General features: G+C 47.0%; 54 protein-coding genes, 3 tRNA genes and 1 other annotated feature (2 of these 58 running past the window's edge). Of the genes, 49 read left to right on the plus strand and 8 right to left on the minus strand.

Annotation, left to right across the window (positions count from 1 at the left end):
- From ACFVQB_RS22005 to ACFVQB_RS22020, 4 genes are all read left to right on the plus strand, one after another.
- Positions 1 to 519 carry the 3' portion of a YlmH family RNA-binding protein gene (locus ACFVQB_RS22005; RefSeq protein WP_379443906.1) on the plus strand. The gene continues 264 nt to the left of window position 1, outside the view, so the window shows 519 of its 783 coding nt (coding positions 265-783); its start codon lies off the left edge, out of view; it ends in the stop codon at positions 517 to 519.
- A 242-nt stretch (positions 520 to 761) separates the two neighbouring features.
- Entirely contained in the window at positions 762 to 1271 is a 510-nt protein-coding gene (locus ACFVQB_RS22010; RefSeq protein WP_063566974.1) for a DivIVA domain-containing protein, read from the plus strand.
- Positions 1272 to 1329: 58 nt separating this feature from the next.
- Positions 1330 to 1620: a binding site (T-box leader), on the plus strand.
- 509 nt (positions 1621 to 2129) lie between these two features.
- Positions 2130 to 5228 (plus strand): isoleucine--tRNA ligase, encoded by a 3099-nt coding sequence (gene ileS / locus ACFVQB_RS22015; RefSeq protein WP_379443909.1) that lies wholly within the window; start codon positions 2130 to 2132, stop codon positions 5226 to 5228.
- 228 nt (positions 5229 to 5456) lie between these two features.
- The gene (locus ACFVQB_RS22020; protein ID WP_379443911.1) at positions 5457 to 5810 is read left to right on the plus strand and encodes a DUF5665 domain-containing protein; all 354 of its coding nucleotides are present in this window, start codon (positions 5457 to 5459) and stop codon (positions 5808 to 5810) included.
- Between the two features lie 11 nt (positions 5811 to 5821).
- Here ACFVQB_RS22020 and ACFVQB_RS22025 read toward each other — a convergent pair whose 3' ends face one another.
- The gene (locus ACFVQB_RS22025; RefSeq protein ID WP_379444468.1) at positions 5822 to 6559 is read right to left on the minus strand and encodes a TraR/DksA C4-type zinc finger protein; all 738 of its coding nucleotides are present in this window, start codon (positions 6557 to 6559) and stop codon (positions 5822 to 5824) included.
- 219 nt (positions 6560 to 6778) lie between these two features.
- On the opposite strand from ACFVQB_RS22025, the gene lspA reads away from it, so the two are divergent.
- The 8 genes from lspA to ACFVQB_RS22065 all read left to right on the plus strand — a co-directional run bounded on the left by lspA (position 6779) and on the right by ACFVQB_RS22065 (position 13323).
- Positions 6779 to 7273, plus strand: coding sequence for a signal peptidase II (gene lspA / locus ACFVQB_RS22030; RefSeq protein ID WP_379443913.1), 495 nt, complete (start codon positions 6779 to 6781; stop codon positions 7271 to 7273).
- Between the two features lie 55 nt (positions 7274 to 7328).
- Positions 7329 to 8249, plus strand: a complete 921-nt coding sequence (locus tag ACFVQB_RS22035; protein WP_379444470.1) for an RluA family pseudouridine synthase — start codon at positions 7329 to 7331, stop codon at positions 8247 to 8249.
- Positions 8250 to 8358: 109 nt separating this feature from the next.
- A complete protein-coding gene (locus ACFVQB_RS22040) occupies positions 8359 to 9612 on the plus strand; it encodes an LL-diaminopimelate aminotransferase (RefSeq protein ID WP_090901458.1) in 1254 nt (417 codons plus the stop codon).
- A gap of 179 nt (positions 9613 to 9791) precedes the next feature.
- Complete coding sequence (locus tag ACFVQB_RS22045) at positions 9792 to 10706, plus strand: decaprenyl-phosphate phosphoribosyltransferase (RefSeq protein ID WP_379443917.1); 915 nt, start codon at positions 9792 to 9794, stop codon at positions 10704 to 10706.
- A 33-nt stretch (positions 10707 to 10739) separates the two neighbouring features.
- On the plus strand, positions 10740 to 11372 hold the full coding sequence (locus tag ACFVQB_RS22050) for an HAD family hydrolase (RefSeq protein WP_379443919.1): 633 nt from the start codon (positions 10740 to 10742) through the stop codon (positions 11370 to 11372).
- Between the two features lie 26 nt (positions 11373 to 11398).
- Positions 11399 to 11689 carry an EamA family transporter gene (locus tag ACFVQB_RS22055; protein WP_379444472.1) on the plus strand — a complete coding sequence of 97 codons (291 nt, stop codon included), beginning with the start codon at positions 11399 to 11401 and terminating at the stop codon, positions 11687 to 11689.
- The gene (locus ACFVQB_RS22060; RefSeq protein ID WP_256716754.1) at positions 11676 to 11996 is read left to right on the plus strand and encodes an EamA family transporter; all 321 of its coding nucleotides are present in this window, start codon (positions 11676 to 11678) and stop codon (positions 11994 to 11996) included. The genes ACFVQB_RS22055 and ACFVQB_RS22060 overlap by 14 nt, the downstream gene beginning before the upstream one ends.
- A gap of 25 nt (positions 11997 to 12021) precedes the next feature.
- Positions 12022 to 13323 (plus strand): DUF6080 domain-containing protein, encoded by a 1302-nt coding sequence (locus ACFVQB_RS22065; protein WP_379443922.1) that lies wholly within the window; start codon positions 12022 to 12024, stop codon positions 13321 to 13323.
- 129 nt (positions 13324 to 13452) lie between these two features.
- On the opposite strand, the gene ACFVQB_RS22070 is transcribed toward ACFVQB_RS22065, so the two are convergent.
- The gene (locus ACFVQB_RS22070; protein ID WP_379443924.1) at positions 13453 to 16128 is read right to left on the minus strand and encodes a YhgE/Pip family protein; all 2676 of its coding nucleotides are present in this window, start codon (positions 16126 to 16128) and stop codon (positions 13453 to 13455) included.
- 782 nt (positions 16129 to 16910) lie between these two features.
- Here ACFVQB_RS22070 and pyrR point away from each other — a divergent pair.
- The 22 genes from pyrR (at position 16911) to ACFVQB_RS22180 (ending at position 38674) form a co-directional block, all read left to right on the plus strand.
- The gene (pyrR, locus tag ACFVQB_RS22075) at positions 16911 to 17474 is read left to right on the plus strand and encodes a bifunctional pyr operon transcriptional regulator/uracil phosphoribosyltransferase PyrR (RefSeq protein ID WP_090901445.1); all 564 of its coding nucleotides are present in this window, start codon (positions 16911 to 16913) and stop codon (positions 17472 to 17474) included.
- Complete coding sequence (locus ACFVQB_RS22080; RefSeq protein ID WP_094939311.1) at positions 17474 to 18385, plus strand: aspartate carbamoyltransferase catalytic subunit; 912 nt, start codon at positions 17474 to 17476, stop codon at positions 18383 to 18385. The genes pyrR and ACFVQB_RS22080 overlap by 1 nt, the downstream gene beginning before the upstream one ends.
- A gap of 126 nt (positions 18386 to 18511) precedes the next feature.
- Complete coding sequence (locus ACFVQB_RS22085) at positions 18512 to 19816, plus strand: dihydroorotase (RefSeq protein ID WP_379443926.1); 1305 nt, start codon at positions 18512 to 18514, stop codon at positions 19814 to 19816.
- Positions 19817 to 20156: 340 nt separating this feature from the next.
- A complete protein-coding gene (carA, locus tag ACFVQB_RS22090) occupies positions 20157 to 21299 on the plus strand; it encodes a glutamine-hydrolyzing carbamoyl-phosphate synthase small subunit (RefSeq protein WP_379443929.1) in 1143 nt (380 codons plus the stop codon).
- Position 21300: 1 nt separating this feature from the next.
- Positions 21301 to 24519 (plus strand): carbamoyl-phosphate synthase large subunit, encoded by a 3219-nt coding sequence (gene carB, locus ACFVQB_RS22095; protein WP_379443933.1) that lies wholly within the window; start codon positions 21301 to 21303, stop codon positions 24517 to 24519.
- A 111-nt stretch (positions 24520 to 24630) separates the two neighbouring features.
- The gene (gene pyrF, locus ACFVQB_RS22100; protein WP_379443937.1) at positions 24631 to 25371 is read left to right on the plus strand and encodes an orotidine-5'-phosphate decarboxylase; all 741 of its coding nucleotides are present in this window, start codon (positions 24631 to 24633) and stop codon (positions 25369 to 25371) included.
- On the plus strand, positions 25368 to 26009 hold the full coding sequence (gene pyrE, locus ACFVQB_RS22105) for an orotate phosphoribosyltransferase (RefSeq protein WP_379443941.1): 642 nt from the start codon (positions 25368 to 25370) through the stop codon (positions 26007 to 26009). Before pyrF ends, pyrE begins: the two co-directional genes overlap by 4 nt.
- A 492-nt stretch (positions 26010 to 26501) precedes the next feature.
- Positions 26502 to 27218 (plus strand): ABC transporter ATP-binding protein, encoded by a 717-nt coding sequence (locus tag ACFVQB_RS22110; protein ID WP_379444475.1) that lies wholly within the window; start codon positions 26502 to 26504, stop codon positions 27216 to 27218.
- Positions 27181 to 28296, plus strand: a complete 1116-nt coding sequence (locus ACFVQB_RS22115) for an efflux RND transporter periplasmic adaptor subunit (RefSeq protein ID WP_379443944.1) — start codon at positions 27181 to 27183, stop codon at positions 28294 to 28296. The genes ACFVQB_RS22110 and ACFVQB_RS22115 overlap by 38 nt, the downstream gene beginning before the upstream one ends.
- On the plus strand, positions 28296 to 31205 hold the full coding sequence (locus tag ACFVQB_RS22120) for an ABC transporter permease (protein WP_379443948.1): 2910 nt from the start codon (positions 28296 to 28298) through the stop codon (positions 31203 to 31205). The genes ACFVQB_RS22115 and ACFVQB_RS22120 overlap by 1 nt, the downstream gene beginning before the upstream one ends.
- Before the next feature lie 2 nt (positions 31206 to 31207).
- Positions 31208 to 32071, plus strand: a complete 864-nt coding sequence (locus ACFVQB_RS22125; RefSeq protein ID WP_379443952.1) for an ABC transporter ATP-binding protein — start codon at positions 31208 to 31210, stop codon at positions 32069 to 32071.
- 21 nt (positions 32072 to 32092) lie between these two features.
- Complete coding sequence (locus ACFVQB_RS22130; protein WP_379443956.1) at positions 32093 to 33544, plus strand: ABC transporter substrate-binding protein; 1452 nt, start codon at positions 32093 to 32095, stop codon at positions 33542 to 33544.
- Between the two features lie 135 nt (positions 33545 to 33679).
- A complete protein-coding gene (locus ACFVQB_RS22135) occupies positions 33680 to 33844 on the plus strand; it encodes a hypothetical protein (RefSeq protein WP_167666091.1) in 165 nt (54 codons plus the stop codon).
- A 72-nt stretch (positions 33845 to 33916) separates the two neighbouring features.
- Positions 33917 to 33990 (plus strand) — tRNA-Met (locus ACFVQB_RS22140).
- Between the two features lie 56 nt (positions 33991 to 34046).
- Positions 34047 to 34120, plus strand: a tRNA-Ile gene (locus ACFVQB_RS22145).
- Between the two features lie 157 nt (positions 34121 to 34277).
- Entirely contained in the window at positions 34278 to 34466 is a 189-nt protein-coding gene (locus ACFVQB_RS22150) for a hypothetical protein (RefSeq protein ID WP_379443961.1), read from the plus strand.
- A gap of 137 nt (positions 34467 to 34603) precedes the next feature.
- Positions 34604 to 35029: a hypothetical protein gene (locus ACFVQB_RS22155; RefSeq protein ID WP_379443965.1), complete on the plus strand. Its 426-nt coding sequence runs from the start codon at positions 34604 to 34606 to the stop codon at positions 35027 to 35029.
- A 250-nt stretch (positions 35030 to 35279) separates the two neighbouring features.
- Entirely contained in the window at positions 35280 to 36836 is a 1557-nt protein-coding gene (locus tag ACFVQB_RS22160) for a tetratricopeptide repeat protein (RefSeq protein ID WP_379443969.1), read from the plus strand.
- An 83-nt stretch (positions 36837 to 36919) separates the two neighbouring features.
- Positions 36920 to 37090, plus strand: coding sequence for a hypothetical protein (locus tag ACFVQB_RS22165; RefSeq protein ID WP_379443972.1), 171 nt, complete (start codon positions 36920 to 36922; stop codon positions 37088 to 37090).
- Between the two features lie 172 nt (positions 37091 to 37262).
- Complete coding sequence (locus ACFVQB_RS22170) at positions 37263 to 37937, plus strand: hypothetical protein (protein ID WP_379443976.1); 675 nt, start codon at positions 37263 to 37265, stop codon at positions 37935 to 37937.
- 115 nt (positions 37938 to 38052) lie between these two features.
- Positions 38053 to 38175: a sporulation protein YjcZ gene (locus ACFVQB_RS22175; RefSeq protein ID WP_079696179.1), complete on the plus strand. Its 123-nt coding sequence runs from the start codon at positions 38053 to 38055 to the stop codon at positions 38173 to 38175.
- A gap of 169 nt (positions 38176 to 38344) precedes the next feature.
- Complete coding sequence (locus tag ACFVQB_RS22180) at positions 38345 to 38674, plus strand: DUF1904 family protein (protein WP_379443981.1); 330 nt, start codon at positions 38345 to 38347, stop codon at positions 38672 to 38674.
- 81 nt (positions 38675 to 38755) lie between these two features.
- Here the strand turns inward: ACFVQB_RS22180 and ACFVQB_RS22185 are convergent, their stop codons facing one another.
- Both ACFVQB_RS22185 and ACFVQB_RS22190 read right to left on the minus strand, forming a co-directional pair.
- Positions 38756 to 39949, minus strand: coding sequence for an MFS transporter (locus ACFVQB_RS22185; protein ID WP_379443985.1), 1194 nt, complete (start codon positions 39947 to 39949; stop codon positions 38756 to 38758).
- A 144-nt stretch (positions 39950 to 40093) separates the two neighbouring features.
- A complete protein-coding gene (locus ACFVQB_RS22190) occupies positions 40094 to 40282 on the minus strand; it encodes a DUF6199 family natural product biosynthesis protein (protein ID WP_379443988.1) in 189 nt (62 codons plus the stop codon).
- A gap of 298 nt (positions 40283 to 40580) precedes the next feature.
- Here ACFVQB_RS22190 and ACFVQB_RS22195 point away from each other — a divergent pair, with 298 nt between their 5' ends.
- Together ACFVQB_RS22195 and ACFVQB_RS22200 are read left to right on the plus strand one after the other, a co-directional pair.
- The gene (locus ACFVQB_RS22195; RefSeq protein WP_379443992.1) at positions 40581 to 41729 is read left to right on the plus strand and encodes a sensor histidine kinase; all 1149 of its coding nucleotides are present in this window, start codon (positions 40581 to 40583) and stop codon (positions 41727 to 41729) included.
- Between the two features lie 109 nt (positions 41730 to 41838).
- Positions 41839 to 42321, plus strand: coding sequence for a DNA-entry nuclease (locus tag ACFVQB_RS22200; protein WP_379443995.1), 483 nt, complete (start codon positions 41839 to 41841; stop codon positions 42319 to 42321).
- Between the two features lie 170 nt (positions 42322 to 42491).
- On the opposite strand, the gene ACFVQB_RS22205 is transcribed toward ACFVQB_RS22200, so the two are convergent.
- Positions 42492 to 42728: a hypothetical protein gene (locus ACFVQB_RS22205; RefSeq protein WP_379443999.1), complete on the minus strand. Its 237-nt coding sequence runs from the start codon at positions 42726 to 42728 to the stop codon at positions 42492 to 42494.
- Between the two features lie 209 nt (positions 42729 to 42937).
- Here ACFVQB_RS22205 and ACFVQB_RS22210 point away from each other — a divergent pair, with 209 nt between their 5' ends.
- The 4 genes from ACFVQB_RS22210 (at position 42938) to ACFVQB_RS22225 (ending at position 46910) form a co-directional block, all read left to right on the plus strand.
- Positions 42938 to 43078, plus strand: a complete 141-nt coding sequence (locus ACFVQB_RS22210; protein WP_379444003.1) for a hypothetical protein — start codon at positions 42938 to 42940, stop codon at positions 43076 to 43078.
- 16 nt (positions 43079 to 43094) lie between these two features.
- Positions 43095 to 43388, plus strand: a complete 294-nt coding sequence (locus tag ACFVQB_RS22215) for a hypothetical protein (protein ID WP_379444006.1) — start codon at positions 43095 to 43097, stop codon at positions 43386 to 43388.
- A gap of 236 nt (positions 43389 to 43624) precedes the next feature.
- Positions 43625 to 43710 (plus strand) — tRNA-Leu (locus ACFVQB_RS22220).
- A gap of 278 nt (positions 43711 to 43988) precedes the next feature.
- Positions 43989 to 46910 carry an insulinase family protein gene (locus tag ACFVQB_RS22225; protein WP_379444009.1) on the plus strand — a complete coding sequence of 974 codons (2922 nt, stop codon included), beginning with the start codon at positions 43989 to 43991 and terminating at the stop codon, positions 46908 to 46910.
- 176 nt (positions 46911 to 47086) lie between these two features.
- Here ACFVQB_RS22225 and ACFVQB_RS22230 read toward each other — a convergent pair whose 3' ends face one another.
- A complete protein-coding gene (locus ACFVQB_RS22230; RefSeq protein WP_379444011.1) occupies positions 47087 to 47794 on the minus strand; it encodes a helix-turn-helix domain-containing protein in 708 nt (235 codons plus the stop codon).
- Between the two features lie 247 nt (positions 47795 to 48041).
- Here ACFVQB_RS22230 and ACFVQB_RS22235 point away from each other — a divergent pair, with 247 nt between their 5' ends.
- The 5 genes from ACFVQB_RS22235 (at position 48042) to ACFVQB_RS22255 (ending at position 51695) form a co-directional block, all read left to right on the plus strand.
- Complete coding sequence (locus ACFVQB_RS22235) at positions 48042 to 49262, plus strand: MalY/PatB family protein (protein WP_379444013.1); 1221 nt, start codon at positions 48042 to 48044, stop codon at positions 49260 to 49262.
- Positions 49263 to 49535: 273 nt separating this feature from the next.
- Positions 49536 to 50204, plus strand: a complete 669-nt coding sequence (gene ung, locus ACFVQB_RS22240; protein WP_379444016.1) for a uracil-DNA glycosylase — start codon at positions 49536 to 49538, stop codon at positions 50202 to 50204.
- 20 nt (positions 50205 to 50224) lie between these two features.
- Positions 50225 to 50644 (plus strand): hypothetical protein, encoded by a 420-nt coding sequence (locus ACFVQB_RS22245; protein ID WP_064636507.1) that lies wholly within the window; start codon positions 50225 to 50227, stop codon positions 50642 to 50644.
- A 236-nt stretch (positions 50645 to 50880) separates the two neighbouring features.
- Positions 50881 to 51465 carry an LOG family protein gene (locus ACFVQB_RS22250; protein WP_072735382.1) on the plus strand — a complete coding sequence of 195 codons (585 nt, stop codon included), beginning with the start codon at positions 50881 to 50883 and terminating at the stop codon, positions 51463 to 51465.
- A gap of 98 nt (positions 51466 to 51563) precedes the next feature.
- The gene (locus ACFVQB_RS22255) at positions 51564 to 51695 is read left to right on the plus strand and encodes a YjcZ family sporulation protein (RefSeq protein ID WP_211754062.1); all 132 of its coding nucleotides are present in this window, start codon (positions 51564 to 51566) and stop codon (positions 51693 to 51695) included.
- A gap of 170 nt (positions 51696 to 51865) precedes the next feature.
- On the opposite strand, the gene ACFVQB_RS22260 is transcribed toward ACFVQB_RS22255, so the two are convergent.
- Positions 51866 to 52063, minus strand: a complete 198-nt coding sequence (locus ACFVQB_RS22260; protein ID WP_379444027.1) for a hypothetical protein — start codon at positions 52061 to 52063, stop codon at positions 51866 to 51868.
- Positions 52064 to 52422: 359 nt separating this feature from the next.
- Between ACFVQB_RS22260 and ACFVQB_RS22265 the strand changes: the two genes are divergently transcribed.
- The 4 genes from ACFVQB_RS22265 to ACFVQB_RS22280 all read left to right on the plus strand — a co-directional run bounded on the left by ACFVQB_RS22265 (position 52423) and on the right by ACFVQB_RS22280 (position 57249).
- A complete protein-coding gene (locus tag ACFVQB_RS22265) occupies positions 52423 to 53160 on the plus strand; it encodes a glycerophosphodiester phosphodiesterase (protein WP_379444030.1) in 738 nt (245 codons plus the stop codon).
- Between the two features lie 239 nt (positions 53161 to 53399).
- Entirely contained in the window at positions 53400 to 54455 is a 1056-nt protein-coding gene (locus ACFVQB_RS22270; RefSeq protein WP_113053889.1) for a FecCD family ABC transporter permease, read from the plus strand.
- Positions 54456 to 54457: 2 nt separating this feature from the next.
- On the plus strand, positions 54458 to 55489 hold the full coding sequence (locus tag ACFVQB_RS22275) for a FecCD family ABC transporter permease (RefSeq protein ID WP_379444038.1): 1032 nt from the start codon (positions 54458 to 54460) through the stop codon (positions 55487 to 55489).
- 44 nt (positions 55490 to 55533) lie between these two features.
- Positions 55534 to 57249 carry an ABC transporter ATP-binding protein gene (locus tag ACFVQB_RS22280; protein WP_379444054.1) on the plus strand — a complete coding sequence of 572 codons (1716 nt, stop codon included), beginning with the start codon at positions 55534 to 55536 and terminating at the stop codon, positions 57247 to 57249.
- Positions 57250 to 57412: 163 nt separating this feature from the next.
- Here the strand turns inward: ACFVQB_RS22280 and ACFVQB_RS22285 are convergent, their stop codons facing one another.
- Positions 57413 to 57671, minus strand: the final stretch of a protein-coding gene (locus ACFVQB_RS22285) for a helix-turn-helix domain-containing protein (protein ID WP_379444058.1). The gene runs 1535 nt beyond the window's last position; the window shows 259 of its 1794 coding nt (coding positions 1536-1794); its start codon lies beyond the right edge, outside the window — the gene reads right to left on this strand; it ends in the stop codon at positions 57413 to 57415.

Raw genomic sequence — 57671 nt, forward strand, 5'->3', positions numbered from 1 at the left:
ATGCAGGTGATGAGCATTACGTCTGACGATCAGAAAATCAAAGAGCTGGAGCATGGGGACTATATGGGTGCCCTGCTCGGGCTTGGCATGAAACGTGGCAAGATCGGTGATATTCAAGTGCTGGAGGACGGGTGCCATACGGTGGTGGCGTCGGAAACCGGCGCTTTTTTATCGCTTCAACTGAATCAGGTGCACCGGGTTCATGTGTTTACGGAGCTGTTGGCACTGGATCAGCTGAAATGGTCCGAGAGCAAACTGGAGACGATGGACATTACCGTGGCTTCCCTGCGTTTGGATGGCATCTGTGCAGATGTGTATCGGCTTAGCCGCAGTAAAGTTCTGGTTCCGATCAAGGCCGGCCGCTGTCGCGTGAATTGGAAAGTGGAGGAAGATCCGTCCAAGTCGCTGAAGGCGGGGGATGTGGTCTCCATTCAAGGGTTTGGTCGATTCAAGGTGATGGAACAGGATGGTATGACCAAAAAGGGACGCTGCCGCGTAAAAATCGGCAAATTTGCCTAAGTGTGTTGCAGGAAAACCCGCTTTCTTGTCGAAATGTTTAAGGTAAAGGTGCAAAAAACATTCGGTGTTTCCGATATACACTAAAGTGCAAAGGTTAATATGACCGCCGAAGGATCAGAGTCTGATCCTGCATTCCGTATTAGTTGCCAGGATTGGGCATAACATATACGGCTCCTTGGGTGGAACCCATATGCTGCAAACCTTCTCAGTCCGGGAAGGAACTTTTACAGGAGGTGGACAGCATGCCATTAACGCCGCTGGACATACACAACAAGGAATTTTCCCGACGCTTGCGCGGGTATGACGAGGATGAGGTCAATGAATTCCTGGATCAAGTCATCAAAGATTACGAAGGCGTCATTCGCGAAAACAAAGAGCTGAGCAATCAGTTGCTGTCCGTTCAGGAGAAGCTTGATCATTTTGCAACGATTGAAGAGACGCTGAGCAAAACGATCATCATTGCGCAGGAAGCTGCGGATGATGTGAAGAACAATGCGAAAAAAGAAGCACAGTTGATCGTGAAGGAAGCCGAGAAAAATGCGGACCGGATCGTAAACGAATCTTTGTCTAAATCACGCAAAATTGCTTTGGAAGTCGAAGAGCTGAAAAAGCAGGCATCCATCTATCGTGCCCGTTTCCGTACACTTGTGGAAGCACAGCTTGAATTGTTGACTCAAGATGGTTGGGAAGCGCTGGAGAGCCGGGAGCAGGAAGTTCGTGACCGTGAGCGGGAAATGAAGGAAATTTATTAGTCTATCCGCCTGGTTGACTTTTACCTGTAAAGAGGCTATAACTATATTCATAATGAATAGTGATTCCATGACGGGTTCAGTACGTTATGATCTCATCCCTCAGAGAGTTGGCGTCTGGTGCAAGCCAATGGATGAGTTATAGCCGAATATCTCCCCGGAGAAGTGACGCTGAAGCGGTGAAGGATTGGCCGTGTGTAAGCGAAACCGTGAGCCGAACGTTATATCGGCACCCTGCTGTAGTTAAGCGGGGCATAAGCGCTGTTGATGACAGAGCATACCCAATGATATTGGATGTGGTTTGTGATGAACAGAATTAGGGTGGTAACGCGAGCATAACCTCGTCCCTTTCCAGGGATGAGGTTTTTTTGTGTTCAAAAAAGAAGCGAACGTGCATGAGGCCCGAAGGGACCTCAAGGAGAGAGCCCCCCGCCGGAGGAGTGAAGCGTCCGGCACCGGGGTTTCGCCCAGGCGAACGTACATGAGGCCCGAAGGTGCCTCAAGGAGAGAGCCAACCGCCGGAAGAGCGAAGCGTCCGGCACCGGGGTTTCGCCAAGGCGAACGTGCATGAGGCCCGAAGGGACCTCAAGGAGAGAGCCCCCGCCGGAGGAGCGAAGCGTCCGGCAACTCCCTTCTCGCGGTAAGGCCCTGCGGCGTTCCCGGAGGGGACAGCCGCAAGAGGGCCGACTCCAACATACACACCTTCGCCAATGCCGCCGTAGTTCCAGCCAAAGACAACCCATTCCGGGTGTCCAGAGGGCGGAGCGCCAATGGGGTCCCCCTTGGTAAGGGGGATTTAGGGGGATTGAAACGCTTTTTGTGGACGGTCCACAATCTAACACAGTTGAAAGGAAGATCATCATGCAACGAGTCGACGTCAAAGAGAAAGCACGTGCCAGAGAACTACGCGTGTTAAACAAATGGAAAACCGAGAATACATTCAAAAGATCGATCGAAAACCGGGAAGGTAAGCCAAACTTCGTATTTTACGAGGGACCGCCTACAGCCAACGGTAAACCGCATATCGGTCACGTACTGGGACGGGTCATCAAGGATTTCGTGGGACGTTATAACACAATGAAGGGTTACCGCGTCGTTCGTAAAGCAGGCTGGGATACACACGGTTTGCCTGTAGAACTGGGTGTTCAGAAAAAGCTGGGCATCTCCCACAAGTGGGAAATTGAGGATTACGGCGTGGAGAAATTCATTAACGAATGTAAAGCGAGCGTGTTTGAATACGAACAACAATGGCGCGATCTGACCGAAGGTATCGGCTACTGGACAGACATGAATAATCCATATATCACACTCGACAACAATTACATCGAAAGTGTGTGGAACATTCTGGCGACGATTCATGAAAAAGGCCTGCTGTATCGCGGTCACCGCGTGAGTCCTTACTGTCCGTCTTGTCAGACTACACTTAGCTCCCATGAGGTAGCGCAAGGGTACAAGGACGTGAAAGACCTCAGTGCTACAGCCAAATTCAAGCTGGATGACAGCGGCGAATTCGTGCTTGCCTGGACAACGACGCCTTGGACATTGCCTTCACACGTTGCGCTTGCCGTGAACCCCGATATGGACTACTCCCGTGTTCGTCAAGACAACGAAGTGTACATCATGGCGACTAATCTTGTTGAGAAAGTCATGAAGGATGCCAAAGGTGAGTATGAAGTTATCGGTGCACTGAAAGGTTCTGACCTGGTTGGAAAAACGTATGATCCTCCGTTCAACTACGTGCAGGCTGAGAAAGCAAACATCATCCTGGGTGCAGGTTTTGTAACCGATGCAAGTGGTACAGGGATTGTACACATGGCACCTGCACATGGTGAAGATGACTATCGTGTATGTCGCGAGAATGGCATCAGTTTTGTGAACATGGTGGACCTGGAAGGCAAGTTTGTGCCACAGGTAACTGATTTTGCCGGACGTTTTGTCAAGGACTGCGATATTGATATCGTAAGATACCTGTCGGAAAAAGGGCGCCTGTTCAGCAAAGAAAAATATGAGCACAGCTATCCGTTCTGCTGGCGTTGTGATACACCACTTCTGTACTATGCAATGGACAGCTGGTTTATCCAAACAACAGCAATCAAGGATCAGCTGATCGCCAACAACAGTGAAGTGGACTGGTACCCGGGCCACGTTCGTGACGGGCGATTCGGGAAGTTCCTTGAAGATCTCGTAGACTGGAATATCAGCCGTGACCGTTATTGGGGAACGCCACTGAACATCTGGGTATGTGAAGAGACGGGTGAACAATTCGCTCCTCATAGCATCGCTGAACTGCGTGCTCGTGCCATTGGCGACGTGCCTGAGAATCTGGAGCTGCATAAACCATATGTAGATGACGTCAAAGTCATGAGCTCTTGTGGCAAATATGAAATGAAACGTACACCGGAAGTGATCGATGTCTGGTTCGACAGCGGCTCCATGCCGTTTGCCCAGCAGCACTATCCATTTGAAAATAAAGAAATATTCGAACAGCAATATCCGGCAGATATGATCTGTGAAGGAATTGACCAAACACGCGGCTGGTTCTACAGCTTGCTGGCCGTATCTACACTTTTGACAGGCAAAGCACCTTACAAAGCGGTTATGGCAACAGGCCACGTGCTCGATGAGAACGGACAGAAGATGTCCAAATCCAAAGGCAACGTTATCGATCCTTGGGAAGTCATCGAAGAATATGGTACAGATGCATTCCGCTGGGCTTTGTTGTCTGACAGCGCACCGTGGAACAGCAAGCGTTTCTCCAAAGGTATCGTGGGCGAAGCGAAATCCAAAATGGTGGATACGCTGGTCAACACCCATGCATTCCTGACGCTGTATGCTACGATTGATGGATTTGATCCACAGGAGCATCCGTTCAAGTTGTCTTCACACAACCTGGATCGCTGGATTTTGTCAAGACTGAACAGCCTGATTCTCGTTGTAGAAAAAGCGCTGGCTGTTAACGACTATCTGAACTCTTCCAAAGCCATTGAAGCGTTTGTAGATGAACTCAGTAACTGGTACATCCGTCGTTCCCGTGACCGTTTCTGGGGCAGCGGATTGACAGAAGACAAACTGGACGCTTACCGTACACTTACCGAAGTGCTGGTGACTACAGCCAAGCTCGTGGCTCCATTCACACCGATGCTTGCAGAAGATATCTATCTGAACCTGACTACTGGTGAGAGTGTGCACATGGATGATTATCCGGTTGCCAATGAAACGCTGATTGACTTGAATCTGGAGCAGGATATGGAGACAGCTCGCCGAATCGTTGAACTTGCTCGTAACGTACGTAACGAAACAGGCATCAAGACACGTCAACCGTTGTCTGAACTGATCGTTTCCCTGGATAAAGGCTTCGATCTGGCAAGTTATGAAGAGATCATCAAGGATGAGATCAATGTCAAAACTATTCGTACCGAGCATGATGATGCGGATTTCGTTGATTTCACTTTGAAGCTGAATCTGAAAGTAGCGGGTAAAAAATACGGTAAAAACGTAGGCTTCCTGCAGAATTTCTTCAAGGGAATGTCAGCGGATGAGACGCGTAAAGTGGTGACGGAAGATGTTCTGAATGTCCTTTCTCCTGAAGGCGAAGAGCTGCAAGTGACGGGTGAAGAACTGCTGGTGGAGAAACAAGCCAAATCCGGTTTTGCCTCGGCATCGGGCTATGGTCTGACGGTAGCTCTCAATACGGAGATCACAGCAGAACTTGAACAGGAAGGTTGGGTCCGTGAAGTCATTCGTGCAGTTCAAGACACACGGAAGAAGCTGGATCTGCCGATTGAGAAAAGAGTACGTTTGACGCTGGATGTGGACTCTGCTTTACAAGAAGCGATTCAGGCCTTTGATCATGTGCTGCGTGAGAATGTCCTCGTTACCGAAGTGACCTTCGGAACGAACGATTCGATGCAACGCATTGAAGCCGGAGGCAAAGCCATCGGTGTATATATCGAGGGGTAATACAGTAATTCTCACGTACGGCGTTCTGGAGAAAGGAATGCTTTGTCAGACTTTAACTGGGACAGAGTAACCCTATTTCAAATAGGACAGTATATAGAAACAGACATGCCAACGAGCCTCAGATGCAGGAGAAGAATCCTGTGTCCTGGCTCGTTTGGTTTTTCAGCAAATGGGCAATGATTTCTATTGTGCAGACATTCTATATACATCAAAGGAACTGAGTAAATTATGAACGAACAGGAAACCCAATCGCCATCTAATTCAGAATCCACGCATTCCAAGAATGCGGAGGACAAGATTGAAGAACTTCACAAGCTCACTAACCGGATCGCCAATGAACTCGAACGTTCACGAATCGCACAGTATACGGAATTGCTGAATCGGCCGTGGAAGCTGATCGGACTTAATCTGTTGTCTGGCGCCGCAAGGGGCGTGGGAATCGCCATCGGTTTTACTTTTTTTGCAGCAACGATCATTTATGTGTTACAAGTGCTAGGTGCCCTTAATCTGCCCATCGTGGGTGATTACATCGCAGATATTGTACGGATTGTGCAACGACAGCTGGAATTGAATACCTATTAGGTCTTGTGGGTTTAATACGAGTCGTCTGAATCGACATCCGGTTCTAACAGACCATCACCTTCACGGTTCTCCAGATACTGTCGATATTGCCGATTGCGCACGATGGACACGTCATGACCGTAGATATCGGTTGCGACAAAGCTCTCATACGCTTCAACGCAGCCCTCCACTTCGTCAGTGGCTTCGATCGCCATAACGTCATAACTGTCGATGTCGCGTCCCTCAGCCATAGCCGGAGTATTGGAGGTGCCCCAACTTTCAACAATCTGCCATGCGTCTTCGCCGTCAAAGCCGTTCTTGTCATCACGTTCATCCAGGCTTGTGCGGCCAAAGGCAGGAGCGAGAAATTCTTCCTCGACAGGACGATTTTCGGAGACAACGGTTTCCGGTTGATGCTTTTTGCAGTATTTGGTGTAAGGAACAGCTTGCATGCGTTCATAGGGGATAGGTTGCTGACACACGGCGCAAGTTCCGTAATGACCTTCTTCGATGGAATGCAGGGCAGAATCGATGCGCTCCAGTTGAAATTCATCATGCTCCAGCAGGGAAATATCCTTTTCGCGCTCATACATCTCGGTAGCTACATCACCCGGATGGTTGTCAATCGGTGATAATTCACCTGTCTGAAGCTTCATGGAGTCACCTAGACCATAATGTTCGTTCTGCTCCAGTCTATGTTCAATATCACGCTTTTCGGTTATCAGTTGGGAACGTAACGATTGCAGTTGTTTGGCAGTGAAATGTGACATCATTTTCCCCTTTCTGTTCCGTATGGACTCCGGATTTTGACTCTGTTGTAGGATGTGCCATTTCGTGCAGAATTACAGAAGGGAAATGTTATGGTTTTTGCCATCTGGACTGCCATTAACCGCGTCGTGGACGATTTCCAAACAGCTGTGCTACAATGAACAAGTCTGGCGTAAAGCCTGTATCGTTTGGAAAAGACAAGAACGGAGTGACAAACAAACGTGGTGTATTATATCCTCGCTTTTATCGTATTTTTAGTCGATCAGGGAACGAAGTTCCTAATTGCAACCCGGATGGAACTTAGAGATGAAATTCCGGTGATTGGCAATTTCTTTGTCATCACATCACATCGTAACTCAGGTGCAGCCTTTGGTATTTTGCAGGATCAACGCTGGTTCTTTATTGTGGTTACACTGGTTGTCGTGGTGGCTTTGGTTTGGTATTTGCAAAAGGTAAAAGATACTCCGCACAAATTGCTGCCCGTGGCGCTTAGTTTGGTGCTTGGGGGAGCCATTGGTAACTTTCTGGATCGGGCTTTGACCGGAGAAGTTGTCGATTTTATCCAGCTTAATTTTGGTAGCTATACGTTTCCCATTTTCAACATAGCCGACTCGGCGATCTGTATCGGTGTGGTATTGATTATTGTGGAAACGTTGCTTGAAGGACGGCGCGAGAAAGTAGCCGCAAAGGTCGAAGGGAATGAACATCATGAGTAAAGCGCAAAATGAAGAACAGAATAACGGAGACACGTCAACGCATGACGATGAACTCATGAATGGCAATGATCGTATGGAATGGACGGTTGCCGCTGAACATAATAAGGAACGAATTGACAAATATATCACAGAATCCATGGATAACGTATCGCGCTCCCAAGTTCAATTGTGGATCGGAGACGGATTCGTAACAGTGAACGGGGCTAAAGTCAAAGCCAACGCCAAATTATCAGAAGGCGATCTGGTAGAGCTTCTGATCCCTGAGCCGACGACTGTAGAGATTATTGCTGAAGATATTCCACTCGAAGTGGTGTACGAAGATAGTGATTTGATCGTTATTAACAAACAGCGTGGTCTTGTTGTACATCCAGCACCAGGACATACGTCGGGAACACTTGTTAATGCACTGATGTATCACTGTAAAGATCTCTCAGGCATTAACGGCGAGCTGCGTCCCGGTATTGTGCATCGGATTGATAAGGACACATCGGGTCTAATTATGGCTGCCAAAAATGATCGTGCTCACGCCTCGCTGGCCGCTCAGCTCAAAGAGCATAGTGTGAATAGACGATATATTGCACTCGTTCATGGGCATCTTAGCCATGATCAGGGTACGATTGATGCACCGATTGGTCGAGATACCAATGATCGCAAAATGTACACCGTCACGGAGCGTAACAGTAAACATGCGGTCACGCATTTTACTGTCACCGAGCGTATCAATGACTACACGTTGTTGGAACTGAAACTGGAGACAGGGCGTACCCACCAGATTCGTGTTCACATGAAGTTCATTGGTCATCCGCTTGTTGGAGATCCGACGTATGGTCGTAACAAAGGGATCAAAATGCAGGGACAGGCCCTGCATGCCGCGATTCTCGGTTTTGTACATCCAACGACCGGAGAGTACCTTGAATTTACAGCTCCGCTTCCGCAGGATATGGAAGATGTTCTGGCCTCACTGCGTAGCCGCTGACAGCTCGAGAAAGTACAAATGTTCGGATAATTTGTCCATGGTTTTGAACGCGCAAATGCTTCATATTAAAGTGTAGAAATTTGCGTCAAATGAGGAGATGAACAAAATCATGAGTATCGATAAATATCAGGAAACGTACATTCAGACTAATTTTGCCGACCGTATTGGCGGCTCCAACTATGGTAAAGACACCAACATCTATAAATTCGAGAAAATCAAACGTGCCAAAGCTTCGGCTAAAAAAGATTTTCCCAATGTAGAATTGATTGACCTCGGCGTAGGTGAACCGGACGAGATGGCAGATGCAGGCATTGTTGCTGCATTGGCGGAGCAAGCCTCCAAACCCGAAAACCGTGGTTATGCGGATAACGGTATTCCCGAATTCAAGGAAGCGGCAGCTGCTTACCTGAAAAATGTATTTAATGTTGAAGGTATCGATCCATCAACTGAAATCGTGCATTCCATCGGCTCCAAGCCAGCATTGGCGATGATGCCTTCTTGCTTCATCAATCCAGGTGATGTAACGATTATGACGGTGCCAGGGTATCCGGTTATGGGTACACACACCAAATACCTGGGTGGCGAAGTGTTCAACATCCAATTGACTAAGGAGAATAACTTCCTGCCAGATCTGTCGGCCATTCCGGAAGATATTGCGAAACGTGCGAAGTTGCTCTATCTGAACTACCCGAATAACCCGACGGGCGCGAGTGCTACGGTGGAGTTCTTTACCGAAGTGGTTGAATGGGCGAAGAAATACAGCGTAGTCGTTGTACATGATGCTCCATACGCAGCACTGACATATGACGGCAAAAAACCGTTCAGCTTCTTGTCTGTACCTGGTGCCAAGGATGTGGGCGTGGAATTGCACTCCCTCTCCAAGTCCTATAACATGACAGGCTGGAGAATTGGTTTTGTTGCAGGTAACCCGCTTGTTGTTAAAGCATTCAGCGATGTGAAAGACAACAATGACTCCGGTCAGTTCATCGCGATCCAAAAGGCTGCTGCCTATGGATTGAACCACCCGGAAATCACGGAAAAAATCGCTGAGAAATATTCCCGTCGTCACGACCTGCTGGTAGCTGCACTGAACGAGCTGGGCTTCCAGGCTGAGAAACCTAAAGGTTCCTTCTTCCTTTATGTTGAAGCTCCAAAAGGTATTGCCGGAGGCCGCCGCTTTGAATCCGGCGAAGACTTCTCCCAGTTCCTGATCCGTGAGAAACTGATCTCTTCAGTTCCTTGGGATGATGCCGGTAACTTTGTTCGTTTCTCCGTTACCTTTGAAGCTAAAGGGGAAGAAGAAGAGAAACGCGTTATCGCTGAAATTAAACGCCGCCTGAGCGACGTGCAATTCGAATTTTAATTTAAATTCACATAATCATAATGATGTAGAGAAAGAAGAGACCGGAAACGGTCTCTTTTTTATGCAAAAAAATATAAATTCTCCCTGTAATCCCTTTACAAAATTATACAAGCAACATATGATTAGATCTTTACGTTATTTATATAGTCAGAAGTTGCTTTTGAAGGGAGTTATGGAAATTGTTATCATCACGTACCAATACCGTGTCCACACCTGCTGCAGGGACAGGCAATACCGTTTCAGGATTGCTCAAACTATTGAGGCCCAAACAATGGACTAAAAATTTGCTATTGTTTGCCGCACTGCTTTTTTCTTTTGAGGAAATTCGGACGGAGACCATTCTATCGACTTTGCTAGGTTTTATTTTATTTAGCCTCGTTGCAGGCTGCGTTTATATTTTAAACGATTATGTAGATCGCGACAGAGATCGTCAGCATCCGGTGAAGATGTTCCGTCCCCTTGCTTCTGGACAGGTCAATCCGGCTCACGCCTTGCTGTTCGGAATTCTGCTGTTAATTCTTTCCGTCGGGACAGCCTTTGTGATGAACCCGTTATTCGGAGTGTTATGTATTGTTTATTTCCTTTTGAATGTGTCGTACTCATTTGTACTGAAACATCTCGTTATTTTGGATATGATGACCATTGCGGCTGGATTTGTGCTTCGTGCGATTGCAGGAGGTGTGCTGATCCATGTACCCTTTACGCCGTGGTTCCTCATTTGTACGATGCTGTTGTCCCTGTTCCTGGCTATCGGCAAACGGAGGAATGAACTTACCCTGCTTGAGGGAAATACCGGTTCACACCGTAAAGTATTGAATAACTATTCGATTACGTTATTGGATCAGTTCAATACCATTGTCACAACGGCGACCATTATCAGCTATTCGTTATTTACGTTCACATCCGATCGCACCATTCATTTAATGTGGACGATTCCGTTGGTCATATACGGCATGTTCCGTTATCTGTATCTGATTCATATGAAGAACCAAGGTGGTTCGCCTGATCGAGTTCTGTTTGAGGACAAGCCTATCTTGATCACGGTCATTTTGTATGTCATCAGTGTTATTTCGATTTTTGCTATTTTTGAATAAAAGTTAGAGTCTGGAAGGTAGAGGGGGATCAGGGTGAAAAGCACGAAAGTTGCCATCTTTGATATTGATAAAACGATTATACGCAGAGATTCCATGTTTCAGTTTGTACATTACGGTGTTCGGCGTTATCCATGGCACGTATGGAGATTGCCTGTAATTGCATATCATACCGTGCTGTTCAAGGCAGGTCTGATGACCGTTGAACGTGTCAAACGTTCCTATTTCAAGAGCATTGAGCGCATGTCCGAAAAAGATCTGGAGCATTTTTTTGATACACGATTGCGTACTGCCATTTTTGCGGAGGCAAGTGTAGAGATGCAGCACCGTAAGGAAGCAGGCTATCATGTATTGCTGGTAACCGCATCTCCGCATGCCTATATGAAATATTTTAAAAACTTTCCCTGGGTGGATCATGTCATCGGTACAGATCTGGTTCGTCACTCGAATGGCTATACCTGTAGGATCGAAGGCAGCAATTGCAAAGGGGATGAGAAGGTTCGCCGAATTCAGGCCTATCTGGATGAGAAAAAAATGGTGATTGATTATGATCAATCCTGCTCCTACTCCGACTCCTTATCCGATCTTCCAGTGATGCAGTTGGTGAGTCAGCGATACTTTATTAACAAGCGCGTACCAGAGATGGAGGCACTGTCGTGGGGGAGATAAAAGGGCGCCATACAGGCAAGCTATTGATGCTGGTCTCCGCTTTTCTTACAGCGACGGGCCAACTGTTCTGGAAGTGGGGCTTAACCGAGTGGATCTATCTGGTCATCGGCTTTCTCTGTTATGGACTGGGTGCGATTTTGATGATTAAGGCTTTTGCTTTGGAAAAGCTGTCTGTAGCCTATCCTTTGATGTGTGCCAGCTATGTGTTTGCGCTGATCTATGGATACTTTTTGCTAGGAGAAGAAATTACGGTGCAGAAGCTGGCCGCTGTTGTGCTGCTTGGAATCGGGGTGACGTTGACCAGTGTTGATCGATAGCTGGATGATTGCTGTACTCATCGCAATGACCCTGTGTGGAGCAATGGGGGGAGCGGGTTTGAAAGCCTACGCCACCAGCCGCAAAAAGCTTCATGTTCTAATGGGGCTTGGATTCTACGGTACAGGTGCGCTGCTGAACATTGTATTGTTGAAATTTCTTCCCTTAACGGTTGTACTGCCTGCCAATGCGTTAACGTATGTGTGGACGCTCATTATAGCGCGGTTTGCCTTTAAGGAAACAGTGGGTCCTTTGCGCTGGATCGGTGTCGCTTGTATTATGGGCGGGTTGTGTTTATTGGTTTTCTAGATTAATTAAAACTGGATGTGAACGCATGAAATTTTTGGACTACATATTTTATAATCGCAGAACCAATTGGACGGCATTTGGTCTGTTTGCGGGTTTTGCTCTTTTTTACGCTCTCATGAATGGACCTTACGTGACGTACATAGCGAATCACGCAGAGCTTCTAGGGTCATACACGCCATTTAGTACGACGCATTTTCCACTTAATTTATTTAACTTCGATCCTTCCATGTATTATGGAGATAACAGTTCTTCGGTTATTCATCCGTTAATTTCATTCCTGGCGGTTACGCTTGAAGCAGGGGCTCAACTGTTGGGCGGGAATTGGTTCTTTCTTGTCCTGCAGTCACTTGTGAATGCGGGTTCGGTTGTGCTGGTATTTCTGTTTTTGAATCAAAAAGATAAACAAATCACCACGCCGTTACTTTTCGCTTTATTGTTCGGTTTTAGCTCCTATCTGATGTTCACTGCGTTGGTTCCGGACTCGTATCCGTATGTGCAGTTTGTTATCCTGTTCTCTGTGCTGTATATGCAATATACCCGTGAACGAGAAGATGTCCGTTACATCCCAAATGCGTTGCTGGCATCCATCAACTTCGGACTGACGTCGACCAACATTGTACCGCTTGCAGCCGCCATGTTTTTTAATTTGCGTACGTGGCGTAACAAGTCTGGTTGGAAAAAGTATATCGGGATTATGGCACTGGCCGTTGCCTTCATCGTAGTATTGACAGTGATACAGTACATCGCGTTTGGCGGTCGCAGTTGGGTCAGCAATTGGTTGCTTGGTATTCAAAATGGGGGCACAAGCTATGCCACTCCATTCCAGTTCGCAGTTCATTGGAAGGCTTTAAGCTTGCTAACGATTAATCCGATGCTGTCACCGAAAGTGCATTTGCTGGACCCGGGCATGGTCGCGTTTGTAACGGATCTGTCCCGATCCAATCCAATCTATATTCAGCTCACGGGTATTTTTATCCTGCTGCTGGCGCTCACTGGATTTATCAAGGGCATCCGTGAACGGGAAATTTGGACTCTTGTGCCATACATTCTGTTTGCATTTTTACTTCATATCGTTGTTGGTTTCGGGCTGGCGGTATTTCAATACGATATGTACCTTTACGCAGGACACTATCTGTTTGCGTTCTTCCTCCTCAGTGGGGGCTTCGTCATCGGTCTTCGTCCGGGGCTGGGTAAAAAAGTGCTAATAGGCTTGATCATGCTATGTATTCTCGTTACCGCAGGGAACAACATCTATCGTCATGTAGAAACATTAACAACCATTAAGCAGTCCTATGATCAGTTGGAACAGGAACGTACAGTGAAATAATCAGATATCCTATATAATGAGACAAGGCCATTGGATTTACAGTCCATTGGCCTTGTCTTGTTTAGCTATGCAGATTGGTTTAAACAAAAGACCCTCTGCGTTCATGACACAGAGGGTCGCTCATTCGATTTAAGCAATAATTTTGGTCTTCTTGGCATTCTCGGCTGAACGTTTGGTGAGGCTGCTGAGTGGACGTTTTAAAGCAAGAGCCACGATGAGACTCAGCGCGATGAACATGCACAACCACAGAATATCCTTGATGGCAGTCGACCACAAGATGCCGCCGACCGACTCACGCAGCAGGCTGATCGCATACGTGAAGGGCATGAACGGATTCAATGCCTGGAAAAAGGGCGATGTCATGCTGATCGGGAACGTACCGCCGGAGCTGGAGAACTGGAACACCATGAAGATGATCGCGATCCCTTTTCCGATATTCCCAAAAACGGACAGCAGGGTGTACGTTATAGTTACAAATACGGCACTCACCAGCATGGCAAACAGGATAAACCACAGTTTATCTGCGACATAGGTTCCGAGAATCAGGATGTCTCCCAGGCTGACACAGACTGCTTGAAGCAACCCAATGGTTAGAAAAGTAGCGAGACGCCCAAGATACAACTCGTATCCCCGGAACTTGCCCTCTGGATTCTCAGCTTCGGCACGAAGCAGGGAAATCAGCAGCGTTGAGCCTACCCACAAGGACAGCACGCCATAAAATGGTGACATGGCCGATCCATAATTGGGAATCGGGTAAAGCTGTTGTTCTTTGATTTGCACCGGACTTGCAAGGAAAGCACTTTCTTCTTCGATATCGCCGCGCAAAAGCTTGGCGAGCTCGGCAAACTGGTTATTGCCTTCGACTTCCCTAAGTTTGTCTGCTGCCTTGCTGATGGCACTTTCCAAAGCTGGCAGATCATCACGCACAAGCGTGGCAACACGATGAACTCCTTTTTCGACCTCCGGTAACTGGTTCTGCACAAAATCGGATGCCTTGCCTATCTGTTTCTCGGCATTAGGCAGATCGTTTCGAACAAAATCAGCCGCTTCGTTCAGCTTGGTCCCCAGCTTGGGCAGATCGTTACGAATTAATGAAGACACTGTGTTCAACGCTTGGATAAAGCCTTCACTTTTGTTCGCGAGTGTCTCCGATATCTCATGGATCTTAGATTGTATTTGAGGCAATTCGCTCTGAATTTTCTTCAACTCGGTCTGCCCAAATGTAATCCCTTCTTTGGCTGATGCAAGAATGTCTGCAATATCCGGAATTCGATCCCTTGCTCCCTGTAGAGTATCTGCTGAAGCGGAGAGGATAGACCTGAGCTTATCCGCCCCAGCCGCAAGTGCAGGCGATATTTCGCTCTCGTAGGTGTTCATGATATTGCCAATGCCGCTGCTAACGTCCTTGGAGAGAGCATTTAACTGGGCGATGACGTCTGCGGGCGGAGTTGTATTGCGACGCAGAGCATCACTGATAATCCCAGCCAGACGGATTTGCAACTGAAGTTTATCTGAAATGGTGTTCAGTTGCGTAATTTTATCGGCAAGTGGATGGCTTGGAAGCAAGTTGTCGATTTTGCCCAGTAGTTCTGCCATACTGTCGACGAGTTTTACCGCAATCCCTAAGCGGGCAGCGATCCGGTCCAGATCTTCTGCTGTCGGCAGATGATTAAGGTCCGTATTTTGCAATTGCCCAAATACGTCTGACGCTGCGTTTGCGATTTGTTGCACCAGCAGCAGGTTTTGCCAGATCGCCGGTCCTATAGCATGAAACGCTTCTTCACTGGAATCCACAAACTGATTCAAGCCTTCGGCCAGCTCAATCCCGTTACCAGCGATTTGTGATACTTTGTCCAGATCTTGCTCTGCGGCCGTTACGATAGACAGAGCTTTGTCGGTTTTATCCAGGGCCGTTTGGATGACACCTGATACCTGACCAAAGTTTGCATCCACTTCTTGAATACGTTCTACGGCTTTTTGAATATCGGGAATCCGCCCCTGAATAGCCAACACTTCGGAAGCCGCATCATTAATTTGTGGCCAATACTCCTGCACTTTGAGCACATACTGTGCGGCTTCATTGATTTCGGGCAGTTTTTTTTCGATTTCAACGATCTTTTGAGCATCTTTTACAATACCAGGCATGGCTTTTTCCACTTCCAGTACCTTTTGACCTGCGGCTTGTATGGCCGGAAGATTTTTCTCCAGCGTGAAAATGCCATTCTCCATCTTGCGCAAGGTTGGAAGCTGGGCATTGATTTCAACTCCGGCTTCCTTCAACTTGGTTAGAACAGCTTCGCTGACGGCTTCAGTGAAATTTTCATTGATTTGTGTTGTTATCGCAGATACACCAGAGCCTGTGATTTTTGGAGCAATGGCATTAACCTTCTCATTAACGGTATAGATTACCTCTGGGCGCTCCAGCTTTCCGTCAACGATACCTGTAATTTTGGATGAAAAGTCCCCAGGAATGAGCAGACTTGCGTAATACTCTCCTGTTTGCACACCCCGATCAGCCTCAGCTTGGTCTACAAAAGTCCAGCCCAGCTTTTCGTTCTGTTTCAGGCTGGATACCAGTTCGTCTCCGATATTAACGTTAGTTCCTGCAACAGTTGCACCCTTATCCTCGGTTGTCACCGCAATTTTGATCCCCTGGGTGTTACTGTACGGGTCCCATACGGATTTCACGTTGACCCAGTCATACACCCCGGGCAGTAAAATAATAGCCACAATTAGAAATATACCTGTGGGAACCTTCAAAATATGCAACCAGTCTGTTTTGTAAACATGCCAAATGTGACGCATAACTTCCTCCTAAATGTAAATAAATGTAGGTCTTTTCTTATTTCTATGTCGCATATTTGTAAATCCTTATGTATATCGGCTTTATTGCAGCATCCATGAATTGTTTCATGTTTATAAACTTTACCCATTTCACTGTGTACTAATGCAGTGCCTTCGTTATTCCGTGTTTCTGGACGTTGAACTCTAAAATTAGAAGATATCTTTCATATTAAAAATGCCATCAAAACTGAAGGCAGTTAAGGTGAAACTCACTGTATGTACCAAAGGGAAGGGTTCTGTCTCAACATTGAATATAGTCAGAGGATTATTTTGGCGTAAGGTTCTCCGCAATTACCTATGGATAAATATGCAGAATTATTGTATAATTATGAGTAACGAATGAAATGTGATGTGTTTGGATGTTTTTCAGCCGAACTGCTGATTCTAAAGAGAATACAGTAGAGGAATTTCGCCTGTGATGTTGAGGTGTTGACAGGGGGTTGTCTTTCTGTCATAATTCATGAAGACAAACGGACATATTGAGTACAGAACCCTGTGAGGTCCTGCAATATGAACGACATGAATAGCACCTTTAAATCAGTCCCGTGAGACTGGCAAGGTAACGTGAACGATACATCGTTTTTTTGCTGCGGCAAATGAAGCGATGCATCCCGAGAGTAAACTTTCTTCAGAGCGGTCTGAAGTTCGGAGACTCCTTGCCAATAAACACGGCAAGGAGTCTTTTTTGTTCTCCTCGTCACGGGGCCATGATCTGAAAGGTAAATCCTGAGGAGGCTGAACGCATGAGCACAGAGACACATGTCATTATGGATGAAACCGCGATCCGCCGCGCATTAACACGGATTGCCCATGAGATTTTGGAAAAAAACAAAGGCATTGAGGGTTGTGTACTGATCGGTATTCGAACACGGGGTGTATACCTCGCAGAACGGATCGCCGCTAAGATTGAAGAAATCGAAGGTACACCGATCCCTTGGGGAGAGCTCGATGTGACCCCTTATCGCGATGATCGCTTGGACGAGAATAAAGCGAATCGCAAGGAACTGTTGACGATGACACCTGAATCACTTTCGATTCATAACAAAAAAGTGATTTTGTTCGATGATGTGCTCTATACGGGACGGACGATTCGCGCTGCGATGGATGCCCTAATGGACTGTGGAAGACCACAGAACATTCAGTTGGCGGTTCTCGCAGATCGCGGACACCGAGAACTTCCGATTCGACCTGATTTTATCGGCAAGAATGTGCCGACTTCCAAATCAGAGGAGATCGAGGTTGCACTCATGGAAACGGACGGACAGGACGAGGTCAAGATCATTCAGAACCGGGGGGAGCAGGCATGATGATTACACAACCAGCATTGAAGGACCGGAGCTTGCTTGGCCTTAAGGAACTTAGTCGTGATGAGATTGAATCCATTCTGAACAGAGCAGCACACTGGGAAGCGCAGAAGGAGAAACTGGTTCCTGTACTGGAATCGCACTTCGTAGCCAACATGTTTTTCGAGAACAGTACGCGCACTCGCTTCTCATTTGAGATGGCAGAGAAACGTCTGGGTGCACAAGTGCTGAACTTCACGGCGGCTGCATCAAGCGTGGAGAAAGGTGAATCCATCTATGATACGGTACGAACACTGGAGTCCATGGGCATTGACGCAGGGGTAATTCGGTTGAAACCTTCGGGTGTTTTGCAACAATTGGCTCAGAAAGTGAATGTTCCACTGGTGAACGCAGGAGACGGGAATAACGAGCACCCAACACAGGCGCTGCTGGATCTCTACACGATGCGGAAGGCATTCGGTGAGCTGAAAGGTTTGCGTGTGTCAATCATCGGAGACATCCTGCACAGCAGGGTAGCTCGCTCCAATCTGTGGGCACTTCAAAAGTTTGGTGCGGATGTGCGCTTCTGCGCACCACAAACGATGCAAGCACCGGAGCTCGCAGAACACGCGCCTTATGTGGGTCTGGAAGAAGCACTCGATGCGGATGTAGTCATGATGCTCCGTGTTCAACTGGAACGTCATAAACATGGCCTGATTACTTCGGCTGAAGATTATCGCGAACACTACGGATTGACGGAAGAACGGGCGTCACGCCTGAAACCAAGCACAATTATCATGCACCCTGCTCCTGTAAACCGCAATGTCGAGGTAGATGACGCGGTAGTAGAGAGCGCAGCATCGCGGATCTTCCCGCAGATGGCAAACGGTGTTCCGATCCGCATGGCGGTCATGGAACGCGCGATGAAACTGTAACAGGGTCTGGCTGTAGGTCATTGGCTGACGGGATGGAAGTTCTTATAGAGCAATGTGAGGATACACGATAAAGAAAATCATCCGGCTTGTCTGGCAAGTCGGACAGAACCGAAGCGGAGGGCAATTATGCTACAGATTATAAAGAACGCGAACATCTTGAATCAACAAGGGGAACTTGAACGGAAAACGATCATTATAGATGAAGGAAAAATTCAAAAGATCGCTGGAGTGGAAGACGAAGCGGTACTGAAAGCAGAGCAATCAGCGCATAGCGTAACCGACGCTTCAGGCAAACTGGTCATTCCCGGCCTGATTGATATGCACGTGCATCTGCGTGAACCTGGATTCGAGCATAAAGAGACGATCGAGACAGGTGCCCGTTCGGCAGCGCAAGGCGGTTTTACAACGATTGCTTGCATGCCGAACACAAGACCGGTAACCGACAATGCGGATGTCGTTAAGTTGGTTTTGGATAAAGCCAAAGAAGCAGACCTGGTTAAAGTGCTGCCTTATGCAGCCATTACGAAGAACGAGCTTGGACGTGAGCTTACGGATTTCGCTGCATTGAAAGAAGCGGGTGCGATTGGATTCACGGATGATGGTGTGGGTGTACAAAACGCTCAAATGATGAAAGACGCCATGAGCCTGGCAGCAAGCATGGATATGCCAGTTATCGCTCACTGCGAAGACGACTCATTGGTAGTCGGCGGATATGTGACGGAAGGCGAGTTTTCGAAGCGTCACGGTATCAAAGGTATCCCGAATGAATCCGAGGCCATCCACGTAGGCCGTGATATCCTGCTTGCAGAAGCAACGGGAGTTCACTACCACGTCTGCCACGTAAGTACGGAGCAATCGGTTCGCCTGATTCGCCTGGCGAAGTCCATCGGCATTAAAGTAACTGCTGAGGTATGTCCTCACCATCTGGTACTGTCGGATGAAGATATCCCGGGCATGGATGCCAACTGGAAGATGAACCCACCTCTTCGCTCACCACGCGATGTGCAAGCTTGTATCGAAGGTTTGCTGGACGGAACACTGGACATGATCGTTACCGATCACGCGCCGCATAGCGAAGAAGAGAAAGCAAAAGGTATGGAGCTGGCACCATTCGGCATCGTCGGATTCGAAACAGCCTTTCCGCTGCTGTACACGAAGTTTGTGGAAACAGGGCTTTGGAGCCTGGATTTCCTTGTCAAACGCATGACAGCTGATCCGGCACGGGTATTCCGACTGGACACTGGCAAGCTGGAAGAGGGAGCACCTGCAGACATCACCATGATTGACCTGAATCAGGAACAAGCGGTTGATCCAGCAGCTTTTGCTACCAAAGGAAGAAACACTCCTTTCACAGGCTGGAAGCTAAAAGGATGGCCGGTACAGACATGGGTGGACGGCAAAAGCGTGTGGAACAACACGGTACAACAGTAAATCGCTACACAAATGAATCATTAACTCTTTAATTCAATAACATCTTTACAACTAACTCGAGGCAGACCAATGCCGAGAGTCCAATATACGAAACAAAGAAAAGTTGAATAATGCTTTTGAACATGGACACCAACGTAACTGCGGAGTGGGCAGAAAGAACCCGAAGAAGCAAAGCGTTCGCCTTTATCACCGGATTACTCCATTTGAAGAATGGGATCAAAGTAATCCGGGGATAACAGCGATCAAAGGGTTTTCTGCTCACGGAGCCGCACCAAACGTAACGTCCCCCATGTTCAACTCAAAGTATTCAACTTTGATAAACACAGAGGAGTGAAATGGGATGCAGGCACAGGCAAGATTATTGTTGGAAGACGGCACACTGTTCACCGGGAAAGCATTCGGTGCTGAAGGTGAAACAACAGGTGAGGTCGTTTTTAATACGGGAATTACAGGCTATCAAGAGGTGCTTTCGGATCCTTCTTATTGCGGTCAAATTGTAACCATGACGTATCCACTGATTGGTAACTACGGCATTACGCGTGACGACTTTGAGTCGATTCGTCCGTTCGTACACGGTTTTGTGGTACGTCGTCATGAGCCGACACCAAGTAACTGGCGTGCGGAATACAGCGTAGATGATTTGCTTAAAGAGTATGGCATCGTAGGGATCAGCGAGATTGATACACGGATGCTGACTCGCCGGATTCGTCACCACGGCACAATGAAAGGAATTCTCACAACAGGATCGAAACCTGTGGAAGAGTTGCTGGAGATGATGGGAGACACCAGCATCGCTGAGCTGCGAAACCAGGTTCCTATGACTTCTACTCAACATGTCTACAACAGCCCGGGAACGGCTGAACGCATTGTATTGGTTGACTACGGTGCAAAAACAGGGATTTTGCGTGAACTCAGCAAACGGGGCTGTGACGTTGTTGTAGTTCCGCATGATGTAACAGCGGACGAAATCCGCCGCATGAACCCGGATGGCATTCAGCTGTCCAACGGCCCTGGGGACCCGAAAGACGTTCCTCACGCGGTTAAAATGATCAGTGAACTGCTCGGCGAATATCCGATCTTCGGAATCTGCCTGGGTCACCAACTGTTCGCACTTGCGGCAGGGGCGGATACAGAGAAACTCAAGTTTGGACACCGCGGCGGAAACCACCCGGTTAAAGAACTGGAGAGCGGACGTTGCTTCATCACATCCCAGAACCACGGTTACACCGTAAACGAAGAATCCGTGAAAAATACGGAGCTTGAAGTGACACATATCAACAATAACGATAAGACCATCGAAGGTCTGAAACATAAAACATTCCCGGCGTTTTCCGTTCAGTACCACCCGGAAGCAGCGCCAGGACCATATGATAACAGCTATCTGTTCGACCGCTTTATCGAGATGATTCGGGAGCACAAGATTACTCACCCGCAACAGCCGCGTCAAGCCGTACTGGCAGCCGCAGTGAAAGGAGCACAATAACATGCCGATTAACAAAGATCTCAAAAAAATCCTGGTGATTGGTTCAGGTCCAATCGTCATCGGTCAAGCGGCCGAGTTCGACTATGCCGGTACACAAGCATGCCAGGCACTGAAAGAAGAAGGCGTGGAAGTTGTACTCATCAACAGCAACCCGGCTACGATTATGACGGATACCAACATGGCTGACAAAGTATACATTGAGCCGATTACACTGGATTTTGTAACGCAAATCATTCGTCAGGAACGTCCAGACGGTTTGCTGCCAACTCTTGGCGGTCAAACGGGTCTGAACATGGCTGTAGAACTGGCACGTGCCGGTGTGCTTGAACGTGAGAATGTTAAACTGCTCGGAACACAGCTCACATCCATTGAGAAAGCGGAAGACCGTGATTTGTTCCGTGATCTGATGCGCGAACTGGAACAGCCTGTACCCGAAAGTGTAATCGTAACAACACTTGAGGAATCACTTGATTTTGCGAATGAGATCGGTTATCCAATCATCGTCCGTCCAGCTTACACGCTTGGCGGAACAGGCGGAGGGATCTGCGCCAACGAAGAAGAACTGCGCGAGACAGTCGTAGCAGGTATTCGTTATAGCCCGATCGGTCAATGTTTGGTCGAGAAGAGCATTGCAGGCATGAAAGAAGTCGAGTACGAGGTTATGCGTGACAAAAACGATAACTGTATCGTAGTCTGCAACATGGAAAACTTTGACCCGGTAGGTGTTCATACAGGTGACAGTATCGTTGTGGCACCAAGCCAGACGTTGTCTGACCGTGAATATCAAATGCTGCGCTCAGCTTCCCTGAAAATCATCCGTGCCCTCAACATTGAAGGTGGATGTAACGTGCAGTTTGCGCTTGATCCACACAGCTTCCAATACTATGTTATCGAAGTTAACCCACGGGTAAGCCGCTCTTCGGCACTAGCTTCCAAAGCAACGGGTTATCCGATTGCCAAGATGGCTGCCAAAATTGCCATGGGTTACACCCTGGACGAAATCGTGAACCCGGTAACAGGCCAAACGTATGCATGCTTTGAGCCAACACTGGACTATATCGTGAGCAAAATCCCACGCTGGCCGTTCGACAAGTTTATCTCGGCGAACCGCAAACTGGGTACACAGATGAAAGCGACAGGCGAAGTTATGGCGATTGGCCGGACATTCGAAGAGTCGATTCACAAAGCTGTTCGTTCCCTGGAAATCGGTGTACACCGTCTGTATCTGAAAGATGCCGAAACACTTGATGAAGAAACGCTGAACGAGCGTCTGGTCAAAGCCGACGATGAGCGTATCTTCCTGCTCGCTGAAGCATTCCGCAGAGGTTATACATTGCAACAGCTTCAGGATCTGACCAAGATTGACTGGTGGTTCCTGGATAAACTCGAAGGGCTGATCCGCTTCGAAGATCGCATTCGCGAGGAATCCGAATTGTCCTCCGAAACCTTATATCAAGCGAAGCGTCTTGGCTTCACAGACCGTGCCATTGCTGAGCTGCGTGCTGAAGGTCAACCAGGAGGTACGCTGACGAAAGAAGCTGAAGTCAGAGCACGCCGTGAAGAGGAAAACCTTCGCCCAGTTTACAAAATGGTAGATACATGCGCAGCTGAATTTGAAGCAACAACGCCATATTACTACTCTACTTACGAAACTGAGAATGAAGTCATTCCTTCAGACAAGAAAAAAGTAGTCGTACTTGGTTCAGGTCCAATCCGGATCGGTCAAGGGATTGAGTTTGACTACTCAACAGTACACGCAGTATGGGCTCTGCAAAAAGCAGGCTATGAAGCAGTTATCATCAATAACAACCCGGAGACCGTGTCTACGGACTTTAATACATCAGATCGCTTGTACTTTGAACCTCTGTTCTTAGAAGATGTAATGAACGTAATCGAACAGGAACAGCCTGTAGGTGTTATCGTACAGTTTGGTGGCCAAACGGCAATCAACCTGGCAGCACCACTGCGTGCCGCTGGTGTAACGATTCTCGGAACAGATCTGGAAAACATTGATGAGGCAGAGGATCGCAAGAAGTTTGAGCGTTTGCTCTCCCGTCTGGAAATTGCACAACCAAAAGGAAAAACAGTCATTTCGGTAGATGATGCGGTTGAAACGGCTCAAAGTCTGGGCTACCCGGTACTGGTTCGTCCTTCCTATGTACTCGGCGGTCGTGCGATGGAGATTGTGTACTCCGATGCAGAATTGCTGACATATATGGAGCAGGCGGTTAAAATCAATCCGGAGCATCCGGTCCTGATCGACCGTTACATGATGGGTAAAGAGGTTGAGGTTGACGCGATCTGTGATGGTGAAACGGTATTGATTCCGGGGATCATGGAGCATATCGAGCGCGCAGGGGTTCACTCCGGCGACTCCATCGCGGTTTATCCGCCACAGCACCTGTCCCAGGATCTCAAAGAGAAAATTGTAGAGATTACAATCAAGATTGCAAAAGAACTGAAAACGATCGGTTTGGTTAACATCCAGTTTGTTATCCATAAGGGTGAAGTGTACATCATCGAGGTGAACCCGCGTTCATCCCGTACAGTTCCTTTCCTGAGCAAAGTAACCAACATTCCGATGGCGAACTTGGCAACACAAGCCATTCTGGGCGTGAAGCTGAAAGACCTCGGTTATGTCGATGGTCTGTGGCCTGAGTCGGATCATGTTTCCGTAAAAGTTCCAGTCTTCTCCTTCGCGAAGCTGCGTCGTGTGGAACCAACGCTTGGACCTGAGATGAAATCCACAGGTGAGGTTATGGGTCGTGACCCGAACTACGCCAAAGCGTTGTTCAAAGGTCTCATCGGTGCAGGCATGAAGATTCCGGCCACCGGAGCAATCGTGGTAACGGTAGCAGATAAAGACAAAGAGGAGGCTGTTCCACTGCTTGAAGGATTCTATAGACTGGGATATAAAATCATGGCTACCGGAGGCACGGCAGCTGCGCTTGAAGCAGCGAACATTCCGGTGACGACGGTGAACAAATTAAGTGAAGGCTCGCCAAACATTCTCGATATGATTCGCAGCGGCGAAGCAAACTTTGTGTTCAACACGCTGACCAAAGGCAAAACCCCGCAGCGTGACGGATTCCGTATTCGTCGTGAGGCGGTTGAGAACGGCATTGTATGTATGACTTCACTGGATACGATCCGTGCCCTGTTGATCATGCTGCAAACGATCAACTTCTCCTCTGAGGCTATGCCAGCTCTTGTACAATAAATAAGACGATTTGTCACTGATCAAGGACATCAGTCAGCCTTCGGGCTGGCGGGATGTCCTTTATATCGGGCAAAAACGGAAAAATCAAGCTTTTGGAAGGAGCGCTGGAATATGAATCACCCGAATTTCAACGAAATGGCTGGCCGTCTGATGGTGGCACTCGATTATCCCGGAGCAGAGCAAGCACAGGAATTGGTACAAGCCTTAGAAGGCATTCCCTGTTATCTGAAGGTCGGCATGCAGCTCTTTTACGCCGCTGGCCCGGACTTCATTCGGGAGCTGAAGTCGAAGGGGTACTCGGTATTCCTTGACGTGAAGATGCATGATATTCCAAACACGGTTCGTGGGGGTGCTGAAAGCATAACCCGTCTGGGTGTGGATATGTTCAATGTGCATGCAGCTGGAGGCACAAGCATGATGCGTGCTGCTCGTGAAGGTGCAGAGGCCGCTCTGGCGGCTGATCCTTCTCTTCGCAGACCTGAGATTATTGCGGTTACCCAACTGACCAGTACCAGCCAGGAAACGATGAATGCCGAGATCGGCATCCAGGGAAGCGTTGAGGCGGTAGTCGTCCGTTATGCAGTACTGGCCTGTGAAGCAGGTCTCGATGGCGTCGTTGCTTCCCCGTTGGAAGTACCTGCGATCCGCGCAGCCTGTGGCAGTGATTTTCACACGGTCACACCAGGTATTCGTCCAGCAGGAAGTGGCCTCGGAGACCAGACTCGTGTCCTGACGCCGGGTGAAGCTATTGCCAGAGGCAGCCATTACATTGTTGTAGGCAGACCAATTACGGGCGCTCCCAATCCGCGTGAAGCGGCAGAAACCATTTTGAAGGAGATGTTGAACGCATGATCGAACTTACTGAGATTCCTAATCATATTGCTTCCCAACTGTTGAAAATAAAAGCGGTGGCGCTGCGTCCGCAGCAGCCATTCACCTGGACATCCGGCATCAAATCACCAATCTATTGTGATAACCGTCTAACGATGTCTTATCCCGAGATTCGCAATGACATTGCTGAGGCCTTTGCTGCGATCATTCGTGATCAATACCCCGACGCAGAAGTCATCGCAGGTACTGCAACCGCAGGTATCCCGCATGCTGCCTGGGTCGCACAAAAGCTGAATCTGCCAATGGCTTACATTCGTGATAAAGCCAAAGGACATGGCAAAGAGAACCTGATTGAAGGTCTGATTACCGAGGGACAGAAGGTTGTTGTCATTGAAGACCTGATCTCGACAGGTGGCAGTTCAATCAAAGCCGCTGAAGCGGTACGCGTAGCCGGGGCGACGCCTCTGGCGGTACTGGCGATTTTCAGCTATCAGCTCGACAAAGGCATTAAAGCTTTTGAAGAAGCGGGAATTCCGCTGCAAACCCTGTCCAATTACACCGCTTTGATGGATGTGGCTTTAGCTGAGGGGACAATCCAGGAGAGTGATTTTGACTTGCTCAGATCCTGGCGTGAAGATCCTTCTTCATTTGGTAAATAATATCATTCATACCGGATTGAACAGTTTGCTTGTGAACGGTATCAAAATTGTAATGATTGCCGCCATAGAGGCAAATTCATCGAATATTCAAGAAGCATCCCGCACTTTGGGGTGCTTTTTTCGTTTGTTCATCAAAATATTAACTTTTTCACTGGAACGTTGTAAAAAGCTTGTAACTTTTAGTTGTGATCCGTCGTTTATAATGCAGTGTAGTATGGAATAGATTTCTATTTTTAGTGTCTTGATGAAGTGACGGGATATGAAGAAAGGATGAGCGTGATTGCTGGCATGAAGAAGTTATTTTCCAAAATCAGACCTGCCAAGAGCCAGTCAGGCGAGGACAGTGCAGTCGGACAAACGGAGCAGCAGGAACCAGTCGGGCAGGAGGAATCGGCATACATAAGTGAACCGCAGAATATATCCATCGACCCGCACGACATAACCAGTGAAACAAGCCAGGAGGAGGTTGCGGTTGCAGCAGCTGAACCTGAAATGAAGTCCAAGTCCTCCAAGAAGGATCTGTTGCCCCCATATGACGGGCCTGTGCTGGAGGTTCGCAATGTTCATCGCAGTTTCCAGACGGGAAGCCGTATTATTCATGTGCTTAAAGGCATCGATATGGAAGTGAACCCGCAACAGCTGGTGATGTTGAAAGGGCGGTCAGGCTCAGGGAAAACAACACTGCTCAATATGCTGGGTGGGCTGGATCAGCCATCCAGTGGAGACATTCTGTTCTCCGGCCAACCTCTTCAGGATTGGGGAGACCGGCGGAGGACCGCTTTGCGGCGCAGGGAAATTGGTTTTATTTTTCAGGCGTATGCGCTGATGCCCTTGTTGTCTGCCTGGGAAAATGTAGAGCTGTCGCTGCGCATGGCGGACGTGCCGCGTTCGGAATGGAAGGACCGGGTAGGTCATTGTTTGGATCTGGTCGGACTAACTAAACGGGTCAAGCACCGTCCATTCGAGATGTCCGGGGGAGAGCAGCAGCGGGTAGCCATCGCCAAGGCGATAGCCCACAGACCGAGATTATTGCTCGCGGATGAGCCGACAGCTGAACTCGATTCCAAAATGGGAGCACAGGTTATGGCTGTATTTCGCAATATTATTGAAGTTGAACAAGTAACGATCTGTATGACTACACACGATCCTACGATTTTGGAGGTTGCGGACCATGTTTATGAAATGGCGGACGGCAGATTTATCAAGTAAAGGGGCCGCTCCGAAGAGGGGGAAACGCGCAACGCTTATTGTGCTTAGTGCGTTAGTGGCTGCAACGATGTCCGGCTGCTCTTTGCTGCCGGCTGAAACAGAGGAAGAAGTACTTCCGCCAATTACGCCACCAACGATCTCCAAGAAGCCGGAATATGAAGTTAGGACAGAGACGCTGGAGAAGAAAGTAAGCGGAAGTGGCAAGATGATGAGCCAGCGGGAAGAAAAGGTATATTTTACGCTGGACGGTATGCATATCAAAGAGTTGAATGTTAAACCAGGGGATAAAGTGAAAAAAGGTCAACTTCTCGCTGTTCTTGATGTAGAGAGTGTAGAGAAGGAGATTCGGGCCAAAAACCTGCAGATTCGCAAATCGGAAGTCCAAATGAAGGAAACGCTTCGCAAACGGGATGAGATGGACCCGGTGGAATTCGAAGAGTCCACGATTGCCTTTGAAGAACTTCGTCAGGAACTCGCCGATCTGGAGGATCAGTTGGGTAAAGCCACTTTGACCGCTCCATTCGGTGGAACAATCATTGCTGTGCAGGTGGAGAAGGGCGCGGCTGTCAAAGCTTATGACCCGATTGCGACCATCGCAGATACATCCAACCTGGTTGTCGCAGCTACGTTTGCCAAGGAAGATCTGGAAAAGTTCTCGGCTGGCATGAAGGCGGATGTGGACATTAATGGCGCAGGCAAAGTGGCTGGCAAAGTTAAAGTGATGCCTGTAGCCCAAGCATCGGGAAGTGGAAGTGGTAACGGCGGAGGTTCGGGGGAAGGCGGAACACCTCCAGCGAAAGAAAGCCTGGATCAATATGTGATCGTCTCGCTGGCGAAAATGCCCAAAGGGGTTGAACGCGGTACACCTCTAACGGTATCGATTGTCACGCAGCGTACGGAGAACGCGATTGTCATTCCTGTATCCGCTCTGCGCTCCATCGGTTCAAGAACGTATGTGCAAGTGGTGGAGAGTGATGGAAGCAAGCGTGAAGTGGACGTAGAAGTCGGGCAGCAGACATCCACGGATGTGGAGATTCTGAAAGGTCTGACCGTTGGACAGAAAGTAGTGGGCCGCTAATGGGGCTGCCATTGCTTCGACTGTTGTTCCGCAAGATGTGGAACACTCGCTGGATGACGTTCAGCACACTGATCGGACTGATTGTGGCGGTCGCGTTCACCGTTAGTATTCCGATGTATGCCGATGGTGCGCTGAAGCGGGTCGTGGCCCAGACGCTGCAGGATAACAGTGAGGGACTGCCGGCCGGCTCGTTGCTCATGAGTTACCAGGCACCTGGTGGTGTAAAGACAGACACACGTGGTCTGGAAGAGGTGGATCGATATATTCGCGAGGATGTGCCCCGTGACATCGGTTTTCCTTTCCATACGTATGTGAACTCCCGTTCCATCCGCAGTACAGAGGTGAACCCGGAAGATCCAACCAAAGTGGATGCCAGCCGGGTCCGCAGCATGAGTCTGGGTACGATGACAGGCCTGGATGCACAGGTTAATTATTCAGCCGGAGTGAAGCCGGGGAACCAGGTCAAGGACGATACTATTGAAGCGGTCATGCTGGAAGAGGGCATGTATCGTAACGATCTGCATATCGGAGATGTTCTGGAATATCCGATTTACAGCGGCCTCGATATTACGTTGCGTGTGAAGATTATAGGTTCTTTCAAAGCGGATGATCCTAGCAGCCCGTATTGGGTACAGGGATTTGACGGTATGATGAACGGACTATATGTGGATGAATCGGTATTTAATAATGTTTTGCTGAAGGAAAAAGGTATCCCTCTCCAGAATTCACGTTGGTATTATGCATTTGATCTGAAAGAGATTCAAACTAGCCAGCTCTCGGGACTGACCTCTGTGCTGGAAAGGCTGGATATCGATCTGTATCAGCGGTTGAAGGATACGAAAGTGGACATCACCTTCGGGGATCTGCTGAAACAATTCCGCAGTCAGAGTCTGCAATTGCAGACCATGCTGTTCACACTGGCAGCACCGATGATTGCGATGGTCTTTTACTTTATTGCCATGAATGCCAGACAGTCGTTACAGAAGCAGGAAAGTGACATCGCGGTTCTGCGCAGTCGCGGAGCTTCTGCCCGGCAGATCTTCTCTCTTTATCTGCTTGAAGGTATATTCCTGGGAGCGATTGCTCTTGTCATCGGACCGTTTCTTGGATGGTTTATGGCGAAAAGCATTGGTTCAGCCAGCGGATTTCTTTCGTTCGTGGATCGGAAATCCATTCCAATTGGAATATCAAAAGAAGCGATCCTGCTTGGACTTATCGCCGTGTTGGTGGCAATCATCGCCTCGCTCATTCCGGCAATAACCTATGCGCGGGCGACGATTGTATCAGCCAAGCGGCGGCAGGCACGAACGGATCGTGCACCGGTATGGCAGCGCTGGTTCCTGGATATTGCGTTGCTGGGACTCGCGGGATATGGATATTACTTGTTCTATGAACGGCAAATGTTGACGTTCCAGACCGGAATGACGACAGATCAGCTTCAGGTGCAGCCATTTCTGTTCTTTGTACCTGCACTCGCGATCTTTGCACTGGGGCTGTTTTTCCTACGGTTATTCCCGTGGATTTTGAAGCTGATTCAGCTGATCGGGCGCAAGTTTCTCCCGGTTCCATTGTATCTGACACTGACACAGCTTTCGCGTTCATCGTCTTCTTATTATCCTTTAATGATCCTGCTTGTATTGACACTCGGACTCGGTGTGTATAACTCGGCAGCGGCTCGAACCATTGACCTGAACTCGACCGAGCGTACGTTATACCGCTATGGTTCGGATGTTATTATGCAAACGGTATGGGAAGGCACACCTGAGGTTAAGCCAAATGGTTCCGGACAAAACGGAGGTTCAGGCGGTGGACAGCAGGGTGGAGGAAACGGTAGCGGTGGTTCAGGAGGCGGCGGTAACGGCGGAGGAGGTGGATCAGGTGGGGGCGGTGGTACTTCACAACCTACGAAGATGATCTATTCCGAACCACCTTTTGAAGTGTTCCGCAGCCTAAATGGTGTTGAACATGCAGCGAGAGTACTGCAAACGAAAGGCAATATTATTGTCTCTGGCAAATCGGGTGGACAGGGAATGCTGGTCGGGATCGACAATGTGGATTTTGCCCAAGTGGCGTGGTTCCGCAACGATCTGTTCCCTGCACATCCTTACAAGTACCTCGATTTGCTTGGAAAATATGAAGGGGCCGTATTGATCTCTTCCAAATTTGCAGACAAATTCAAGCTCAAAACCGGAGACCTCGTCTCCATTGGTGTACAGGGTCAGGCGATTGAATTTGTGGTCTTTGGCATTATACCTTACTGGCCTACCCAGTACCCGGATCAAATGCCGTTTTTCATTGCCAATCTGGATTACATCTATGATCAGGTGCCACTGATTCCATATGAGGTCTGGCTGAAGATGGAGCCGGATGCCAAAGTGGCTCCTTTGATGGAGAAGCTTGCAGCAGAAGGCATTGAGTTATCGTCAGTGCGCGATGTGCGTACAGAGCTGGTATCCCAGGGCAAACATCCGTCTAGAGGCGGGGTGTTCGGCATACTGAGTCTCGGATTCCTTGTGTCGGTAATCATCTCCCTGATCGGATACATTCTGTACTGGTTCTTCAATCTATCCGGGCGTGTAGTACAGTTCGGTGTTCTGCGGGCTATGGGGTTATCCCGGGCGCAGCTGAGCGGTATGCTGCTGTTGGAGCAGGTGTTCACGGCGGGGCTATCCATCATTCTTGGTATTGGCATTGGTCAGGTATCCAGTCGTCTGTTCCTGCCCTTCCTGCAAACGACAGATAATGTGTCCGCACAGGTACCTCCGTTCCGAATTGTATTTGAAGAGAAAGATATGTTGCAACTGTACGGCGTGACCGTGGTCATGCTGATCATTGGAGCAACGATGCTGCTGTGGCAAATCCGCAGGCTGCGTGTTCACCAGGCAGTCAAAATGGGAGAGGAGAGGTAAACGTGATCCAATGCGAAGGACTTGTCAAAATTTTTAAATCCAGCGATGTGGAAGTCGTTGCCCTTCAAGGTCTCAATCTGACTGTCAATCAAGGTGAAATGATGGCGATTATCGGTAACAGTGGTAGTGGTAAATCCACATTGCTCAACATTCTGGGTGGACTTGATCGTCCAACAGCCGGTACAGCCGTTGTCGGGGATTGGGATTTGCTGAAAATGACAGATGCCCAATTGGTCGAGTACAAACGTCATACCGTAGGGTTCATTTGGCAAAATAACGGCCGTAACCTGTTGCCATACCTTACAGCACTGGAAAACGTGGAAACGCCCATGATATTGGGAGGCAAACGCGATCGCGCCTATGCCATGCAGCTGTTGGAGTGGGTTGGACTGAAGGATCGGATGCACAACAAGCTGCATCAATTGTCCGGTGGGGAGCAGCAACGGGTGGCGATTGCCATCTCGTTATCGAATCGCCCCAAGCTGTTGCTTGCCGATGAGCCGACAGGTTCGGTGGACTCGGAGACATGTGATACGATCATGGGCATTTTCCGCAAAATGAACAAGGAGCTCGGGGTCACGATTGTAATTGTTACTCATGATCTAACCCTTGCTGGCAAGGTGGACCGGATCGTCGCGATTCGGGACGGCTTGACCAGTACTGAGTTTGTGAAACGCAATCCGAATCTGGATGACGAACATGGCTTATCGGAGGCAGGAGCCCAGGATATTCATGAAGCTTTTGTTATTATTGACCGGGCGGGACGACTTCAGGTGCCTAAGGAGTATCTGGAGGCGCTGTCCATCGATAATCGTGCCACATTGGAATTTGACGGTGAACGTATTGTCATTACACCGCCAAGATAATTTTAGAGGGGGAATTGGGAGATGAAGAACAGGTTTTGGGGAAAACGGGTGCTGGCCGTGCTGGCTACAGCCAGTCTGGCATTGCCGCTGCTTGCGGGTTGTACAGCGAGTGAGTCCAAGGATAATGAGCAGCGTGTACTGCGTGTAGCGACGTTATGGGGGGGGCAGGATGACAGCTATTTCCGTCAGCAGTTTACCGATGCATTTGAATTGACTCATCCAAATATAACGATTGAAGTTGTACCTGCGGTAGATCAGGGCAGCATGTATGGGTATGGTAATCAGGAAGAGCAGAAGGACGTTCCAGATACCATGGAAAGCTTGAAGAAGATTATGACTGGGGATAACCCGGTAGACGTCATCGTGGCGGATACGGCGACAATCAAGTCGTTAATTCAGGAAAACATGGTGAAACAACTGGACCCACTGATGCAGGAAGATAAGTTTGATACTTCGGATATTGTGCCAAGTGTTCTCGAAGGAATTAAGGATTTGGGAGATCAGAGCATCTACGCGTTGACACCAACGTTCTCCTCCTCAGCGTTGTTCTACAACAAGGGCATGTTTGAGAAAGCAGGCGTGGAGCCTCCGACGGATAATATGACTTGGGACGATATTTTCAACCTGGGTACCCGTCTTACAAAAGGTGAAGGTAAAGACCATGTGTTTGGTTTCTCTTTCAGTACCTACCAAGGCGGTTCTCCATACTATACGATGTCGCAGTATTATAACTCTTTGCAGCTGAAAATTTTTGATGACAAAGCAGAAAAAATGACCGTAGATTCTCCTCAGTGGGAGAAAGTATGGAGCACCATTAGCAAGCTTGCCTTAGATAAAGTCATCCCAAAAGGAGACGAACCGCAGGATCAGAACGACAGCGGACGTTATAATCCACTTCAGGGTGATCTGTTCCTGAGTGGCAAAACGGCCATGGTGATTGGAGATTACAGCTACATTAATCAATTGATTGATGCCAATAAAAATGCGGATAAAATGAAAGACTTTACGAAGGTAGACTGGGATGTTGTCACACCTCCAGTTCATCCGGAGGCTCCCGAAATCGGAGGCAACATTTATCTGAGCAACCTCATGGCCATTAATAGTTCAGCTCAGAACCCTGATGATGCATGGGAATTGATCAAGTATATGAACAGTGAAGACTGGGCGAAAATCAAAGCTCGCAGCAGTTATGAGATGGTTTCCCGTAAGAGCTTCATTAAACCGAAAGATGGTTTGGATTATAACATTCAGGCGTTCTACACGCTGAAACCTGTACCTCCGACCAATACCAACTTGGATAAAATGTATCAAAAAATGCCGAACCTGTGGCAAGTAAGTGATAAGGGCATGGAATACTTCAATCAAGTGCTTGCGAATAAAAAGACACCAAAAGAAGCACTTGGTGAATGGGCAGCCAAAGGAAATGAAATGCTGGAGAAGTTGAAAAAGAACCCTAAAGCAACATTTCAATAAAGCCTGATCATGTTGTTGATAAAATCGTAGATGTAGCCGCTGGAGATGATTTATATCTTCGGCGGCTATTTTTATGAAATTGGGGTATTCTACAAAAGCAGGGATAAATGATGACTCCAAGAAAGGACGAGAGGAATGCACTGGGTATATTTCAGCAAATTGTATGCAACCAAATTTCAGGCAGGGTGTCTTGCGAAGCGGATGGAGCAGGATGGGTGGATTTACGGTCATAATGAGCCAGCTGAAGTGGAAGTATATCGTTCAAAAAAGGGGCGGTATGGCGTTCGTTTTATTCCCTAACATTACCCCCTTGACTTATATGGTGGGGATGGTGTATATTAATTAAGTCGCTGTTTTAATATTTCTTACTGACGCGGGGTGGAGCAGCCCGGTAGCTCGTCGGGCTCATAACCCGAAGGCCGCAGGTTCAAATCCTGCCCCCGCAATTTAGCTTTACTGGATGATTCACAGCCATCATCTGAACGTTATACATTTTTGTTCAGGGCCCTTAGCTCAGTTGGTTAGAGCGGTCGGCTCATAACCGATTGGTCACAGGTTCGAGTCCTGTAGGGCCCATTCTCTCAAAACCCTTGCGTAGCAGGGGTTTTTTTCTGTCTTCATATATAATGTAGATAGAAGAGTAATTGTTTTGTTACTTATAATAATTCCAGTAATTTCTAAAAAATGTGTTATCATAATAAAAAACACGAAGGAAGGATGACAACTTAAAACTATGGATGGTGCTAGTGCTGTGGGTTTTGCAGGGATTTTAACTATATTTATTTTCATTGGTCTGGTAGGTCTGATTTTATATGGAGTGTTCTCATTTGCTATTAAAAAATCCGGTTTAAGAGAAGAAATCTCAGGTTTGAAGAAAGAGGTACAATTGTTAAAAGAGAAATTGGAGAAGAAAGAAGTCTAATAAAGAGAGGCACTGCCAGAAACAACAAGGGCAGTGTCTTTTTGTTATGCCCTTTTTTTAGAATATCACTGTCTGTCCATGCCATAATACAAATCTCACATATACTATCATATTCCAAACAATAGGAGGTAGATTTCATGAGTCAATTTATTGATGCGAGAACGTCGCAGAATGCAAGTTTGGCGAACTCCATTGCAATACCGATCCTTGTTGTTGACACGCCACAATTATTTGGCCAGATTGGACTTGTAACTACTGAGGGCATTGGTGCAAATCCGCGTGTGCAATTCAAAGGAACTGTTTCTGTGCAGCTTCCAGTAGCCCTCGTAGGAGTAACGATAACCATCGTTAGAGGAACCTTGGGAACGGATCCTGTCATCTATTCTGCCACGTCCACATTCAATTTGAGTGTTCTGGCTCCTCAGGTCATTACATTCTCTGCGGATGATTTCAATCCACCAATAACACCTCAGTTGACGTACACTGCATTCGTTAGCTCTAACTTGCTGGGTACGATCCGTGTAGGTCCTGAGAACTTTGATGGAGTCTTGTATTCGGATTAATGGTTAGAGTCATTCTTCTGGCTCACACCGTTGGTGCAGATCAAGTATCAATCTATTAACGGGTCGTTTTCCTTCCTGCCTTGAGAAAGGCAGGTTTTTTCTATTTACAGGAGTGTGGTTTAGCACTTCATTGGATCAGGCATCGTTTATGATATAATGCGTTAGAGATTAAGGGAACGGTCTATGAGAGCATGGAAGTGAAAGTCCGAAATGTCGATGAAATTATGAATGGAAAGCAGGTTTTTAACCAATGATGCAAAACGAAGGACAACGATTCCGATTCAGTGAAGCTCCGGTATGGGATTGGCAGCGGGCCTATTATGAACAGAAGGGGTTACACGCTTGGACGGATAATCAGGTACCACAGTATATTACAAGTAATCCGATGATTGCTACGGCGTACGCCGAGATGATTTTTGGTTTTCTTCAGGATCTCGCGAGCAAAGGACAGACAAATGAGATGGTGACCATTCTCGAACTTGGAGCGGGTGTAGGGCGCTTGGCGCATCAGATCCTTATTAAACTGGTGGAGTTAAAGGATTTTGCAGGTGTGGAGCTGCCTGCTTTTCGATATGTAATGACCGATCTGGTCGAAGATAATGTATTGGGTTGGAGAGGACATCCCTCCATGCAATCCTTTATTGACCAAGGAATACTGGATTTCGCACGTTTTGACGCGATACAGGACACCGAGTTGAATCTGGTGGTGGCGGATACAGTTATTCGACCAGGTGATCTGAAGCAACCTTTGCTGTTGATTGCCAATTACTTTTTTGACAGCATTCCACAGGAGTTAATTTATGTTGGTGAGGGTGAGATATATGAGTGTGACGTACTCGTCCAATCTCCAGAACCTTCTCTTCATTCCGAACCTGCCGAGTTGCTGGAAAACATGACACTGAGTTATGAATACCGCCGTGCACCTGAGTACAGTGCAGAAGACTATCCGTATCATGAACTTATCGCTCTGTACAAGGAGGAGTTGGAGGATTCACACATTTTGTTCCCCGCAATCGGTCTGTCCTGTCTCGAACGATTGAACAGATTATCAGAGTCAGGATATGTGTTGATTACTGCGGACAAAGGGGACCATCGACTGGACAACTGGAAGTTTGCCGAACCGCCTGAATTCGTACTTCATGGGAGTTTTTCTTTAACGGCGAATTATCATGCCATTCAATATGTACTGGAACGGCAAGGAGCCCACACTCGTTTCACAACCCATCATTATAAAGATCTGAACGTTGGATGTATGTTGATGGTGGATGAGCCAAGGGGGTATGTGAACACGCGGCTGGCGTATCACCGATTTGTTGAGCGTTTTGGACCCGATGATTTTTTCAGTATGAAAGAATGGATGGATCATCAGGTAGAGCGGATGGAGCTGAAGCAGATTTTACCGTTCTGGCGTCTGGGTGGTTATGATGCTGAGTTTTTGATCCATAGTGCTAACCGGATTTCGAATCTTCTACCGGATGCAAGCGATGAGGAGATGCTTGATATTCAGTCTGGAATCCACATCATGTGGTCTTCATATTATGTAATGGAGCGGCAAGGAGATGTGGCGTTTCTTGCAGGTCAGCTGTTATATGAAATGTATATGTATGAGGACGCCAAGCGGTTTCTGGAACTGTCGTTAGATGCTGATTCGAGAAAACAGAATTCAGCAGTGCTGTACGACTTGGCCGTGTGTTGTTATGAAATTGAACTGGAAGAAGAAGCGCTGGCTTACACGCGGAAAGTACTGGCTCTGGAACCTGATCATGAAGAAGCAATGGATTTGCTAAAAAGCTTCGAGTGTCTATAAAGATTGAAACTTACTTCTCTTATCATCGTATTATTAGGATAATCACACAATAATTCCCGGTAAACGGAAGAGGAGATGAGTACATGAAGAAGGTTCTGACCATTTTGCTTTATCCACTGTCGGCGGTTGTGGGAGCGTTGGGCGCAAATTCAGCTGCGACTGGTGATATGGTACTTTTTGCGAAAGATATAGCTACAGATCGAGGTTATGACGGGCAGGAGATTTATGATAGAATTGAACACAGAAATTCCTAAACTACATATCATTTAAACTGTAAAAGTAATTGTTAGACGGAGCGATACGCCAAAGACAATTACTCTTGAAGCGAAGTGCGATGAGCAGGAATCCTGCCTGTACAACCTTTAAGCCGGTTTCGTACCTGATACAGGTATGAACCGGCTTTTATTCATGAATGGGGGATAAACGTTGAAGATTATTATTGGACAGCCCAAGTTGGAACAACAATTGCTGCAGCTGGAAGCGGAATTGAAACAACATCCGGAAGCGGATGTGTTGCTCTTTCCAGAAGGCTATCTGAATCAGAACGTGGAGGAGGCCAGTCGTCTGGCGGCTGTATATGGAACGATGATTGTATCAGGTCATCGCAGGTTGGATGAACGTCCCAAGGACCGTTCAATCATCATTAGCAAGGCTGGGAAGACTGTATTGGAGAAAGCGAAGTATACTGCAGCTGAGGTAGTTAAGGAACAGGAATGGACTATAAGCACCTTGTTATGTGACGAGTTGGTGCTGCAAGGTTTTCGCAACGAGAATATTGGCAGAGTGGATATGATCATGCATTCCATTGGTGTAGGGATGTTCAGTGAAGAGCAGTATACAGAGTGGATTGAAGAAGCGCGGCAGATGGCGATACAAAATCAATGTATTGTTATGGGGGCCAGCCATGCGGATGGTTCGTATCGTGACAGTGAAATTTCAATTCCGATCGCCTATTGTATTGCCCCGGATGGGCAAGTGGTCTTGGCATCCAGAAACGATACACGCACTCGTTTAATTATCCTGGACAAGCGAAACCCAGCAGACCTCTGTCATGGAGTAGCGGGAAATGATGTGAACATCGAAGTCATTCCTTTGGCATAATTCAACTGACAAAATATACAATAATTGGGCCGCTGAACTTGACGATAGCCCGGACATTAGTGTTAGAATCGACATATGTTATGGCATACCTTGAAATTCAAAGGAGGCCAATCAAATGAGTGAAGTTGGATACGGTTGTGGCGGCAATGTTGGTGGATTTGGCGGATGGACTTCCACAAGCGCAATTCTCGTACTCTTCATCCTGCTCGTAATCATCACTAAATCTTTCTGGCTGTAAGCTACTGCAGAACAAGGTGAGACCTGGTTACGTGTATGCTCCGCTGAGACTTCAGCGGGGCTTTTCTGCGTTTATGTGAAAGAATGATATGATGAAAGAGATTTGACAACCGAAAACAATGTGCTTAAAATCACATAAGAGACCAATAATAGAGATTGAAGGGATAGCAATGCCGTTTATTCGTTTTAAAGGATTCACAGGACCACAATTGGAGGAAGTTGTACCCCGCATCACGGAGCAATTTGCATTGATTACCAATATGCCGCGGGAGAGAATGAAGGCAGAACGTCATGACGTACAAGCTCTTACTCCTTCTCCGGCTTCAGTAGAGATCCTGATGTTCCAACGTGATCAGGAGATTCATAATCGGATTGCTTCCTCAATGCAGGCTATTTTGGAAGAAGCAGATTTGCCTGATGTGCATATTTTCTTCAATATACTGTCACCAGCGCTGTATTATAAACAAGGCAAGCCGTTGACAGATTATCGATTGGATTGAGAATAAAATGGCTGCTCCGATGATGTTCGGAAGCAGCGGAGACGAGCAGATGTGGGCTCGTCTTTTTTTGATTCAATCATTTTACTCTTTGATTCGATTTAACCGGAAAGAGCAAAGGGAAGATACGATGAATAAGACACCGCCGATCAAATACACCAGCCGAACCCCCATTTGGTCAGCAATCAGACCGAAGATTACCGTAGATATGCTCATGGCAGCTGAGAGAACAATCCCATGCGCTGCGTATACCTTGGACAGGGATTCGACAGGCACACTGCTCTGAAAAGCCGTTTGCTGAGCAACATCGCGGATCTGATAAGCGGGACCCATAAGCACACACAATACTAGAGCGAGCCAAGGAAGGCTGTTTAAACCGTAAGCGATGGTCAGCAAGCTGAAGAATAGAGAACCTATTGCCATACTGGAGATCAGGTGCTTCTGTATGCGAGTGGCCAGAGCGATGGCTAGAATTCCTCCGAGAATGGTGCCAGCAGAATAGCTGGAGTTGATAAGTCCCCACCAACCTTCCTCTTGGCCCAAAGCTTCTTTCACAAAAGCAAGTGTGATAGCGCCGATCCAGATGGAGCCAGCAAGACCTTCAACCAGATCCATAAACGTTATCAGACGCAAAGACTGATTTTTCCAAAGAATAATCCAACCTTCCCTTAGTACATCCGATCTGGAAGTGGAATTCTCGGCTTTTTCCTGAATATCGCGGGTAAGTGAGCTGATCATAATCATCAGAATCAGGACAACCCAGGATAAGGTTGTAGCCGCCCAGAAAGTTTGTGAAGCCCCCCAGTACATAACGATGAATCCTGTCATCGCATATCCAATAATCGTCACGGTCTGAGTAGAGAACGAGAGAAAACTATTCGCCTTCACCAGATCTTCTCCTTGAACCAATCGAGGAGTTAACGTGTTTATTAATGGAGATTCCCATCCGTCCAGAAACGAGAGAACCGCTATTCCCACAAGCAGAAGAGGAATGTGAGCAGTAAGATCGGTAAATGCGATGGCAATCCCGGTAATCATCAATGTTTTGGCTAAAGGAATACTAACAATCAGTCTAGAGAATGCGAAACGGTTCACAAGCAGTGGTGCAGTAAATCCTGCCACGATACGCGCTGACATTTGAATGAATGGAAACAGCGCAGCGTAAAGGACAGACCCGGTCTGACCGTAAATAAATGTCGTGATAACCATGATATATATAACATTAATGAGAGAAAGCAGTGTTTTGGCAGCCCAATATGGATAAAATGCGATGTTCATGCTAAGGTGTCCTTTCCACAACGATAACTATATATTACGGGTATCGTTGCGAACGCACCACAAACAAAGTTGTCATTTTCCCGTCATTGAAGCAGCAAAAAAGCAGCTGTCCCAAGGGACAGCTGTCTTTCTGGTTTCTATAATTCAAGCCACAACGAGCGTAAAAGCGATAAGCAGCATCAACAGACTGGTCATTCTGGTCATAGCCATATAAGGTCTGCTGGGCTCAGCCTCTCCTTGGGAAATCCAGCCATAACGCAAGTACCAGCCGAATTTCGGGAAGCACAAATTAATGATACAAAGTGTCATGAATATAAAAAAGAGGGTTCTCATACCCGATCTTCCTTCCTCATTTTACATGACCGGCTCAAAATTAACGCTTACGTCTTGAGAAGAAGAAAACAAGCAAAATAATAATAATAACGATTAATAAAAATTTCATGAGTGACCCTCCTGATGACATGATAAGTTTTGTGAATGTATTAATCAGATATTACCCAAGGAACACATGACTTGAATAACTATGTTACAATTAATTATATTGTTTTTATATAATCACATACCATCGGGTTATCGATAGCTGCATTAGGAGCATGAATACACTAAAGTTTGGTGAGATGAAGGAGGAAGCATGACTAAATACAATCAACTCGCTATACAATGGGAATTTATTATCTCTAAAATTAAATCTTCCGTAACCGTAGTCGATGCCACCTTGCCTGATTTTCCGCTAATGTTTGTAAATGAATATTTCACTCAATTAACCGGATATAGTGCGGAAGAGTCAATAGGACAGAATTGCCGTTTCCTGCAAGGACCGGATACGGACCCGGAAACCGTACAACTGATTCGCGAAGCGTTGAAAAATCAGAAGTTGATCAAGACAGAGATTCTGAACTATACGAAGCATGGACAGAAGTTTTGGAATGAACTGAATATTGATCCTATTTTCGATGAATCAGGGGAATGTCTGTTTTTTGTAGGGATTCAATATGATATTTCGGAGCGGAAATATGCTGAGCAGCAGTTACGGATGGCAGCTTCGCTGACAGAAATGAACAGTAGGGGACAGTTGGAGTTCATTGGGAAGCTGAACCATGAACTTCGCACGCCGCTGAACGGGATTATGGGCATGATTGAACTTGTCAGCATGGGTGAAAACAGTGAGGAGCAGAAAGAGTATTTGGAACTTGCACGCCAGTCCGGGGAAGCTCTTCTAAACATTGTCAACAATAGTCTTGATATGGCCAAGCTGGGCAGAGGAAAAATGAGAGTGGAGCAAATCGAGTTTCAGCCGTTGAAGCTGATTCAACAGATTATTAAAACGCATGAACCCGCGGCCCAGAATAAACAAATTCGATTGCTCTGTCATGCGGATCTGGCTATACCTGATGTACTCACGGGTGATCCCCTACGTCTCCGGCAAGTACTGGATAACCTGCTCAGCAACGCCATTAAATTCACGGAACAAGGTGAAGTGCAATTACAGATGGATGTTCAAGAGCAGCGAGGAGATACCGTTATCCTGGTATTCACTGTACATGACACGGGGATTGGCATTCCGGATAATAAGATTAATCAATTGTTTGAAGCGTTCACGCAGACAGACATCTCTCATGCACGCAAATTTGGCGGCAGCGGACTTGGACTCACCATCTGCAAAGAGTTGCTCGAATTGATGGACGGTCAAATTTCGGTGGAGAGTATCGAGGGAAAAGGAACGAAGTTTGGGGTTACCTTGCCTTTACTTCGACAACAGGCGATTCCTAACGTGGGGTAGTCTATTCAGAACAGCCGGGAAGTGTCGGCTGTTTTTTTTTTGTTTTTTTATATTGTTTAGCGAACTGGCGTTCTGGTATAATGCAAGTGTTGAATGGGGGAGAAACAGCATGAGTAAAAGACGCAGAAGCCGAAAGAGCAAGGGCAAGCAACGATTTAAAAAGCAGATATTGACGCTGGTGGCAATGTTAATGGTAGCTCTCTATGCATGGGTTGGCGGAGAGTGGTCTCTGGATATACCGTCCCAATTTGGGGGAAGCAAAGGAAGCGTAGATCATACCATCACATTCCCGGCAGAGCGCTATCCCGAAACGGCCAATCATATCAAGATGGCCATCAAGGCAGGACATTCGGATGTATGCACCATTGATCGCAGTGGAGCTGAAGGTAATCGGGATTTGTCCCTCAAAGGTGTTCCGGTCAAAAAGGGGAAAGACCGGGATGAATGGCCAATGGCAATGTGTGCGGAAGGCGGAGCGGGAGCAGATATCCAATATATTAGTCCCAAGGATAATCGTGGTGCAGGCTCATGGGTGGGAAACCAACTAAGTACATATCCGGATGGAACACGAGTAAAGTTTGTGGTGAAATAGCGACGGATGATGAGAAAGTAATTGACGCAGAAATGCCTTAGCCTTGAAAAAGTGTGGCATAGCGTAAAAGGCAAAAATAAAACCAGACGTCTGCGTCTGGTTTTATTTTATGAAGGGAGAAATAAACACATCTAGTTCACGTATAAATACATGAAGTACCTGTTCTCTGATTACAGATCAGCCGTACTCAACTGCATTCCACTTAAATGATGAGAGCGGATGCTTAACAAACGTGTGACTTGTTCTACTTCATCGAATGGAATCCATAGGCTTCCGTGGACTGTCCGTAAGGAGAGAATGGAAGCATCGGCATTACGTTCTGGAAATCCAGTTACCGTTTGCCCGCTTGTATTCCGAACGATGATTTGTTGTTTGCGCCGTATGGCAATTTCTACCTCTTTTTTCATATGTCATTGCTCCTGGTTATGGATTAGTAATTCGATATGTCAATAATTTCAATGGTTAATTTGTCTTCTTTATCTAGTCTATCAGAACTATGTATAGATTTCCAGATCAGAAATTATATTTTACATAGGTGTAAGGGCTTATTACATGCTTTCCGTTTTTGAAGAAGCAACCAGGGGTTATATAAGGGTAAAAGGGAGGGGGACGTATAATGACACAATTGCTGATCGGACTTGTACGCACGGAGCACGAAGCCATTATCATGTTAAATAAATTGAAAGAGGAAGGCATAGCAGATAAATATTTGGGCGCGGTAGCCAAAGAACAGGTCAATCTCGAAGTGGTAAGTTGAGAAGACTGGTTTGCCTATGCCTCTGAAGGGTGCAGGAACAGATGGCGCTTTAGGAGTACTAAAAGGTGTACTTGCTGGTCTGGGCAAGCGGATGGATCAGGCGATGTCCATAGGAAAAGCGGTACGCAAACTCGCAGGCAATGAGATTGGAAATGAGACGGATGATCTGGTGCTTACCTTAACCGAAGCAGGGGTCTCCGAAGAAGATGCTAATTACTATGAAGATTGGCTAGTGCAGGGGTATATCCTGGTGGTTGTGGAATGCAGCGAGGAAGAGGCGGCCCGAATTGCACCTATTCTTCTTTTTTAGTTTAATTTAAGCCTGATTTTAGGTTTCTTTAATGTTGGGGAGGTATTCTTATTTCACACCTCCCTTAATATAGATGGTTTAAAGAAAGTTCGGGACCGCAACTCGAACTTTCTAGGCACTGCTCGCTAACGCTGGCAGTGCCTGTTTCATTTTTTTGGATTATTTTATATTAAGGTATTGCAGAGTTATAAATTTCATGGTAAGATATTTCTTGTCGCCAAGAAATAGATACCCATGCCGGGGTGGCGGAATTGGCAGACGCACAGGACTTAAAATCCTGCGGTAGGTGACTACCGTACCGGTTCGATCCCGGTCCTCGGCATCTTAAGAAAAGATCGCATGACACTTGTTAAACAAGTTGTTCATGCGATCTTTTTTTGTTTGGAAATTTTAATTTTTATGATTCTCTGCCGTACCATTCAGTTCATAAACATAAAAAAACGATAATACATATCAGATGACGCCTATGGGCTGCCCATTATGAATTCCCAGGATCGATGGTGTATACTATCCGTAGGCATAAATTACCTTTGACTTTGAACTTGAAGAACTCAAGGTTGCATCCAAACTAAACAATTTTATGGACGGAGGACTCGACCCATGTTGAAACAGCTTAAGCCCTATAAGGTGCTGCAGGAACGCAGAATTGAAGAGTTGAAGTCAGATGCGTATCTCCTGGAACATCAGAAATCCGGAGCCAAAATTGTACTTTTATCTAATCAGGATGATAATAAAGTGTTCAGTATCGGTTTCCGTACTCCTCCAGAAGACAATACAGGTGTAGCTCACATTCTGGAACATTCCGTACTGTGTGGCTCCAAGAAATTTCCGGCTAAGGATTCCTTTGTTGAATTGCTGAAGGGATCACTTAATACATTTCTGAATGCGATGACATATCCCGATAAAACAATCTATCCGATTGCAAGCCGGAATGATCATGACTTCCATAACCTGATGGATATTTATCTGGATGCGGTACTCCACACGAATATTTATGAGAATGAAAAAATATTTCTGCAGGAGGGTTGGAATTACAATCTGACCTCAGCGGAAGATGAGTTAACCTATAACGGCGTTGTATATAACGAGATGAAGGGCGCATTTTCTTCACCGGAACGGATTGTGCGCAGAGAAGTTCTGAATTCTCTTTTCCCGGATACTACGTATTCCTGTGAATCAGGCGGATTTCCCGATGCCATTCCCGATCTGACCTATCAAGGATTGCTGGATTTCCACTCCAGATACTATCATCCGTCCAACAGCTTCATTTATTTGTATGGGGATATGGATATGGAAGAGAAATTACAGTGGTTAGATGAAAATTATCTGAGTGAATATGATCGAATCGAGATTGATTCTGCGATTCAGCTCCAACCTGCATTCGGAGAAAGAGTGGACGCAGTCAAGTCATATTCTGCCGGAAGTACCGAATCAGAAGTGGATAACAGCTTCTTGACCTATAATGCGGTCATTGGAACAAGTCTGAACAAGGAATTAAACATCTCGTTTCAAATTTTGCTGTACGCACTGCTTAACGCTCCGGGAGCGGTTCTAAAGCAGGCCTTGCTGGATAAGGGGATTGCGAAGGATGTATATGGCACGTATGATGACAGCCTGTATCAGCCCGTGTTCACCGTTGGATTGAAGAAGAGCAATCTGGCGAGCAAAGAGGATTTTCTGGGGACGGTAAAAGAGGTACTTGAGCGTGTTGTGAAAGAAGGCTTTGATCCAAAAGCGCTGCTCGCAGGTATTAATTCCTATGAGTTCAACCACCGGGAAGCGGATTATGGAAGAATGCCCAAAGGATTAATCTATGGTTTCTCCTCATTGCAAAGCTGGCTGTATGATGTCGAAGCTCCATTTACTCATTTGGAAGCGAATGACGTGTTCGCCGAGCTGAGAACGAAGATGACCGAGGGTTACTTCGAGAAGTTGATTGAGAAGTATTTACTGCAAAATACGCATACTTCTTTTGTCGCTGTCACGCCGGATAAAGGATTGAACGCACGCAAAGAGGAAGCCCTGAAAGCACATTTGAAATCAGTTCAGGCGGGACTGAGTCAGGAAGAGATTCAGCAACTCATTCAGAGAACCGAGGCCCTCGCCGAGTACCAGAATGCACCTTCAACCAAGGAACAACAGCAGGTGATTCCGACGTTATCGATAGAGGACATTGAACCGAAAGCATCCACGCTGTATCAGACGGTAAATCAGGTCGAAGGTACAACTGTACTGCATCATAACATCTATACCAATGGGATCGGTTATCTGAGACTGTTGTTCGATATTAAGGAAGTCCCACGGCGTTTGCTGCCATATGTTGGATTGCTGAAAAGTGTGCTCGGTTACGTCGACACTCAAAATTTCTCATTTAATGAATTGTCGAATGAAATTCACATTCATTCCGGGGGCATTCATAGTGGCATTGGTACGTATGCAAATGCGCATGAGCACCATGATTTCAAGGCTACCTATGAATTCAACGCCAAAGTGCTGTATGACAAGCTGGGATTTGCTTTTGACATGATCAAAGAAATTGTGTTCACGTCGAAATTTGATGATTCGAAGCGTTTATACGAAATTATTGCCCAGTTGAAGGGTAACCTGCAGCGCAATCTGATCAGCGGAGGTCATTCAGCGGGAATTGGTCGATCTACCTCTAAACACTCGGCTGTTGCCAACTTCAGGGAAGCGGTTAGCGGCATCGCCTTTTACCAATGGCTTGAGGAGCTTCAGGCGAACTTTGAGGCAAGAAAAGAAGAACTGTCGAACAGCCTTCAATCGTTGACTGGCTTTATTTTCAGACCGGAAAACTTGCTTGTGAGCTACACTGCGGATGATCAGGGATATGCAGGCTTGGAGAAACAGGTATCCGATTTGAAATCGAAGCTGTTCACCCAAGACGTTGCCAAGGAAAAAGAAGCATTTACACCTGTGCATCACAAAGAAGGATTCAGATCCCCATCTGAAGTCCAATATGTCGTTCAAACGGGTAATTTTATTGATAAAGGATATTCATACACTGGCTCGCTCCGTGTCTTGCAGGGGATTCTATCCCTGGATTACTTGTGGAACAATATCAGGGCCAAAGGCGGAGCATACGGCTGCATGTCAGGGTTCAGACGTAACGGAGACAGTTATGTAGCATCATACCGTGACCCGAATCTCGAAAAAACATACAAAATCTATGAAGAGATGCCGCAATACCTGAAAGATTTCAAAGCAGATACACGGGAAATGACGAGATATATCATTGGCGCCATCCAGGACCTTGATACACCAAGAACGCCTTATGGCGAAGGGTCATTCTCTCTGGAATGTTATCTGTCGAATGTCACCGAGGCCGATCTTCAGAAAGAACGGGATGAAGTGCTAAGCACAACAGAAAGTGACATTATAGGTTTTGCCGAAGTGGTATCCGCCATATTGGAACAGCAGCAACGCTGTGTTATCGGTAATGAAAACAAGATTGAAGACCAGAAGCAATTATTTGACGAAACCCTTGATTTAATCAAGAACTAATCCTTGAATTGAAGGATGCAACAATGCTAATCCTGAAGACTTGGCAGCAAGACAGTAACATCTGATCCCAAAGGGCGCTTTTATGAGCTGTAGTGGCTTATAACTGCCGCCCTTTTCTTATTCCAAGTTTTTTTTTCATTTCGATTCAATCTGACCAATCCGGCTTACGTTGAAGGTTAGGTAACGGCGAGCATATTATAGATCTTTAACGTGCGCAGATCTTCCTTAGACATTTTCAGTTCGTTATATAACTCCTGATTCTCAGGCAAGGGCGTTCGAGAGAATAGCATTTTCAAAGCGATGGGCATAAAGGGGCGGAAAGAAACACCTGCCATCAACCCCCACTTTTTCTCCGACTCCTGAAACGATGCCAGAATGTTAATATACAGGTTCTCCAGCGGTGTGGCCTGATTTTTCAGAATCAGCGTGGTGAGTGTGTCGTAATGCTCGGTGTGGCCCCAATACATATTTTCGCATTCCTGATAATACTCAAAATTCTTGACGTTCATATACATCACGGTTCGATAACGATTGGCGTCCGACTGTGCCATCATGTCAATGACACAACGGATGAGGCTGTTGTTGCGCCCATCATAAAAATACGAATAAAATCTTGTGGAATTTTTGAAAAAGCTGGACGGTACGGTATTCATAAGCGGAGTGGCTTGCTTGGGTTCAATATACAGCAATTGCTCCACTTGAATGTTCAATGAATCAGCAATTTGATGCAGCGTGACCACGTCAAGTGTAATATCTCCGCTCTCATATTTGGACAGAGTAGCTTTGCTTTTGTGAATCTGATCTGCCAGCTGCTGGACCGTTAACCCTTTCCATTTGCGAAAATTACGGATTTTCTTGCCCACTTCTTTGTTGATGGTGTTCATATTGGATCTCCTTCTGCTAAGTTTCTTAAGAATATGAGAAAAGGTGAAACCTCTCGGTAAAATCAATCTTTACGAAAAATATAACACTTTTTTCATGAAAATACCTATTCAGAAGAAACATTAAGATGAATTTGTTTCTTTTGAATAGATTGTATTGCGTTTGATGTAACTTCTAAGCCATGAAATAATGTATCTAACAGAACCTCATCCCAGGATGGAGAACAGAGAGAAAGAGGCGCAGAAGACTATGAAGTATGATTTTGATGAGATTATTGATCGCACAGGAACCAATGCCATGAATACGGATGGTTTCCGTCAATATATTTTTAATGCAACAGAAGATATGAAATTTCCCTTTAAGGATGAAGAATTTATTCGCATGTGGATTGCAGATATGGAGTTTGCCACACCTCCCGAAATACGGGAAGCAATTAAGGAGCGTTTGGACCGGAAAATTATGGGGTACTCCCAGGTGTTCGATCCGGCATACTACGAAGCTGTCTCCAACTGGATGAACAGATACTACGAATGGTCTTTCCCCAAGGAGCATCTGGAGACATCGCATGGGATCATTCCTGCTCTATATGAATTAGTTGAATATATTTGCAAACCGAATGAGAAGGTGCTGATTGTGACACCCTCCTATGGTTATTTCAAATTGGCTGCGGAGCATAATCATCTTGAACTAGTTTGCTCAGATTTGATCAACGAGCAGGGACATTATTCAATCGACTTTGCAGATTTTGAAGCCAAAGCCAGTGATGAACAAGTCACGTTATGTATTTTTTGCAATCCGCATAATCCGTCTGGACGGGTATGGTCAACAGAAGAGTTACAACGTGTGGGCGAGATTTGTCTGAACCATAACGTGTGGGTGATCTCGGATGAAATTCACTGTGATTTGCTGCGTACAGGCAAGAAGCATACGCCTCTCGCCAAGCTGTTCCCGGATACGGATCGAATCGTTACCTGTATGTCGCCGAGCAAAACATTCAATATGGCGGGCCTGATGTTCTCCAACGTGATTATTGCAAATGAAGGTCTCCGAACGATCTGGCAAACACGGCATTATGGATTCAAAAATCCGCTGAGCATTGCTGCGACTCAAGCTGCTTACGAACATGGCGACGAATGGCTGAAGCAATTGAAAACGTATCTCGACGGAAATTTTGCCTTTGTGGATCAATATGTGAAACGTAATCTGCCACAGGCGGTATTTCATATTCCGGAAGCTACGTATCTAGCATGGATTGATATTACGGCATACGTCCCCCAAAATGTAAACCTGCCTTTATATTTCGCTGAACAAGCGGGGGTATTACTCGAAGATGGTCATATGTTTGTAGCTAATGGAGGCGGGTGTATCCGCCTGAACCTGGCATGTCCTCGTTCGGTTCTTGAAGAGGGGCTCAGAAGAATAAGCGCTGTGTTGGTCAATAAAGATGAGGGTATACCTGTTCAAGTCTGATTGAATTTATCTATAAACAAAGTACTGGATGGCTTTAACTTTGAAGTACAGATTCAGAGCGTATCAATTCACAGCGTTAGCCATTCCAGGTCAGTCTAAGTAACGTTAGTTATACAGGCAACCCAATCCCCTGATGTACACTTCTGGTCTGCTGTCCCCGGTTATGTTAAAATGGTGGATAGTCTATGAGTCGTAGGATACGGCTCACGCAGGTGGCAGTTCGTTATGTGGACTGCACGGATATGTATTCATCAGGGAAAGGAGCCTTTACATATGTTTGGAAATGATTGGGACTCTGTGCTTCAGGAAGAGACTGAAGCCGAGTATTTCAACAACATTCGTTATGCACTCGCCGCCGAGTATAAAACACAGACCATCTTTCCACCCAAGGAAGATTTGTTCTCGGCTCTAAAACTGACCCCGTATCATAAGGTCAAGGCCGTTATTATCGGTCAGGATCCTTATCACGGAGCGGGTCAGGCTCAAGGGTTAAGCTTCTCGGTCAGACCGGGGGTACGTATTCCTCCTTCTTTGAAAAATATATATAAGGAGCTCCACGCGGATCTGGGTCTGCCGATCCCCAAGCACGGATCGCTGGTTCATTGGGCAGAGCAGGGTGTGCTGTTACTTAATGCCGTTCTGACAGTACGGGAAGGGCAGCCGAACTCCCATCAGGGACTGGGCTGGCAGACGTTTACAGACGCTGTTATCCGGGCATTGAATGAACGTTCAGAACCGATGGTATTTATGCTTTGGGGCAGTCATGCCCAGAAGAAAGGGGCATACATTAACCGGGATAAACACCTGGTGTTGGAGTCTACGCATCCAAGTCCGCTTGCAGCGCATCGTGGCTTCCTGGGCAGTCGTCCTTTTTCCAAAGCCAATGAATTCTTGACCTCCAAAGGTATTGAACCGATTGATTGGACGATACCGGAAAACTAGACAAACGGGGGGTGAAGGCATTGCGACATTGGGTAGGACGGAAAGTAGCCGTATATCGTGCAACCGGCATACGAGAGCCACTAAAAGGAACGCTGGTCGAGTGGGATGAAGAAGCGGATTGTGTACGAATCGGACCAAAACGGATCAAGGTATCGTTCGACAATATCGCAATGATCCGGCCCTTGCCTGAAGAGAGCCTTCCCTTGAAAAAAGCGCGTTCCGAGGTGCATAAGGTCGGATATGTGATGAAAAAGGCCGTACAGTTTGAAAATGCCATCTATTTTAAATCACAGGTTATGATTTGGCGTCGGGCTAAAATTGTAGCATTATCCACAACGATTATACGCCATGATGATGATCAGGTTGAGCTTGCAGACGGCCGGATTCTCCGCAAGGACAAGCATATGTTTGTGGTGCGCTCACGGCGTGGAATACGATAAGTCCACTGATATTTAATATTCATTTCATGCAAAGATCATATGGATTTAATGTTCGGCCTTTATAGTAAACAGTATAACAACCCCTTCTAAATGATGTGTACTAAATATGGGAGCCCGGCCGGCTGCAAACGGTCGGGTGTTTTTTTTATTCACATGTGCATGATGAGTGATGTAACATAGTATTTACATTCATGTTATACACTAAAGAAATAGATAATGAGAAGGAGTGAAACCCATTGAAACGTATATGTGTTTTTGCAGGCTCCAACCCGGGAAATCACCCCGATTACACACAGCAGGCTATTAAATTGGGTAAACAGATCGCCGATAGCGGGTACGCACTCGTCTATGGCGGTTCATGTATGGGATTAATGGGTGCGGTCGCGGATGCTGCTCTGGAGCAGGGCGGAGAAGTGATTGGTGTCATGCCGACTGGCTTGTTCCGGGGAGAGGTCGTACATGGAGGCCTTACGCAGCTGATTGAAGTGGGAACGATGCATGAACGCAAGGCAACGATGGCCGAGCTATCCGATGGATTTGTGGCGCTTCCTGGTGGTATGGGGACATTTGAAGAACTATTTGAGGTTCTTTGCTGGGCACAAATCGGTATTCATCGTAAACCTGTCGGTTTGTTAAATGTAAACGGATATTACGAACCGTTGATGAAAATGGTTGAGCACAGCGTGCATGAAGGATTTTCCAATACCTCACATCTCAGTCTATGGAGTCTGGAATCTGACCCGGCTGAACTGTTGAATCGGATGTCATCCTATATTCCGGCTCAGTTGACACAGAAGTGGTCACAGCTTCAGGATAAATAACTATCCGCTCCAGCGGAAAACTTTCTGATATGCCCAAGCAAGTTCACTCCCCAAACATAGTCTATAGTGTACTTTCTTAAAAGAGGGGAGTGTCACTCATGAGCGAAATCAAAGGCACAGGATACGGTTACGGATACGGCGGCTTTGGCGGTGGAGCATGGACATCAACAGGCGCAATCCTGGTGTTGTTCATCCTGCTCGTTATCATCTCTCGCACATTCGTTCTGTAATTCGGTCAGCCATTCCGGGACGGTGACATAATCGCCGGGGCAACGCCCGATGAAGAAATGGCCTTTCCAAAGAGACGCCGGTACGGTCGGCGTCTCAGGGGAACGGTTTTTTTCTGTCTGCAAAAAGACTCCGCCTCTATGGAAAAGAGAGACAGAGTGGGCAAGGGGAGTTAGACCGTTACCTCAGTATTACCAGCAGGCAAACTGAGTGTTTTCCAGGCAATATACAATCCGATTACAGCAGCAATAAGGGCCAGAATAGCGGCGATAACAGCCAACTGATCCAGACCATGCTGTGTGTTAATGACAGATGCTTGATTACTCGTTTTGTCGGGAACAGACAGCCCCCGAACGGAAGCTTTTTTCATGTATTGACGTGGTCCGGGGGGAGTTCTTGTTATACTGTTGGGTTTACCGGATCTGCTTTTGGCAGAAATTCTGGGCAAGGGAGCTTTTATGGAGGAAGATTTGGGAGATACAGTTCTCTTCTTCGTTAGGGGTTTCAATGGCCGACCTCCTTACAACGGAGTACAGTTGTCTATGACTGATACTATATTATGTCTGCTTTACAGATTGAGTTCACAAAATGAGTGAATCCCCAGCCCTCCAAGATGTTGCCCTATACACAGACGGAGAATACAATTAAACGCTCTGTTAATACAGGTATGACAAACTGCGTTTATAGTGAGAATCATAGAGTTAATGTTGAACTCAGGAGGCTGCTGGAATGAAAAGAATTGAAAATATCGCCCATAGGGGAGCATCTGCCGTATGCCCCGAGAATACGATGGTTGCGTTTGAACGCAGCTTGCAGCTTGGAGCGACAGGCATTGAAACGGATGTCCAGCTATCCAGTGATGGAAGGCTGGTGCTAATACATGATGAGAGCTTAAGCCGCACTGCCGGAGCAGAGGGTTGGGTCAAGGATAAATCGTTTGAAGAATTGCGTAATCTTGACGCAGGGGCTTGGTTCCATGCCGATTTTGCTGGAGAACGCATTCCATCTTTGGATGAATTATTCGATCTGGTTCGGGGGAAAGACATCCTACTTAACCTGGAATTGAAAAATGGTATTATCAGCTATAAGGGAATGGAAGAAAAGATGATACAAGCGATTCGGGATTGGGACATGGAGCAGCAGGTGATCCTATCCAGCTTCAATCATGCTTCACTAGTGAGATGCAAACGTCTTGCCCCGGAGATCCGCACAGCACTTCTATATATGGAAAAGCTATACCGCCCATATGATTATGCTGCCAAACTGGAAGCTTCTGCTCTGCATCCCTACAAGCTGGCTGTAACACGAGAAGAAGTTGCTGCTGCGCTGGCTCAGGGAATTGCAACACATCCGTTTACGGTGAATGATCCTGCCGAAATGCAAGAACTGATCGACATGGGTGTGAAGGGAATCATTACGGATGTGCCGGATGTACTGGCAGCATTGACTGCTGTACCTAGTCGTTAATTCATATTTAAAACCAAGGTGCTGCATTGGAGTTCTTATACTCCATGCAGCTTTTTTTAGTACAAAAATTCATTTATGCAATAAACATGTCCCATTTGTCCATTGCCAGAGACAGTTAGTTGACATACAATGGTCTATGGGAATGAGAATCAATATCAATATCAGTTTTGTATTAATAGAGAGGTGAATGTTATGTACATAGGATCTGTCTACACCACTCATAACAAGGGTGGGTGCATATGAGTTCGAAAGTTTCATCGGCAAGTCAACCTACGGAATCACCGACAGCCAAAATACACACTCGTCCCTGGGCTGCCACATTGATCCTGACCGGGGGGATTCTGCTGCTCGCGCTGGGTATGGCGTTGTCCATTTCGTTTGGGGCCGCAGATATCAAGCTGGGCGTTGTATGGGAGGCAATTTTTAACTTTAATCCTGAACTGACTCCGCATCAGATCATATGGGAGATTCGGTTACCGCGTATTCTTGGCGGAGCGATGGTCGGTGCCTGCTTCGCTGTAGCCGGTGCGATTATGCAGGGGATGACCCGTAACCCGCTTGCAGATTCCGGTTTGCTCGGACTGAATGCTGGCGCAGGATTTGCGCTCGCTGTCTGCTTTGCCTTTTTCCCGGGCATGCCATATATGTATATCATTCTGTACTCCTTCGTCGGTGCAGGACTTGGGGTTCTGTTGGTCTATGGTTTCGGTGCAGCGTCCAAATCCGGACTTACACCTCTACGGCTCGTTCTGGCGGGGGCGGCAGTGTCTGCTATGCTGTCAGCACTAAGCGAAGGGATTGCACTGTATTTCAAAATTGGACAAGACCTCGCTTTCTGGACAGCGGGCGGTGTAGCCGGAACGAAGTGGTCCCAGTTGGAAGTCATGTTCCCCTGGGTTCTGGCTGCGCTTATTGCAGGGATTATTATCTCCCGTTCCATTACGCTGCTTAGCTTGGGAGAAGACATCGCCGTTGGATTGGGTCAACGTACTGGCCTGATCAAGCTGGTTGGTCTGATTGTTGTCCTGATCCTCGCAGGTACAGCTGTATCCGTGGTTGGTGCTGTTGGTTTTGTAGGGCTTATCATTCCCCATCTCACACGTAAATTGGTTGGGGTCGATTATCGCTGGATTATTCCATGTTCCGCAGTGATGGGCAGTCTGCTGCTCGTATTCGCGGATCTGGCTGCACGTATGATTAACCCGCCATACGAGACGCCAATTGGCGCACTGGTTGCCCTGATTGGGGTACCTTTCTTCCTCTATCTGGCGCGTAAAGAAAGGAGGACTCTGTAACGATGGAATCCTCAACTCTGGTTGGAGCAGAACGCAAAAAGAGAACAAAAAGCACCATTGTTATGATTGTACTTGGTGCGTTGATTATTACGGCTTTTATTATCAGTATGAATACAGGGTTCACTCGGCTTTCTCCACTTGAGGTGATGCGTACCCTGTTTGGCGGTGGGACAGCAAAGCAGGAACTGATCCTGTTTGAATTCCGTTTGCCACGTATCGTCATTTCGGTTCTGGTCGGTGCAGGACTTGCGCTGTCCGGTTGTATTCTGCAGGGGGTATCCCGAAACCCTCTGGCTGATCCAGGGATTCTCGGTATCAACGCTGGAGCCGGATTGGTTGTGATGTTGTTTGTATCCTTCTTCCCGACAACGACGGCGGCTCCGGTATTTTTGCTGCCAATCCTGGCCCTGATCGGTGCAACTTTTGCTGCATTTCTGATTTATGTGCTCTCTTACAAAAAGGGAGAGGGTCTCATGCCTACGCGCATGTTGCTTACAGGGATTGGTGTAGCGGCAGGGATCAGCTCAGCCATGATCGTGCTGACACTTCGGCTTAGTCCGGAGAAGTATCAATTTGTGGCGACCTGGATGGCAGGTAGTATCTGGGGTTCCAACTGGAAATTCGTAACGGCGTTGCTGCCGTTTCTCATTATCCTTGTGCCGCTTGTTCTGTATAAAGCCCGTGTGCTCAATGTACTGAACCTTGGGGATCAAACAGCGAGTGGTCTCGGGGCTCCGGTGGAGCGTGAAAGACTGATCTTGCTGGCTGCTGCCGTGGGACTAGCCGGATCATGCGTATCCGTCAGTGGCGGCATTGGTTTTGTGGGTCTGATCGGTCCACATTTGGCACGTCGTCTCGTGGGGCCAAAACATCAGTTCCTTTTGCCTGCATCCGCATTGGTCGGATCATTGCTTGTGCTTGTTGCAGATACGCTGGGACGCGTAATCTTGCAGCCTTCAGAGATTCCAGCAGGTATTCTGGTTGCCATCATTGGTGCTCCATACTTCCTGTATCTCTTGAGCAAAACGAAATAGAAAGCAATCATGTTATATGGTTGCTATAAGGAGGGCTTCAGTCCATGCTTCGCCGTTTCTTTGCCTATTACAGGCCTTACAAAAAGCTGTTCATTCTGGACTTCAGCTGCGCGATTTTCGTAGCTCTGCTGGAACTGGCCTTCCCGCTGGCAGTCAATAGAGTCGTGGATGACCTTTTGCCAGGGGGACGCTGGGACTGGATATTATGGGCATGTCTTGCGTTGCTCGCAATCTATCTATTAAATTCGTTCCTCAACTTTGTGGTTACATACTGGGGACACAAGCTTGGCATTAACATTGAGACCGATATGCGTAAGGCTCTTTTCAATCATGTACAGAAGCTATCTTTCCGTTTTTTTGACAATACCAAAACCGGGCATCTGGTCTCTCGTATGACCAATGACCTGATGGATATCGGTGAGATTGCCCATCATGGTCCGGAGGATGTATTTATCGCAGTAATGACGTTGGTCGGTGCATTCAGTATCATGATGAGCATTAACGGTAATCTAGCCGTGTTAACATTTATCATCGTGCCGCTCATTATTTATCTATCCTTGTATTTTGGCAGCAAGATGTCCAAGGCATTTAGCCGAATGTTCGGGGATATAGCGGATTTCAACGCACGTGTAGAAAACAATGTAAGTGGTATTCGCGTGGTTCAGGCTTTTGCCAACGAAGAGCATGAAAAAGCACAATTCGCTGTAAACAACAGCCGTTTCCGTCAGACTAAACTAATCGCGTACAAAATCATGGCCTGGAACTCATCCATCAGTTATATGCTGATGAAGCTGGTATCCCTCTTTGTACTGGTATGCGGCACATGGTTTGTCATTAAAGGCAGTATGAGCTACGGTCAATTTATTGCATTTATTATGCTGTCCAATGTGTTTCTTACACCTATTCAGAAGATCAACTCCGTTATTGAGACGTATCCAAAAGGGATTGCAGGTTTCAAACGTTATACGGAATTGCTCGATATGGAGCCGGACGTTGAGGATCGACCAGGTGCCACTACGGTATCTCATCTGCGTGGAGATATCCGATATGAGCAGGTGACCTTTGGCTATTCGGATCAGGAGCCTGTTCTTAAAGGAATTGATCTGAATATTCACGCTGGCGAAACAGTGGCCCTTGTAGGACCATCCGGTGCAGGGAAAACAACACTGTGCAGTCTGCTGCCTCGTTTCTATGATGTGCTGGAAGGTCGCATCACGATCGATGGTCAGGAGATTCAAGACATGACGCTGGATTCATTGCGCAGTCAGATCGGAATTGTTCAGCAGGATGTGTTCCTGTTTGATGGAACAGTTCGTGAGAATATTGCGTATGGCAAGCTGGATGCAACAGAAGAAGAAATCTGGATGGCAGCCCGTCGTGCACAGATGGAAACACTGATCACTTCCATGCCGGAAGGAATGGACACGTTAATTGGTGAACGCGGTGTGAAACTGTCTGGCGGACAGAAACAGCGTTTGTCCATTGCGCGTATGTTCCTGAAGAATCCTCCGATTCTAATTTTGGATGAAGCTACATCTGCACTTGATACTGAGACCGAAGCAGCGATCCAGCAATCCCTTGCGGAATTGTCCGAAGGACGGACTACCCTGGTTATTGCCCACAGATTGGCTACGATCAAAAATGCGGATCGCATTATTGTTGTTGCCGAGCAAGGGATCACAGAGCAGGGCAGACACGAAGAATTGCTTCGAGCAGGTGGAGTATACAGTCGTTTGCATTATGCACAGTTCGGTGCCTGAACGTAACAGAGTGTTTGTGAACTCTGGCTCTGCATAAGAAAGCTGTATATGAATTTAAAAAAGACGCCTTCGTCTACTCATGATCCTGAGTAAGACGAAGGTGTCTTTTTCTACTTTTTAATATCACGTTGTGCCTGCTGGCAAGAGAAGAGAATCACGCAAACTAAGTCAGTGGATGTTTTAAAATACGTGGCATGACTTTGAGCAAACGATCTCTTGTGATCGGGTCATCGAAGTTCCATTTGGCGTTTGTCGTATACGTGTGTGCACGAACAGATGCGGATAGCCCGGTCCAGCTGGTCTGTTCGAGAAGTTGTCGCAGATGGGCGTCATGACGGCGATTGCTGGAGGTTAATACGAACAGGCGGTCACCTGCATAATCAGCCACTTCATGCTTCTGAATTTTGAGAAAACGAACATCG

Source organism: Paenibacillus sp. NPDC057886 (genome assembly GCF_042796655.1).
Lineage (GTDB): Bacteria > Bacillota > Bacilli > Paenibacillales > Paenibacillaceae > Paenibacillus.

Coding starts and splice junctions, on each gene's coding strand:
- ACFVQB_RS22010 (WP_063566974.1), top strand. CDS start 762: ATGCCATTAACGCCGCTGGACATACACAACAAGGAATTTTCCCGACGC.
- ileS (WP_379443909.1), top strand. CDS start 2,130: ATGCAACGAGTCGACGTCAAAGAGAAAGCACGTGCCAGAGAACTACGC.
- ACFVQB_RS22020 (WP_379443911.1), top strand. CDS start 5,457: ATGAACGAACAGGAAACCCAATCGCCATCTAATTCAGAATCCACGCAT.
- ACFVQB_RS22025 (WP_379444468.1), bottom strand. CDS start 6,559: ATGTCACATTTCACTGCCAAACAACTGCAATCGTTACGTTCCCAACTG.
- ACFVQB_RS22035 (WP_379444470.1), top strand. CDS start 7,329: ATGAATGGCAATGATCGTATGGAATGGACGGTTGCCGCTGAACATAAT.
- ACFVQB_RS22040 (WP_090901458.1), top strand. CDS start 8,359: ATGAGTATCGATAAATATCAGGAAACGTACATTCAGACTAATTTTGCC.
- ACFVQB_RS22055 (WP_379444472.1), top strand. CDS start 11,399: ATGCTGGTCTCCGCTTTTCTTACAGCGACGGGCCAACTGTTCTGGAAG.
- ACFVQB_RS22065 (WP_379443922.1), top strand. CDS start 12,022: ATGAAATTTTTGGACTACATATTTTATAATCGCAGAACCAATTGGACG.
- ACFVQB_RS22070 (WP_379443924.1), bottom strand. CDS start 16,128: ATGCGTCACATTTGGCATGTTTACAAAACAGACTGGTTGCATATTTTG.
- pyrR (WP_090901445.1), top strand. CDS start 16,911: ATGAGCACAGAGACACATGTCATTATGGATGAAACCGCGATCCGCCGC.
- ACFVQB_RS22080 (WP_094939311.1), top strand. CDS start 17,474: ATGATTACACAACCAGCATTGAAGGACCGGAGCTTGCTTGGCCTTAAG.
- ACFVQB_RS22085 (WP_379443926.1), top strand. CDS start 18,512: ATGCTACAGATTATAAAGAACGCGAACATCTTGAATCAACAAGGGGAA.
- carA (WP_379443929.1), top strand. CDS start 20,157: ATGCAGGCACAGGCAAGATTATTGTTGGAAGACGGCACACTGTTCACC.
- carB (WP_379443933.1), top strand. CDS start 21,301: ATGCCGATTAACAAAGATCTCAAAAAAATCCTGGTGATTGGTTCAGGT.
- pyrF (WP_379443937.1), top strand. CDS start 24,631: ATGAATCACCCGAATTTCAACGAAATGGCTGGCCGTCTGATGGTGGCA.
- pyrE (WP_379443941.1), top strand. CDS start 25,368: ATGATCGAACTTACTGAGATTCCTAATCATATTGCTTCCCAACTGTTG.
- ACFVQB_RS22110 (WP_379444475.1), top strand. CDS start 26,502: ATGAAGTCCAAGTCCTCCAAGAAGGATCTGTTGCCCCCATATGACGGG.
- ACFVQB_RS22115 (WP_379443944.1), top strand. CDS start 27,181: ATGTTTATGAAATGGCGGACGGCAGATTTATCAAGTAAAGGGGCCGCT.
- ACFVQB_RS22120 (WP_379443948.1), top strand. CDS start 28,296: ATGGGGCTGCCATTGCTTCGACTGTTGTTCCGCAAGATGTGGAACACT.
- ACFVQB_RS22130 (WP_379443956.1), top strand. CDS start 32,093: ATGAAGAACAGGTTTTGGGGAAAACGGGTGCTGGCCGTGCTGGCTACA.
- ACFVQB_RS22135 (WP_167666091.1), top strand. CDS start 33,680: ATGCACTGGGTATATTTCAGCAAATTGTATGCAACCAAATTTCAGGCA.
- ACFVQB_RS22150 (WP_379443961.1), top strand. CDS start 34,278: ATGGATGGTGCTAGTGCTGTGGGTTTTGCAGGGATTTTAACTATATTT.
- ACFVQB_RS22155 (WP_379443965.1), top strand. CDS start 34,604: ATGAGTCAATTTATTGATGCGAGAACGTCGCAGAATGCAAGTTTGGCG.
- ACFVQB_RS22160 (WP_379443969.1), top strand. CDS start 35,280: ATGATGCAAAACGAAGGACAACGATTCCGATTCAGTGAAGCTCCGGTA.
- ACFVQB_RS22165 (WP_379443972.1), top strand. CDS start 36,920: ATGAAGAAGGTTCTGACCATTTTGCTTTATCCACTGTCGGCGGTTGTG.
- ACFVQB_RS22175 (WP_079696179.1), top strand. CDS start 38,053: ATGAGTGAAGTTGGATACGGTTGTGGCGGCAATGTTGGTGGATTTGGC.
- ACFVQB_RS22180 (WP_379443981.1), top strand. CDS start 38,345: ATGCCGTTTATTCGTTTTAAAGGATTCACAGGACCACAATTGGAGGAA.
- ACFVQB_RS22185 (WP_379443985.1), bottom strand. CDS start 39,949: ATGAACATCGCATTTTATCCATATTGGGCTGCCAAAACACTGCTTTCT.
- ACFVQB_RS22190 (WP_379443988.1), bottom strand. CDS start 40,282: ATGAGAACCCTCTTTTTTATATTCATGACACTTTGTATCATTAATTTG.
- ACFVQB_RS22195 (WP_379443992.1), top strand. CDS start 40,581: ATGACTAAATACAATCAACTCGCTATACAATGGGAATTTATTATCTCT.
- ACFVQB_RS22200 (WP_379443995.1), top strand. CDS start 41,839: ATGAGTAAAAGACGCAGAAGCCGAAAGAGCAAGGGCAAGCAACGATTT.
- ACFVQB_RS22205 (WP_379443999.1), bottom strand. CDS start 42,728: ATGAAAAAAGAGGTAGAAATTGCCATACGGCGCAAACAACAAATCATC.
- ACFVQB_RS22210 (WP_379444003.1), top strand. CDS start 42,938: ATGACACAATTGCTGATCGGACTTGTACGCACGGAGCACGAAGCCATT.
- ACFVQB_RS22215 (WP_379444006.1), top strand. CDS start 43,095: ATGCCTCTGAAGGGTGCAGGAACAGATGGCGCTTTAGGAGTACTAAAA.
- ACFVQB_RS22225 (WP_379444009.1), top strand. CDS start 43,989: ATGTTGAAACAGCTTAAGCCCTATAAGGTGCTGCAGGAACGCAGAATT.
- ACFVQB_RS22230 (WP_379444011.1), bottom strand. CDS start 47,794: ATGAACACCATCAACAAAGAAGTGGGCAAGAAAATCCGTAATTTTCGC.
- ACFVQB_RS22235 (WP_379444013.1), top strand. CDS start 48,042: ATGAAGTATGATTTTGATGAGATTATTGATCGCACAGGAACCAATGCC.
- ung (WP_379444016.1), top strand. CDS start 49,536: ATGTTTGGAAATGATTGGGACTCTGTGCTTCAGGAAGAGACTGAAGCC.
- ACFVQB_RS22255 (WP_211754062.1), top strand. CDS start 51,564: ATGAGCGAAATCAAAGGCACAGGATACGGTTACGGATACGGCGGCTTT.
- ACFVQB_RS22260 (WP_379444027.1), bottom strand. CDS start 52,063: ATGAAAAAAGCTTCCGTTCGGGGGCTGTCTGTTCCCGACAAAACGAGT.
- ACFVQB_RS22265 (WP_379444030.1), top strand. CDS start 52,423: ATGAAAAGAATTGAAAATATCGCCCATAGGGGAGCATCTGCCGTATGC.
- ACFVQB_RS22270 (WP_113053889.1), top strand. CDS start 53,400: ATGAGTTCGAAAGTTTCATCGGCAAGTCAACCTACGGAATCACCGACA.
- ACFVQB_RS22275 (WP_379444038.1), top strand. CDS start 54,458: ATGGAATCCTCAACTCTGGTTGGAGCAGAACGCAAAAAGAGAACAAAA.
- ACFVQB_RS22280 (WP_379444054.1), top strand. CDS start 55,534: ATGCTTCGCCGTTTCTTTGCCTATTACAGGCCTTACAAAAAGCTGTTC.